Here is a 57,671-nt window from a genome sequence, read left to right as displayed (position 1 = left end):
GGGAGATCGGCTCGGTAAAGCGCGCCTTAATATATCGGACGGCCTGCAGCACGATCCGCTCATGCAACGTGGATTCCGGTACAGGGTGGCGCATGGCTTCCTCCCGCAGCGCATGGAAGCCTTGGAGCACCAGCTTCTTCACTTCCTCCACCGAGCGAAGCTTGCCCACCTCCCCGATCTGCGGAAGCGGCGGGCCGCCGGGAAGATGAAACATAGCAAGCAAGCTCAGAAGCTCCTCCGCTTCCCGGAGGACCGCCGGCTTCTTCATCCGTCCGGGACGCCAGCGCTGCATAATGGACTGCAGACGTTCCTCGCTTATGTCCATGTTTCCGACGGTCAGCGCGGCCCTTAGGGCATGCAGCTCGGCAGCCGGCCTCTCCTGAGCCGAATCGGCATCGGTCAGGGGAAGCTCCTCTGCCCGCAATATCTGTTGATCTCGATGAAAGAAGAGGCCCTCCAGGCTTTCAGCGGCTTCTCTAAACGCTTCTTGCAGCTTATCCATGCTGTTATATCTCCTGCTGAGCCCCATCGTGCTCCGGATCGGCAGGCGGATAGCTCCTTCGTGCTCTGAAGCCTGCCCGTTTGCTTCATCCCTTAACGGTAAGCAGACTGCGATCCGGTCCGTTTCCAGTCGAGCTGCCAGCGCCTCCGGCGCCTGGTCGTATAACTGTCCCATGAACCGTTCGATCTCCTCCTGCCAATCCTTTGGCTGTCCCCCGGCCGCGGCACCGCCCAGGTCCGAATCTAGCTGGAGCACGGCCAGCAGGTACGGGCCGTTACGGTTCCATGCTTCCAGCTTCGCGAGCGCGTCCGGCTCACCGGACAGCGCCTGAAAGAGCATTTTTCCGGCAGCCTTCTTCTTATTCAGCCGCTGCTGCTGCTCATGCTCGGTCAGAATCCGCTGCATCTGCTTCTCCTCTTCCAGCTTCAATCGCATGTGATCAAGGACGGCGACCAGGGAGTCCGCGTCCAGCGTCGGCTTAAGGATATAATCCGATGCGCCAAGCCTGATGCCTTCCCGCACGAATTCGAAATCGCTGTGACAGCTGAGCAGCAGTACCTTCACCCATGGACAAAGCTCCCTTGTCCGGCGGGTCAATTCCAGGCCGTCCATGACCGGCATCGCGATATCCGTGATCAGAATGTCCAGATCCCCGTTTACGATCCATTTCATGGCCCGTTGTCCATTGGAGGCCTCCCCGACAAGCCGGTAACCGTATTTCTCCCAATCGAAGGTCGAGCGCAGTCCCGTACGCGCGATCGCTTCGTCATCCACGAGCAGCACTCTGTACATAATCGTCCCCCCTTTGTTTCGCAAACGTGACCGTGACCCTCGTGCCTCCGCCTTCCGTGCTTTCCACCCATACCCCGTACCTGCTGCCGTAATACAGCTGGACCGTTTGGTGAACATGACGCAGGCCGATATGGGTCATGCCATGCTTGGAATGATCCTGCTCATACGACAGCAGTCCCTTGATCCGTTCAGGCTTAATGCCGATTCCGTTGTCTTCGATCCGCACCATGACATCCTGCTGCTGCAATGTTATCCGGATCTGAATGACGCCCCCTTCATCAAGCGGGGCAATTCCGTGAAAGATCGCATTCTCCACGATCGGCTGCAGCAGCATCCGGGGAACGTGGAGGTCCTCCATTTCCTCGGGGCAATCGATCCGCAGCTCGATTGGGTGGTCATAACGGTAATTCTGGATGATCATATATTTCCGAAGCAGCTCCAATTCATCTCCAAGCCTTATAAACACACCGTTGCGCTCCAGGCTCCCCTCCAGCAGATGAACCAGGGCCGTGACCGATCGGTCCACGTCATTCGTTCGATTCAGCTTGGCCATCCAGCGGATCGAGTTCAGCGTATTGTAGAGAAAATGGGGATTGATCTGATACCGCAGCGCGCGGATTTCGGCTTTTTTCTTCTCGGACTCCTCCGCGGCGATCCGCCTGATGAGCAGATCGATCTGCTCTATCATTTTGTTGAAGCTTCGGCCCAGCTGACCGATCTCGCTGGGACCTACGTTCTTGCTGCGGACCGATAAATCGCCTGCCTCGCTTCTGCGCATCAAGCGACTCAGCTGAACGAGCGGATTGCCGATTCTCCTCGTCATGAAATATCCGATGCCGATCGCGGCTAGAATCGATCCGAATACGATCCAGACCGTGAAACTCCGGATGCTGGCGGAATCGGCCGTCAGCTCCTTAAGCGGCACCATGCCGACCACATGCCAGCCGTTGTTCAGGCGCGAGGGGATCATCAGCGTTTTGTTGTTATTCAGGTTGTATTCCGTCAAACCCGAGGGCAGCTTGATCCTGGACTGCTTCCCGTACATCGATGGATCGGGATGGTAAAAGTAGCGATTCTCGTCATTCGCCACGTACATATACCCCGTGTCGCCGAATTGGACATGGTTTAATTCATCGATCAGGACATCCCCCATAATTTCGATGAACATCACCCCGACGATCTCCCCCGTATCCCAGCTCCGGATTGCCCGGCCCAGCCCGAACACGGGAAATCCCATTCCCGTTTGCTTCAGGTAGGAGGTATCCGACAAGCCGAACCATACCGCCTGCCCGTTCGCCTCCAATATCGCCCGATACCAAGGCGAATCCCACTGGTCCGGGATGGACATCAAGGAATCCGCGCTCAGGACCGAATTGTTCCGCTGCACGTCAAACACGTATACATCCAAGATCTCCGGCGAATTAATCATGATGGACGTCAGCAGGTCCTTCCCCTCCTTCACCTTCAACGTCAGGTCGTATTTACTGATATCCTGATCCTCCAGTATGCCGTGAACCACTTTGCTGTTCAGCACCATCATCGAGGAGTCGTCCAGTTTCTTGAAGAACATGTTCAGCTTGTCGCTGACTTGGGTGATCGTGAGGGAAGCCACTTTACTGACCTGCTCCTCCACGATCGAGGCCGATTTGTGATACGAAAGGAAACCCATGATGAGAACCGGGAGTGTTGTGCCGATGAAAAAAAACAAAAACAGTTGAATCACGATCGAATGAAGACGACGGTATCCCCGCATACATGCTCCCTCCTGTTTCATGAAATGAAAATTGCGAACATTTGAGATAGCGCTTACATAACTATCTGACCTTCTTTCTTCTTCGCTCTGGACGCTCATCCATTCTGCCCTTTCTTACCTCCTTCTCCCACATCCCGTCGGGAGCGGCGCCCGGGAATCCCTTCCCTGCTTGCATCCTCGCTTCGGGTGTATCCATCGTATTATGTTTTCCTGACGTTGTCCCTAAGTCCATGCGCTTATGTTTGGGCTGCGCAATAAAAAAAGATGGACCCGAATCATTCCGGGTCCATCTCTTGTATTTGGATATAATGTCGCCTTCCAGGCTTAGTAAGCCAGCGTGAACAAACCGTTGATGTGGGACAGGTAACGCATGTTACTTGCTTCCTTCATCAAGGTTGCAGGCAGACCTTTCAATTGGGTTTTGTTGGCGCCGATGGTGCCGATGGCGTCTTTACGTCCCAAGCTGCCGAGCGTACCGGAGAATACCGGGTTGAAGGAAGCTGGTGCGCCGCCGTTCAATTGAGCGAAGATGTTGTAGCCGATCAGCTCGCCCATTTGCCATGCCAGCTGTGCCGTTGGCGGGTATGGACGGCCTTCCGGTCCCATAACAACCGCGCTGTCGCCGGCAACGTATACGTCAGGATGGGAAGCGGATTGCAGGAATTCGTTGACAACCGCACGTCCGCGGTTGACTTCGATGCCGCAGTTAGCCACAACGGAGTTGCCCTGTACGCCGCCAGTCCATACCAAGGTGCTGGTTTCAATCGTGCTGCCGTCTTTCAGTTCAACGGTCGTGCCGTCCATTTTGGTAATCGGCAATCCGGTCAGGAAGTTCACGCCGCGTTTTTGCAGGCTTGTTGTCGCACGGTCAACCAGTTCTGCAGGGAAGCCCGGCAGAATGGAAGGAGCTGCTTCAACACAATAAAGCGTGATTTCTTGTGGGTCGATACCGTATTTGCGAGCCAGCTCGCTTCTCATATCGGCATATTCGCCAACAAGCTCAACGCCTGTCAAGCCGCCGCCGCCAACCACGATGGTAGCGTCCGCTTTGTTTTTGGTTTTGCTGTATTCCGCAATGCGGGACTCCACATGAGCACGCAGACGGTTAGCATCGTTCACGGACTTCAGAATAAAGCTGTTCTCTTGCAGTCCCGGAATGCCGAAGAATGCCGTTTCGCTGCCCAGCGCGATAACCAGGGCATCATAGGTAAAGTTTCCGCCGTCGTCGAGGGAAACCGAACGCTCATCCGGCTTGATTTCCTTAACGTTGCCGATGCGCAGGTCAACGTTCGCGCCGCGCAGAAGCTTATCGAGCGGCAAAGCTACTGCCTTCTCTGCGATGTTGCCTGCTGCCAGACGGTGCAATTCCGTAATGATCTGATGGGTTGGGAAACGGTTGATCAGCGTGATTTTTGCGGCAGCACCAAAATGCTCGCGTGCAGAAAGCGCACTAAGCAAGCCGCCATAGCCTCCGCCCAAAATTAAAATATGTTTAGACATGACCATCCTCCGTTCTTCGTATGATTTATGGATTAACGCTTGTTTTGTTGGTCGCGCTCGTTAAGAACGTCCAAAAAAGCCTGAGCATAGCGAAGACCCTTTTGAACCTGAGGATCTTTCAGCATTTTCATCAGACCAAATACGCCGATCTGAGCTTGGTCGCCTTGAGCGTGTACGCGGTCTCCGGCTTCGATGGCTGCAGATGCAACGCTTTTTGCTGTTGTCGTGATCGGCTTCGCGAATCCGCTCAGGGAAGCCATGGTGTCTTCCGCTAGCACGGGATCCGTAGCTACGGATTTACCGAAGTCATACGCCTTAGTCATGACGGTCAGCATTTCCGTAAGTTTTGGAAGATTGTCCACGAGAGTTGTGAGGGATTCCTGAACCTCGGGCTTGAGCAGTTGTTCGAGCAGCACATCAGGACGGCTGGACGCCGCAGCTTCTTGGTTTCCTACAACATTTTCCGGAGTTTCGGACGGCTGTGGAGAAGATGTTTCTGTCATAATGAATTGCCTCCTTTTCTTTAAGTGAATTCCCAAGATGAACTTGGCGACGATCGTACCGGCTAGCTTTAATTTTGGGATAACCGGTATCTATTATGCATCACTTACAAAAGTGCGAACTTATGGGTGACTCACTATCGCCAAAAATAAAGCAGGGGGAAACTTCCCCCTCCTTTATCTGAAACAATCTTAGGGATTGTGATAAATATCTCTAAGTACTAGTCTATAACTTGTGAAGCATAATTACAAACATAAAATACAATTTTCGACTACAAAGTTAGAACGCGATACTCGCCTTCTTCATATGTCACTCTTGTAACAGGTCGGCCGGAAAAGTCAAGCGCTTCCCGAAGCGGAATCCAAGCGGTGCCGCCGATTAAATGAACATCGGAGGACACCGGCTTGCCGCCGGTTTGCATGGGGAACAGCAAGCCTCCCAACGGGTCGGCTTCCCAGCGATTCCCTGCCAGCGTCACCTGCACGGTCTTGTTGTGAGACTTCCAGGATACGCTTCCGCCAAGCCGCTCCACCAAAGCGCGCAGCGGAACCATCAGCCGGCCGTCGACCAGCTTGTATTCGCCTGCAGCAAACGCGGTTTCAAGCCCTCCGAATTCCACGGCCAGCGTTCGCCCGGTCCCGAATAACGCGGCGTTGACGGCGACGTGCTCGCGAACCCACTGCTGTGAAGGCTGTGAAGCCTTGCGGGCGGTCTGCTGAGCACGAAATTGAACGGGCTCGGTTTCCGGAGACAGCACGTCAAAGGCATAGCCCTGCTTTTTATAATAAGAAATAATGTCAGGCAGAGCCTTGACGCTTTCGGCATGGCCTTTACCGTCATGGAGAAGCACGATCGCCTCCATGCCGTTCACTTTCGTGGTCGCCCCCTTTACGATGTCTTTAGCCGGGACGCCCCTATACCTGGAATCGCCGCTGTCGACATTCCAATCGAATACATGATATCCCCCCTGCTTCATGTATTGAAAATAAGCTTCGTCGAAATGCCCGGCCGTCCCCCCGGGAGCTCTGACCAGCTGCGGCCGTTCCCCTGTAATCAAACGGATGATTTCCTCGGTTTTCTTAATCTGTCCCCAGAAATCCTGAAAATGCCCGTAGAGCTCGTCATAACGATGATCATATGTATGATTCCCGATCACATGGCCTTCCTCATAGATGCGGTTGATAATTTCGGGACGGGTCTCCGCCTCCTTGCCCAGTACAAAAAACGTGCCTTTGATTCCTTCCCGCTTCAAAATATCCAGCACGTCGAGCGTTAAATCCGATGGTCCGTCATCAAATGTCAGGTATACCGTTTTGTCGCTAGGCTTCTTCTTATATTGAACAGGTGCGGCGTTCACAGCCGATGGTTTCTTGATTGCAGTGGTGACGACCGGCTTGCTTGCCTCCCGGGTCTTTGCTTGAACATTCTGCTCTGGCACTGCTGTCAGGGGGGCCGCTGCTAAAGGGGCCTGCTCCGCATAGTCTGCCATCGGCGCCTGAACCTCAAGTCCCATGCCGATCATGATCAGCACTGCCACAACGCCGAAGAATACCGCTATCGATGTAACCCGCACCATATTTTTCATTATCAACTCTACCTCCATCGTTTCTATGAGTTCGGCTTCCTGATAGATTATATGGAGGGCGATTCAAAAAAAGACTAGAATCTGATATTTTCTTACGTCCCTTGATTACTATTCACATTACTAGTAAACTGAATTCAAATCCAGAACTCGGAAGGGATGATAGACATATGAATCACCAAGCGGTCATTCAGCGTGATATTACGGAAGTCCGGGATGTCGTTCTTCGGCGGCACAGCTCCATCCATGCCTCAGGACCCGTCATCGAATTTGGAAACTGGAGCAAAGCCGATCCGTTTCTCGGGATGATGGAGGACAAGTTCCAGGCCGGTTCATTCGACGACCATCCCCATCGGGGAATCGAAACCGTTACTTTTGTCATCGATGGAACCGTTGAACACTATGACAGCCTCTCCAAGGGCGGCGTGCTAGGGCCTGGAGACGTGCAGTGGATGACGGCGGGAAGCGGCGTCATCCACAACGAAGTGCCGTCAGAAGGCCTAACGGCCCACGTCCTGCAGCTCTGGATCAATCTGCCCCGCGAGCAGAAGATGACGACTCCCCGCTACCAGAACCTGAAAGGCGCGGATATGCCGATCCGACAAGAGGATGGCGCGGTTGTGCGAGTCTTCTCCGGTTCTTCCGGCGATGTCGTATCCGCTACCGAAAATCATGTTCCGGTCACGATGGTCGAGGTGCTGCTGGAGCCCGGCGCTTCCATCGCGCAGGACCTGCCCGGCAGTTATAATGGCTTCATCTACATCCTTGAGGGCAGCGGAACCTTCGGAGGCAATGGCGTAAACGCGGCTAAAAGCCAGGTGTTGTGGCTGGGCGCTGGAATCGACGGAAAACCTAGCGAAATACGGGCAGCGGCTGCGGAGCCTCTTCGCTTTGTTCTGTACGCAGGCGAGCCGTTGCGGGAGCCCGTGGCGGCCCGCGGTCCCTTCGTCATGAACACGGAGGAAGAAGTGAACGAAGCCTTCCGCGAATATCGGACGGGTACGTTCTTGAAGTTCTGATTCATTCAGGTTGGCCAAATCCTCTGATTTAGGTGATAAGCCCCTCATTCGAGGCTCCCTGCTTGCAAGATATTTTCAAAAAAAACGGTCCCTTACCATGCCTGTTCAGGCATGCCGAGGGACCGTTCTTCATATATAGCTATGACAGCACGGCTGCGAGAACCGCTTCGACATGGCCTTTCACTTTCACCTTCCGCCACTCGCCGGCCAGCTTCCCCTTCTCATCAATCAAGAAGGTTGAGCGTACAATACCCATATATTCACGGCCGAACATCTTCTTCATCTGCCATACGCCGAACATTTCGCTTACCTTATGCTCCTCATCAGACAAGAGCAAATAGGGCAGGCTATGCTTATCGATGAATTTGGCGTGGGATTTCAGCGGATCGGGGCTGATCCCGATCACGACTGCGCCGGCTTGCTCCAACGCACCATAGTTGTCCCGGAAGCTGCAAGCCTCCTCAGTGCAGGTTGGGGTCATATTTTTCGGATAGAAGAACAGCACGACTTTGCGCCCACGAAAATCGCTTAATGCTACCTTCTCCCCGTTCGAAGCCGGAAGTGAAAAATCCGGCACCTTGCTTCCAATCTTCAACTGCTTTTGGTCTGCGATAAGGCTCAACTCCTGCTATACGGACTTTAGGCCCGTAAAATTGATTGTCTTTTCGAAAAAAATTATAATAGAATGAATGTCGAATGTTCAAATGTTCTATCGAATTTATTCATCAGCGTAATCCGAAAGGAAGAACCCAATGACCAAAAAAACAAAGAAGACGATTATATGGAGTGTCAGCATCATACTGGCCGCCGTCATCGGTTACGGCATCTATTATGCGGCCTCGTTTTATGACGGCTTGCAAAGTCTTCAGAAAACTGGCGAAGCCTCCCCTTTTCGGGAAATAGAGAAGGTGGATGCCAAAGTCCCTGCCCCGCCGGAGTGGGAAGGCAAGGAGACGGTTAACATTCTGCTGATGGGCGTCGATGCGCGCGGTTTCGAGGAAGGGGAAATTCCTCGTTCCGACAGTATGCTTGTTGCCTCGATTGATCCCGTAAAAAAGAAAATGCACTTATTCTCTATTCTGCGCGATACTTACGTAGAAATACCCGGGTATGACAGAAACCGTATCAATACGGCCATCACGCACGGCCCGAACACGGCCATGAAGGCGGTAGGCGATCTGCTGGGCATACCGATTCAATACTACGTCTATACGGACTTCCAGGGCTTCATGAAGCTGGTTGATTCCGTCGGCGGGGTGGACTTCTACGTGGAGAAGGACATGAGTTATTCAAGTAAAGCCGACAAGAACGAGTACGACATTGATTTGAAGCAAGGCATGCAGCATCTGGACGGCAATGCGGCACTGCAATACGTCCGGTTCCGCTATGATGCGATGGGCGACTTCACCCGCACCGAGCGGCAGCGCGAGCTCCTGAAGGCCGTAGCCAAGAAAATGCAGACCACCACTTCCATCATGAAGCTTCCGGACATCCTGAAGTCCGTCAGCCCTTATATTGATACGAATCTCGATGTCGAGGATATGTGGAAGCTTGCGAACGTCGCCTACAAGAGCAAAATGAGCGGCAGCGAGCAGGTACCACCGATGAAACTCCTGAAGGAAGAACATATCGGCGGCGCCGCCGTCTTAACGGTCGGCAATCCGGATACGCTGAAGCAGTATATCCAGGACATCATGAACCCGCCGACGCCAGACCCCGAGACCGAAGGCGGCGAAGGCACGGAAGGTGATTCCGGGAACACCGATTCCGGGAATATCGACTCCGAGAACAGCGACTCTGAAAGCTCCGCAACACCATCTGCGACAACGGATCGCAACTAATACACTTACAGCAATCAGGACAGGGCGCTACGTCAATCTAGCTTCCTGTCCTGCTTCATGAAGAAAGGAAGTTTTACTATCATGTCAACCTCAAGAAATCGTTCCGAAGCCCTGTATCAAGAAGCGCTGCAGCATATCGTAGGCGGCGTAAACAGCCCCTCCCGTTCGTTTAAAGCCGTAGGCGGCGGTGCCCCCGTCTTCATGAAACGCGCAAGCGGAGCCCACTTCTGGGACGAGGACGGCAACCGATATATCGATTACTTGGCGGCTTACGGCCCGATCATTACCGGACACGCCCATCCGCATATTACGGCGGCGATCACGGCGGCTGCCCAAAACGGCACCCTATACGGAACGCCGACGGAGCTTGAAATTACCTTGGCCAAAATGCTGAAGGAAGCCATCCCGTCCATGGACAAGGTACGTTTCGTCAATTCCGGCACCGAGGCCGTCATGACCACGATTCGGGTCGCCCGCGCTTACACCAAGCGCAACAAAATCATCAAGTTCGCCGGCTGCTACCATGGCCACTCCGATCTGGTCCTCGTGGCTGCGGGCTCCGGGCCTTCCACGCTCGGCATTCCGGACAGCGCCGGCATCCCGGCCAGCATTGCCACGGAAGTCATTACCGTTCCTTTCAACGATCTGGAAGGCCTGCGCGCTGCCCTCGAAGCATGGGGCGAAGATGTGGCCGCCGTGATGGTCGAGCCGATCGTCGGCAACTTCGGAATGGTCATGCCGAAGCCGGGATTCCTCGAAGGACTGTGCCAGATGACGCACGACAACGGGTCGCTGGTCATCTATGACGAGGTTATCAGCGCCTTCCGCTTCCATTACGGATCCACCCAAACCTATGCGGGTCTGGCCAATCACGAGGCGATTCAGCCGGATCTTACGGCTCTGGGCAAAATCATCGGCGGCGGACTGCCAATCGGCGCTTACGGCGGCCGGAAGCACGTGATGGAGCAGGTTGCTCCGCTCGGCCCGGCTTATCAGGCGGGAACCATGGCTGGCAATCCGGCCTCCATCGCGGCCGGAATCGCCTGCTTGGAGGTATTGCAGGGCGAAGGCGTGTATGAGGAGATGGAGCGCTTGACCATCAAATTGACGGAAGGCCTGCAAGCGTCCGCAGACCGCCATGGCGTTCCGCTCACGATCAACCGCATCCGGGGCTCCTTCTCCACGCACTTCTGCGATCATCCGGTAACGAACTATGACGAAGCGCAGGATACCGACGGCGAAGCCTTTGCGGCCTTCTTCCGCCACATGCTGGACCGCGGCGTGAACCTGGCCCCTTCCAAATACGAAGCCTGGTTCATGACCACGGCCCATACGGATGCGGACATCGAGGCAACGCTTGAGGCCGCGGAGGAATCTTTTAAGGCCATGAAGAATTAACCTAGATAAATTCAAAGAACGCGAAAGGAGATTTCCTCATGAAAAAGCTGTTGAACAAGTTATAACCTGCTCCACATCCATGCCATGCTTCTACGATCCGGATCCGTGGACCTCCTGACCTGTTCGATTCGAATCGTCGGTAGTCCAAATACGAATACGGAGGCTACGAACATATGAGAAGCGAGCAAGAAATGATGGATTTGGTATTGGGCTATGCAGCCCGCGATGAGCGGGTTCGGGCCGTGACCCTGGAAGGCTCCCGAACGAATCCCAACGTGCCTAAGGATATTTTTCAGGATTACGACATCAGCTTTCATGTTACGGATATGGAGAGCTTTATCCAGGATCCAAACTGGATTGACGTCTTCGGGGAACGGTTGATTCTGCAGACGCCGGAAGATATGGACCTGTTCCCTCCCGACCTCGGAGGCTGGTTCTCATACCTGATGTTATTTACCGACGGGAACCGGATTGACATGACCTTGATCCCCATCGAGGAGAAGGAGAAATACTGCAAGGAAGACAAACTGATCCAGATCTTAATGGATAAAGATCAAACCTTTCCCAAGGTTCCTTCTCCGTCCGACGAGGATTTCTGGGTACAGCGTCCGTCGGCGGCCTTTTTCGAGGATTGCTGCAACGAGTTCTGGTGGGTATCCACGTATGTCGCCAAAGGCTTGTGGCGGGAAGAAATCCTGTATGCCCAGGACCATCTTCACAACATCATGCGTCCGATGCTGATGAAAATGCTGGAGTGGCAGGTGGGCACACAGACCGATTTCTCGCTCAGCGTGGGCAAGAACGGCAAGTACCTGAAAAACTATATGTCTGCGGACAGCTGGAACGAGCTGATGTCCACCTACCCTCGCGGAACCTACGAAGAGGTGTGGAAGGCGCTGTTTACGATGGGAGCGATGTTCCGCAGAACCGCGCTGGATGTCGCCAAGCAGCTGGGCTTTGAATACGATATGGGGCAGGATCAGCGCGTAACGGGCTTCCTGCAGCATGTCCGGCAGCTGCCGGCGGATGCGAGCGAGATCTACTAATCGATTCCACGGTCATCCCTATGAAACAGAAACAACCCGCCCAAGGATAATCCTTGGGCGGGTTGTTCTATTACGTTTATTTACTAGATTCACGGGCAATCAAATGGCCTCTTTCCTACTTCTGTTCGATCTTATCGAAGAAATTCTCCTGAACCAGCTTGGCCGTTTCGTCCAGCTGCTTCTTGGAATCCGTGCCTTCCTTCGAGAACGATTCCTGCACGACGTTGGACATCGCGGCATAATAATCCTGCGTGCCGAATTGCGCTTCAGGCTTTCCTTCCAACAGGCTGAAGAGCTGCGGATCGTATTCATAGACGTTGTCGTACTTATCGTAGATCGCCTTCACCTTCGCCGCATACTCCGAATCGTCGCTGAAATATTCCAGCGGCGTCGGCACAAAATATTTGCCCTCGGCTTTGCGGGCATTGATCGTATCTTCCACCGATTTCAGCGCATCATCCGTAAAATAATCAAACGTGATATAGCGGAATGCCATTTCCTGTTCTTCCTTCGTGGCATTCGGATTGATGACCAGATAGTTGCCGCCCAAAATGCCGTGGTGCGCTCCGCCTTTCTCCATCGCAGGCATCGGATACGCAAGCACGTCCTCAGGCTTCATGCCGCCCTCGTTCAATGCCGGCTGGATCACGTCAAATGCGCCTGCAATGACCATCGCCGTCCGTCCTTGCTGGAACGAGCTGACGGCATCGCCCCAGCCGAGGGCCCAGTCCTGCGGAATGGCGTTTGCTTCCCATCTCAGCTTCTTGTAGAAATCCAGCGCCTTCACGCCGGCTTCCGAGTTAAACACCGCTTTCACTTTGCCGTCCTCGTTCACTTCGATATCCCCGCCGGCTTCGAACAGGAAGTTGGTCCAGTTCCAGCCTGCCTCATTGCCCTTGCCCATCGGCGCGATTCCGGAGATGCCGGCCTTCGGGTCCGCAGCGCCTTTCGCCGTGTTGTACATGTCGTCCCATGTCCAATCCATCGGCGGTACGGGCACGCCCTTCGCGTCCAGCAGCTTCTTGTTCACGATCGTAGACGTGATATAACCGTTCTGCGTGACGCCGTACACCTTGCCGTCCACGATGAATTGATCCTGCAGCACGGGATTCATGTCGTCCTTGTACTCCCATTCGTTCCAGAACTCCGTAATGTCGGCCACCCAGCCCCTCTCCACGAGCAGCTGTGCCTCCGTGGCCCAAGTGTTATAAAATGTCGGCGCTTCGTTCGAAGCCATCTTCACCCCAATTTCGTTGACGCTGTACTGCCAGTCGTCCTTCACGATGGTCACGTTCGGATATTTCGCCTGGAAGCGGGCGATTTTATCATCCTCCTGCTGACGCAGCGTTGTATCATCCGGCAGCGGATAGTGAATCTTGATCGTGATCTTTTGATCCGTGATATCCTCCTTCGGCTCCTCCGTTTGCGTCGTGGCCGTCCCGCCCGAATTGGCGGTCCCTCCCTCTGTATTCGTGACCTCCGGCGCTGCTTTGCCGCCGCCGCATGCGGCGAGCAAGGAGCTGAACAGCATAAGGCAGATCAGTAATGCTGGGAACTTGCGCATGGATACTCCCCTTTTCCTTATTGAAATAATGATGTCCTTTCCTCTCTCCATCATAAAAGCCAAATCCGGAAAGGACGATGTGCATTCATATGACGATCGTGTGCAGGGCTACGATGTGTACCGCTGCTGCCCTACCCTTTGACGGCCGAGAGGCTGACGCTGCGCATGATGAATTTCTGGAACGCCAGAAATACGAAGATCGGCGGCACCATCACCATGAACAGGATCGAAAATTTAACGCTGCTGTCCAGGCTCCTTGCGTTGATGACATACTTGTAAATGGCCGTAGCCAGCGTATATTTGTCCTGGGTCTGCATGACGAGCGACGGCCAGAACCAGTCGTTCCATGCCGTGGAGAATGTAAAAATCGCCAGCGTCGCGAAGATCGGAACGGATAGCGGTATGGCGATCCGCAGGAAGCTGCTCATCTCCGAAGCGCCGTCGATGCGCGCCGCCTCGAAGATCTCCGGGTGAATGCCGTCGAAGAAGTTTTTGATCAGCAGGAAGAAGTACGCGTTCGCTCCGGCCGGCAGCCAGAAGGCCCAGTAGGAATTCAGCAGGCCGAGCTCCTTCAAATTGACGAAATTCGGAATCATGTAACTCGACGCCGGAATGAACAAGGTCATCAGAATGAAGAAATAGATGGCCCGATGATACGGAACCCGGATGCGGGAAATGCTGAATGCCGCCATGCCCAGCACCAGAATCGTGACCAACAGATTACCGCCGAAAATCAGCAGCGTATTCTTCAGAAACATCGGCAGATCGATGTATGCCCACCCCTTCGGGAAGTTCTCCCAATGCCATTCCGATGGGAAAAAGCGCGGCGGAAACGTGTTGATTTCCTGATTGCTCTTCAATCCGTTGAACATCGTCATGCCGATCGGGTACAGCATCGTGAAGGTCATCACGGCAATGCACAGCACCATAAATCCGTAAACCGCCTTATTCCACGGTTTTCTCAAATCCGAAGCGGACAGAATGCCTCTCTCTTTCATCCTAGTACTCCTCCCTGTTCATCTTGAATTGCAGGATGCCCAGCAAACTCAGCACAAGGAACATCAAGATGCCCATCGCGGTTCCGGCCCCGTAATCCAGCTGGTTAAACGCATATTTTACGGTAAGGAGCGCATAGGTGAGCGTGGCCTTGTTCGGTCCGCCATCCAGCATCGCCAGCTGCGATTGATACGCCTGTGACGTGCCGATCAGCTGCAGAATCAGCATGAGCACAATCAGATTGCGCATCGAGGGAAGCGTGATGTATTTAATCCGGGCCCACACGCCGGCACCGTCGATTTCGGCGGCTTCATACCAATCCTTCGGTATGCTCAGCACTCCGGCCAGATAGATCAGCATCGCCGAGCCGAATTGCTGCCATGTCTCCATGACGACCAGCGATACCATCGAGAAGCGGCTATCCGATATGAACGATACCGGCTCTGCCCCAAAGAAGCCGAACAACGCATTGACCGGGCCCACCGGATCGTACATCCATCGCCACATGCCGTAGAGCACGACCCCGGGCACGACAAACGGGAGATACGCGGCAATCCGGGCGAACCCTTGAAACAGCTTCAGCTCCGAGATGGCAATGGATGCGGCGATGGGCACCCAGAAGCCGATGACAAGCGTTAACAGCATGAAATACAACGTATTCCTGACCGATAGCAGCAGGTCGGGATTGCTCAGAACGTTGGCGTAATTATCCAAACCGACGAAGGTATTGCCTTTTACGAAATCGATATGAAAAAAGCTGTAAAAGATCCCTTTGAAAATCGGCACCCATAAAAAGACGATAAAGATCGCTATGGCCGGGACAAGGAACAAATACCCCCATACATACTTCCTCCACAGCGGCTTGCGCTTATGCTCCTTCCGGGCGCGGCGGCCGGGCTCGATCAGAGCCTGGCCTTGTGACATGATCGTTTCTTCCATCCGACTCCCTCATTCCTTTATTCAATGTCTAGCTTTTATTGTAAAAAAGCCGGGGAGCCTTCGAACATGTCTAAAACTATGTGAAGTATGACGGATCTTACTTCTTTAGCTCACTTGGGCTGACGCCGTAGTATTTTTTGAAGATTTTGCTGAAATGCTCCGGGGATTCATACCCCACCCGCTCGGCTATCTCGTACCGGCGGAGATCCGTGTTCAGGATCAATGCCCTGCTCTCCTCCATTCGCAGCTTCACCACATACTCCCACAGGCTGCTGCCGGTATATTTTTTGAACAGGTAACTCAAATAGTTGGGGCTCACGTGATTGTTCTTCGCTACGTCGTGAATGGTCAATCCCTTCTGGCGGTAATGCTCGTCGATATATTGCCTCGTATTCTCCACGATCCGGTTGCTCTGGCTCGAAAGCACCTCCTGCGACGTCTCCTGGGCATAATTGTGCCAATTGAAATCCCCGTAATAAAAGACATGGAAATCGTGCAGCTGCTCGCTCCACAGCATCGCTTTGTCCGCCTGGCGGCTGAGCACGCTCAAGAATTCCCGTCCCCTCAATATTTGGCTGATGCCCACGGTACAGCTCCGTTTCAGGTGCAGCTCCACATGGTGGTGCAGACTCCGGCCGATCATCTCCAGGTGATGGATTTTCCCGCTGGCGTTCTCCTCCATTTCCTGCTCGCTCCATTGAAGGATGATGTTGACGTCCCGTTCCGGCGAATAGAACACTAAGGTGTGCGGCTCCTGCTCCAGCAGCTCCTTGGCGATATTCAGCGCGGCATATTGAATCAGGTTTATATCATGACTGGAAAAAGAAGCGCTGCGCTCTTCCGCCAGTCCCAGTTTCATTTTGATAACGGCAAAATAAGGGCCGACCAGGCCCAGCTCCGACTCGTCGGGACCGGCAGCAGCCGATGGATCCGGCTCCATGGAGAGCCGCTCGTTCAGCCGCTCTATTCTTTCGGACGGCGGCTCCTCCATCCGGAAATGCTCATTATCGGCCATGAGAAGCGGCTCGACCTGGGGCGCCGGCCGGTCCATCTTGAGCAGCACGCTGCGTACCGAATCCAGAAACTGCTCGCTGTTCAGCGGTTTGATCAAATAATCCTTGGCTCCGAGCTGAAGCGCCCGCTGCGCGTATTGAAATGTTTCATGGGCTGAAATAATGATCGTCTGTACCCAAGGCTTCACGATCTTCGCCTGCTGCATCAGCTCAATGCCGTTCATCTCGCCCATCTGGATATCGGTGACCAGCAGGTCGATGTCCCCCATCCGTATGTAGTCCAGCGCTTCCTGCCCGCTGTAAGCCGTGGTTATGCCATCGATGGCAAGGCCCGAGGACGTTAACAGCCCTGCCAAGCCCTTGCATATCAAAGGTTCGTCATCTACCACCAAAATGTTGTACATCAGGAAACCTCCTGTCCGGTTGCTGTAATGGTTGCTGCTTCTGTTCGCGGTATCGTGATCGTCACGCGGGTTCCCCCTTCTTCCCCGGGCTCATACTGCAGCCCGTAGCGGCTGCCGAAATGCAGCCGGATCCGCTCCTGGATATTGCGGATGCCGTAGCCCAGCGAATGATCGGGTGCATCATCATGGAGCAGCCGGAGAATGGATTCGTAGTTCACGGGGCGAAAGCCGTTATCTTCAATGACGATCCGGCATCGATCACCCTCCAGATGACCCGATACGCGGATCATTCCGTCCTCGCCCATATTTTTAATGCCATGAATGATCGCGTTCTCCAGCAGCGGCTGGAGCGTGATCTTCGGCACATGGTTCGCCAGCAATGCCTCGGGAACGTCCCATCGGATCGTAAACTGATAATCATAACGGTTCAGCTGGAGATTCATATAAGCCCCCGCATGCTCAAGCTCTTCCCCAAGCGTGATAAGATCCCGGCCCCGGCTGAGACTGATCTTCATCAATTTGGATAAATCCTTGATCATTTCGGCGGACTCGGTATTGCCCTCCATCGTGCTCTTCCAGTAAATGCTCTCCAGGGTGTTGTACAGCAAGTGGGGATTGATCTGCTGATAGAGCAGCTGCAGCTGCGCTTCCTTCTGCTTCAAATCCATATTGTATTTGTAATGGATCAGGTCATTCAGTCGGCGGGCCATGTCATAGATCGTGGAGATCAGGACGCTGACTTCGTCTTTTCTGCGCCGATAAGGGGTTTCCGGCACGACGTTTCCCGGTTCGTACCTCCTCACGAAATGCGCCAGCTTCTGGAGCGGCGTCATCAGCGACTGCCAGAAGTAAAAGACGATAATGAGGCCCACGGCAAAATAAGCGACGGAAATGACCTGTATGACGCGCTTCATCTCGCTTTGCTGGGCAAGCAGCGTTTTGACGGGCACCTTGTAGACCAGCTTCTGCTGGAGCACGTAATTGTAATCGATGACATAGATGAAATCCGACGTGATCACGTCCATGACGCCGATCGTGGAATCGCCCGGATCCGCTTCGGGCGGCAATTCCAGCTTGCCCGCCATGCCCTGTACCGACGAGGTCAGGATATTATCGTCCCAATCCGTAAAATACAGCTCCCCATCCGGAATCGAGACCGTCGATAACGACTCGCCGATCCGCGCGTCCAAATTGGTGACCAGCAGTACGCCGATGGTACCGCCCCGATAGATATTGTTAACGGCCCGCACATAGCTTAAAGTCTCTTGATCCTGGCGTCCTTGCACCGGCGGCGACAGATTGGCCATGCGCTTCAGATACCCGTTCCCCTTCATCGCCACGGCTTCATCGAACCAAGCGGGTTTCTCCTTCTCGTCGGAGAAGAAATATACCCCTGCTTTTCTGCGGTCAGGGTAATACGGGGCAAAGAAGTAGCTGTTGTCCGGGTCGTACACATAAAGCGAGTAATAGACCGGTTCACGCTCATCCGTCTCTTGGGAGAAGGAAATCAGCATCTTTTCGAGCCGCTCGTAATTTTTGACGCGTTCCAGTACGGTAACCTCGGCAAAGGGATCCAGCTGCTGGATCTGCGAGTTCTGGATGACCGTGGAGGTTACTTTGTTAACGGTTTCAATGTCCCGGTTAATCAGCTTGAAATTTTGTTTGTTCAGTTCGATATAAGCATTGGTCACATGGCGCTTCAGGATCTGACCGGCCATGGAATTCCCGTAGGCGTTCAGCCCGAATAACGGAATGACCAGCACCAGGAACAGCAGAATCATCTGCTGTTTGATGTTCATGCGGCCCAGCGGATTTTTGAAGCGGTTCTTCATCGGCTCTTGCACCTCCGGCTTTATCAAGCATAGCAACAATCCAGCGGGATCAGCGTAGTCATTTCTACGGAAATGATGCGCATTTTTACGATTAGGCAGGATGCCCTAAGTGGATGTATTAGCCCTGCCGCAGGCGATTTCCTGCAAAAAGGGGCAGGAGCGTCTGGCGGGAGTCGATCTGTCGAGGGTATGAGGAGTATTGACCGCCCGCCTTCCACGCTATCTACCCTCAAAATGGAATAACACCCGCATGCGCGATCCTCATCGGATTGAACATGCGGGTGTTAGGTGCCGGTTCCCTTTTTTAAAACGGAAAGAACAGCGGCAGTACCGCCATCATGACGAGCCCGATCGTCAGTTGAAGCGGCAGGCCGACCTTCACGTAATGGCTGAATTTATAACGTCCTGCCGACATGACGAGCGCGTTGGGCGGCGTGGAGAACGGGGACGCAAAACACATGCTCGCTCCAATCGAAACGGCGAACAGAAACGGATACGGACTGGCTCCCATCTGGATCGCAGCCGATAACGCAATCGGCGCGAATAATACCGCGCAGGCGGTATTGCTGATAAACAGCGTTAGCAGCGAAGTGGTGAAATACACCCCTGCCAGCAGGGCAAGCGATCCATAGCTGCCCAGGGAATGAACCAGCATATCCGAGATCAGCGTGGCGGCTCCCGTCTTCTCGATGGCAATGGACATCGGGATCATCCCTCCAATAAGGACGATGCTCTCCCAGTTGACCGTCTTATAGGCTTCCTCCATGTTGCGCACGCAGCCGAACACCACCATCAACACCGCGGCAATCATCACGGAGGCCACCGCCGGAATCCATTCCGTCACGAGCAGGATCACCATCAGCAGCATGATCCCCGCCGCGATCGGCGCTTTGTGATCCATCGTCAATTTGCGCGACTCCTCTGCAGGCTGCCCCACCACCACGACATCCGTCTGCTCCGCTGCCAGCAGGGCAATGTCCTTCCACGTGCCCTGCACGAGCAGCGCGTCGCCAAAGCGCATTTTCTCTTCCTTCAGATGATGCAGCAAATACTGTTCTTTACGCTGGATGCCCAGAATGTTCACCCGATACTTCTCGCGGAATCCCGAATGCTTGACGAGCCGGCCGATCAGGCGCGAGGACGGCGTCAGCATCACTTCCGCAATGCCGACGTCGCTTGTGGCGTACTGCGACTCTTCGGCATGTTTACGATGCTCGGGCACACCCTGGTCCAGCATGACAAGCCCGTATGTCTCCGCAAACTCCGAGGCCCGCTCGAATGGACCATTCACGTACAGAATATCCTCTTCCTCTATCACGGTCCCAGGACCTGCGATCTCCTGGTTGATCGTTTTGAAGAATTGATTCTTGGCCGACATTTTACGGCGGATTTCAATGATGTTGATTTCGAACTGTGCCGGAATATCCAGCTCCCGCAGCGTCTTGGAGCGAATGGAGGAATCGGCTCCGACCTGAATCCGATACAGGTTCTGTGTCAGCCGATACTGCTTGGCCAGCTCCCTGAGCGAGCGTCCGCCCTGGTTCCCCGTTCTTCCTTCTTCATTGCTGGGAAGATAACGGCGAAGGAACAATATCGCGAGAATCCCGGTTGCCAGACACACCAGGCCGATCGGCAGAAAAGCAAAAAACGACAACCGTTCGTACCCTGCGTTAATCAGCGTCTCCTGAATCACAAGGTTCGGCGGCGTTCCGATCAAGGTGAGCATGCCGCCCAAGCTGCTTGCAAACGCAAGGGGCATCAGCAGCCGCCCCGGATTGATCTCCGCGCTGTATGCCAGACTGACAACGATGGGCAGCATCACAGCTACCGTGCCCGTATTGCTGACGAATCCGCCGATGAGCGACGTCACCAGCATGATCATGATCAAGAGCCGGGTCTCGCTTCCTCCGCCAAGCTTCAGCAGCTTCCCGCTGGCCATCTTGGCCAGCCCGGTCTGGAAAATGCCGCCCCCCACAACAAACAAACCGATCATCATGATGACAACCGAATTGGAAAAGCCCGACAGGGCTTCAGCCGGACTTAAAATGTCCGTTAGCATAAGTACCATCAACACGCCGATCGCGACCAAATCCGACCGCGCTTTTCCCGACATGAACAATACGGATGCCACGGCCAAAACAGACAACGTAATGATCATCGGTCCATTCATTCCTTGATCCCCCTATAATGCCATATCTATGTTTCTTCCAAGATTCGACATTCGATAAACCTTTCCCTGCCCATTTCACGGATCCGCCACTTTCCGGTCCGGAGCGGGCGGCCAATCTGCGCCAACGTCACACCACCCGTTCAAGGGAAATGATGTAGTATTGTAACACCTGCCGGGAGCATCTCATGTTAAAAACGTCACAACCCTGTGTGCAAATCTTTAGGCGATATCCCCATCCGATCCTCTATCGCACCGTCGACCATAACGAGGGGTAAACAAAGGACTTCTCTCGTAGGCCGCCACGGAGGAATCACAAAAAAAAGCTGCATCGGCTCCTTCCAGCCGGTGCAGCTTGCCCTTGGAATTACAAATTGATGAATGCGGTACGCAATTTGGAACTGTACTGAACGTCAAAGCCCAGGCCGGATGCAATCACGGCGAGCGGCACGTAGGTTTTATCCTCTTTTCCTACCTTGTGCAGAAAAGCCGGCGTATCGATCGGTACGGCCGTTCCGTTGACTTGAACGGTTTTGGCGCCGATCTTCACCACGACCGTCTGGTCTCCGAAGGTAATCGTTGCGCTGGATGTTTTATTCTCCCATTTGGTAGTCGCCCCCACCGCGTTCACGATGTCTTGTATGGCTACGTAATTCAGGTTGTCGCGGAGGATCGGCTTGTAAGGCGTATTCAGCTCCTGCCCTTTCACGACGATGCGCATCGGCTGCCCCTCATTTTGAACAGGAGGTTTCTGATAGCTGCCCCAGATTGTCTCGGCAAATACGCTGGCCATCGTTTCGTATCCGTATTGGTTCGGATGGATGTCATCCTTCAGGATATGGGTCATCGTCAGCTCGGAGCCCACGAATTTCTTCGCGACATGCGCTACCTTGATGTCTACGCCCTGGCTTGCAAAACCGCCGGCCACCCCGTCCACCAGCTTCGTGAACTCACCGGATGCCGCAAGCAGTTTCGCGTACGCGACGTCATCGGCGATTTTGGGAACCGGATTATACTGGTCGGCCACTACGATCGCGGCATCCGGATTCAGGGAATGCAGGCCCGTAATGACGGATGACACGTTGTCCTTATAGATCTGGAACAGTTCCTGCATCTTGGCTTGCAGCTGCTCATCGCTTAACGTTTCCACGGTGCTGACAAGACTCATCATGTCATTGCCGCCGATCGTAATGGTGATCAGATCGGCTTCGGCGATCATCGGCTTGGCTTTTGCTGCATCGGCGCCGATCTGCTTGGTCCGCGGATCGATGCTGCTGAGTCCCGGCTGCAGCTCCTCCGGCGTGATCGCCCGTTCATCCAGGACGGCCTTGACGTAGTTGTTCAGCCCGTCGGTCTTCAACCCGCCGATCCCCAGATTCGTGACTTCGGTCCGGCCATGGAACAGCCCTTGCTCATACAGCCGGTCAACAAAACCGTACGGTTTGCTGTTCAGATCCATTCCCGGCTCATACCCGACGGTCAGCGAATCCCCCAGCGTTACGATACGATATGTATTCTTAGCCGCAGCCTCATCGGCATAAGCCGGCGCAACGCCCGGTCCGACTAGCGCCACCGCGAGCGTCAAGCTGCCGGTTACTGCCGCCAGCCCCTTCTTCCATTGTTTGAACATGACTTCACTCCCTTAACGTCGAATATCTTGATACAGCCTTATTTTACCACCACCATCAGGCGAATGGTACCGAATCAAGCCGGGCGAGACGGCTTCATGAGAAGATACGCGAATAGATAACCTATGGAGGTAACTCCAAACCAAGCAAATATCCCTGGCGTGCCTGCCATATACAGGCTTGGCAGTATCGACCATCCAAAAGCAATCAGCAGCAGCATTCTGTACGAATACACCATCGCAATCAACGCCAAGCAGCCTGGCAGAAAGAGCATAATGAACGTATTCAGGGCCGGACTCCAGTTCATAACGTCCGTATACGGATTAAAGATGATAAGTATGCACCACAACAGGATGGAACCCACACCTGATAATCCTGCCAAAAAATGAGAAGCCTTCAGCTGAACCCGCATTGTTTCTCCTCCCCCCTATATGGACAAGGTCGCACATCCTGACTCCGACATTCACCGTCTTGAAGAGTCTTATCTTGATTGCTGCACAAAAAAATGGACAGCCTGTTTCATGCTGTCCATTCCTGATACCGAACCAGGATGATGTTACGCTCCAATACCGCAATATTCCTTGAAGCGCTGTCACACGTCTTCGCCTGAATCCTCAGGCTTCTCCTTCTTTACCGCCTTATCGATATACTTGTCATAGCGGTCATCCAATTCCTTTGCCATGCTGCGGTATTTGAGCGTCTCCTCCACGATGGGATCGAGCTGCGTCTGAATCCGGATCTCATATTTCGGAGAGAGCAGCCTGCGCTCCTCCTTCTCCCGATCCTTCTTCTCCATTTCACCCTCCGTTAACATCTCGCTGAGCTGGCGCTCCAAATCCTGATCCGACTTCTCATTCATCGTACGCACACTCCTTTTATCAAACGGTTCATAGTGAACGGCATTCTCTCTGCGGATGGTGACCGTTTAGCGGACCAAAGCCTCGCCCGCATCTTTTAGCGTATCCAAAAAACGCTGATGAATCAACCCGTTGGTTGCCGCTAAATGACGCACCGACAGATCGTAGGGCCGTCCTTCCGTATCGGTTACTTTGCCGCCGGACTCCTGAACCAGCAGCGCGCCCGCGGCAACGTCCCAGGCACTCAAGCCGTGCTCCCAGTATCCGCTCAGCCGGCCGGCCGCCACATAAGCAAGATGAAGCGCGGCGGAACCGCCCGCTCTTATATTGCGTACCATCGGCAGCAGCGCCTGAAGCTCCGCCATGTTGAGCGGCAAGTTGACCTTGCTGTCCAGCGGGAAGCCCGTGGCCAGCAAGCTGTCCGACAATTGTTCCTCCGTGGAGACATAGGTCGGATTGCCGTGAACGTAAGCCCCTTTGCCTTTTTCCGCCACGAACAACTCGTCCCGGGAAGGGTCGTAGATAACGCCGACAATCACTTCTCCATGATGAGCCAGCGCGATGGATACGGAGTAAAACGGAAATCCGTGAACATAGTTCGTCGTGCCGTCCACAGGATCGATAATCCAAAGATACTCTTCGTCTTTGGCTTCCTCAAGCGCCTTCGCATAGGCATCCGTACCCGGGGCAACCCCTTCTTCTCCCAGGATCGCATGATCCGGGAAATGCGTCAGGATCAGCTTGCGGATCATCTGCTCCGCGCCTTTGTCGACCTCGGTTACGATATCCTGCGCCGAAGACTTGGTGCTCAGCTGCTTGACGGTGCCCAGTTTGCTCTTAATCCATTCTCCCGCTTTCGCTGCGCAATTAATCGCAACGGCGGTATAGCTCTTACTGCTGACAACATAAGGAATCTTTTCATTCTCGTTCAAAGCACTCACTCTACTTTCTATATAAATCTAGTAATCTTGGGAATCTCTACATCCTATTCCGTCATTACGGTAGCCGAAAGGGCAGCCACGCGAAAATTCCGCCTATTTCAATAAAAGTCCGTCCTATGCTGTGCACCTGAATGCTTGGCGAGAACGAACTTTTTAGTCCAATGTCATTATCTTGAGGGGAATCCCTGTTTGGCTACTTCCAACGTAACCCAAAACCCATCAACTTGCAAGTGTTAACAAGCTCAACTTATCGGTTAAGGGTTCACTTCGATGGAAGCACCGTCGAGAATGGTAATGCCCTCTTCCGAATAATTTCCCAGATCCTTCATCAGGTCAAACAAGGCCCCGTCCTTCATCTTCGCTTCAATCATGACGTCCACTTTTGGCGTAACCCCGGCAATATTCCTTAAAAAAGCGAGCAGCGGCACGACATCCACCCCGTCCGCATGGCTGCGGATATCGGTCTTGCTCTTGGGGCTGGAGACATGAATTTTAGGCGGCAGCGGCTGCGCCGGCTCCGAATCGGCCTGCGCAAGCTGCGTCTCCCAGGTGCGAAGGATATCCGGCCACAGCTCCCAGGGCGCCTCGCCGTCGTTATTGACCCACTGGTGATGGATGTCCAGCACCATCGGCAGCCCGGTCTGCTGGCATACGGCCAGCGTTTCCTGGGCCGTAAAGGTTTTATCGTCATTTTCAAGGGTCAGCCGTTCCTTGATGCGGGGGTCAAGCTCATGAAAATGTTCAACGAATCGGGCCGCTGCCGAAGGCTTGTCCCCATAAGCTCCCCCGATGTGAATGTTATTCTTCATGGAAGCAGGCAGTTCCATCGCCTGCAGCATGCGGACGTGCGACTCCAAGTCGCGAACCGAATTAACCAGCACTTCGGGACGCGGCGTGCTCAACACCGTGAAATGATCCGGATGGAAGGAAACCCGCATCCCGTGTTTTTTCACGAATTCCCCAATGGCCTGAAAGCCTTCCTGCAAAGCCGGGAACGGGTCCCAGTCCCGCATGTCATTATGCGTGGCCAGCGGAATCAGCTTGGACGAGAAGCGGTATACCTTGATATCGTGAGCCGCATTATGCTTCAGAAGCCGAAGGGTATTATGTAAGTTCTCATTCGCGATCCGCTCCAGTTTGTGCAGGCCGGCCTCACGGTCATTCAGCTTCATGAAACTCTTCATCGTCATCGTCTTGGAAGGAGAAGCATTCTGCACGACCGTGGACATGGCCACATAACCGAAACGGACAATCATGCATGGTCTCCGAAGAACATCTCGTGCGCGAGCGCGGTCTGTACGCGCGCTTCCTCATCCGTCAATTTGCGGATGAGCTGCAGCTCGACCGAAGTGACCTCCCGCCCCTGGAAGTTGATCTCCGATACGCATGCGGTGATCAGGACGATGGCCACCGCCCGGTTATCCGGCGTATAGGCAATGACCTTCTGTCCCGTCGGAAACACCCGGAGCCCATCCTTCAGCATTTTGCCGCGGCCGTATTCCAGCAGCTCGTAGAGCTCCTGCTCGCTTTTAAACTTACAAACGGAATTGAACTCGGTTTGAAATCCCATATCATGTCTCTTCCTTTCATCTCAAAATATTAGACTCAAGGGGAGCCGTAATGAATAGCGCGGACTCCCCCTGGTGTTTCATATCCTATTGTGACGGCTTACGCCTGGTTCTCATAAATCAGGGATTGCTTGCGATGGTACCGCTCAAGGCCCAGCTCGATCATCCGGTCAAGCAGCTCGCGATAGGAAACGCCCGTCTCCCGCCACAAGAGCGGGTACATGCTGAACGGCGTGAAGCCCGGCATCGTGTTCACTTCGTTGATCAGTATCGCACCGTCCGAACGGCGGACAAAGAAGTCGGCGCGGGTAATGCCCCCGCCCTCAATCGCTTTGAAGGCGGCAATGGCCAGGTCGCGCAGCCGATCCGCCGTATCCGGGTCGATCTCGGCCGGGATTTGCATCTGCGATTGTCCATCCGTATATTTGGCCGCGTAGTCATAGTATTCACTGGAAGAGACGATTTCACCCGGAACGGACGCCATCGGCTCGTCATTGCCGAGCACGCTGACCTCCACTTCGCGCGCATCGACGAACTCTTCTACGATGATCTTGTCATCGAAGCGGAGCGCGGATTCAATCGCTGCCTTCAGCTGTTCCCGGTTCTTGGCCTTGGAAATCCCGACGCTCGAGCCGAGGTTAGCCGGCTTGACGAAGCTCGGGAATCCGAGTTTGTCCTCGATGTTCTTGAGCACTTCATGCTGGCTCCGCTCCCACTGGGTGCGGTTGAAATAGCAGTACTCGCATTGCGGCAATCCTGCCTGGGCAAAGAGCTTCTTCATGACGACTTTGTCCATCCCGGCAGCGGATGCAAGCACGCCGGTTCCCACGTAAGGGATGTCCGCCATTTCGAACAGCCCCTGGATCGTCCCGTCCTCGCCGAACGTCCCGTGAAGCAGCGGGAACATAATATCGACCGCCTGATTCTCTTCCCCGTACAGTCTGCTGAACACGGCGTTCAGCGCCGTTTGCGTGCCTTCCCCTTCAGCCAGCTTCAATTCCTCCTGCCGGGCGAAAGGAGCCGACATCTTGCTGCCGATTCTCCAGGTTCCCTGCTTTGAAATATAAAACGGGACAATCTCGTATTTATCAAAATCAAAAGCGTTCATGACCGCGAATGCCGTGGATAGCGACACCTCATGCTCGCCGGATTTTCCCCCGTATACTAAACCAACCGTCAATTTATCCTGTCCCATGTTAACCTCTCTCTTGTCCGTATTGCAGCATGACATGCTGTCATCTTAAAAATAATCGGGAATATGGTAAAACCGGTATTCGGTGTTATCGTTCCAAGCATAGGAATCCCGGTAGTCCCAATAGCGGTGACGGCTTGACACCGTATGCGCATTAACCAGCGGCATCCCGCCCGCGTCAAACGCCGTTACGATGGTGCTGTGCTGAAACGCGCCGTCGCCGTCCCAGTCGTACACGATGACGTCCCCCAGCATCAGCTGTTCGGGACGCTCCACCCGCTCGGCACGAAGCCCCGTGGTACTGGCATTCAGATAATGCGCGAAGCTGTTCGACACCGCCCAGCTGTAGCTCCACCACTCCCGTTTGTTGACGTATCCCTTGTACCACCATCCCGTTTCTCTTTTACCAGTATAGTGGATTGGGGCTTTGCCTGCAAAGAGGCACTGGGAGATATAGTTCGTGCAATCCACGTCGAATTCCTCAAACTCCGGATTCCCCGAATCCCACCAACGGTCGGCATAGGCAGCCGCGGCTTCGCGTTCGTAACGTCCCGACCGCGGACTGCTGCCAGCGGCGTATACGCGTCCGTTCATGAAAGGAGTGGACGGTTCCCTTCCGGCCGCGTCCGAGCTTGCTCCCGGTATGTCGGCCCTTTGCAAAGGATGGCGTTCATCCTGCAGACGTTCAATGCCGACGATCAGCCAGGCATCCCCGTCCCGAATCAGCGTCAGCCGCTCCCTGAAAACCGTGTCTTCCCGATGCGTCATCCCTCTTTTTTCATAATAAAAGACGCTGTGGAGCCGCACGTCGGCGACCACATCATCCTCTGTTTCCCTCAGGATGCGCTGAAGACGGGCACGGGTCTCGCTCTTAAGCGGCGTTGCCTCCCGCTCCGCATACCACGATTGCAGGCGAAACTGCCTCTCTCCTCTCTCTACCAGGTAGTTCAGGTCCGCCACAATCTGCTCTTTCAGGCCTGAGGAATAGTCCACGCGATTTTGGTTATATTGATTGACGTAAATATATAGAGCTTGCTTCCAAGGCTTCTCGGCTTGCTTCAAACTGTTCATCCTCTCTCCTCCTCTAACCTTGCCATTCACGCCGTTCCCTATCACAACTATATGAAGCAAATCTTCAGGCTATGAGCTTCGGTCAAGAGATTGCAGAAACGCGGGATTGCAGCGGCTGCTTTCCGGTAAGAAAACAGGCTTGTTTTCACCTTTTTGAAATGCGTTTCTTCTATAAAAAATGCTTTACGCGGGGAGTTGAAAACGTTATACTTAAAGTAGTCAATTTATGAAATTAGGTTTCATCTAGTGAAACCGAAAAGGATTTAACCCTAACTGTCTTTATTCGATTTATGAAATGACTTAAGGAGGTTCATCAATGCCAGCAAAGGATCAATTCTCCATCTCTCGCAACCTAGAGGTGGGCGGTAAAAGTTACCGCTATTTCAGCCTGCAGGCGCTCGAAGAGCAAGGATACGGCAGCGTGTCCAAGCTTCCTTTCTCCATTCGGGTGCTGCTTGAAGCTGCCGTTCGTCAGTTTGACGGACGCGCGATTACCGAAGATCACGTAAAACTCTTGTCCAAGTGGAACGAAGGACGCGACAACAACAAGGAAATTCCGTTTATCCCTGCCCGTATCGTACTGCAGGACTTCACCGGCGTACCCGTTGTCGTAGACCTTGCAGCCATGCGCGACACTGTAAAAAAATCCGGCGGCGATCCTAAACAGATCAATCCGCTCGTTCCGGTCGACCTCGTTATCGACCACTCCGTCATGGTCGACGCTTTTGGTACCGACCAAGCGCTTGAAACGAACATGAAGCTTGAATTTGAGCGCAACGAGGAGCGTTACCGTTTCCTCCGCTGGGCTCAAACGGCATTCAACAACTTCCGCGCGGTTCCTCCGGGAACAGGTATCGTTCACCAGGTTAACCTGGAGTACCTGGCTTCCGTTGCGGCTACGAAGACCGTTGACGGCGAGACGCTGGTCTTCCCTGATTCCCTCGTAGGCACGGACTCCCATACAACGATGATCAACGGTCTTGGCGTTGTGGGCTGGGGCGTCGGCGGCATCGAGGCGGAAGCCGGCATGCTCGGCCAGCCGCTGTACTTTGTCACCCCTGAAGTTATCGGCTTCAAGCTGACAGGCAGCCTGGCAGAAGGCGCTACCGCGACTGACCTTGCCCTCACGGTAACCGAGCTTCTCCGCAAGAAAGGCGTCGTAGGCAAATTCGTAGAATTCTACGGTCCAGGCCTCGCCAACATCAGCTTGGCTGACCGTGCAACGGTTGCCAACATGGCTCCGGAATATGGCGCTACGATCGGCTTCTTCCCGGTTGACGACGAAACGCTGGCTTATCTTCGCAACACGGGCCGCTCCGATGAGCAGGTTGAGCTCGTGGAGAACTACTATAAAGCGCAAAACATGTTCCGTACGGCCGATACGCCGGACCCTGAGTTCTCCGACGTAATCGAACTGGACCTGGCTTCGGTTGTGCCGAGCTTGGCCGGACCGAAACGTCCGCAGGACCGTATCGAGCTTACCAGCATGAAACAAAACTTTAACGACATCATCCGTACGCCGATCGATAAGGGCGGATATGGACTCAGCGACGAGAAAATCGCAGAGACCGTTAAAGTTAACCATAAAGACGGCTCTACCAGCGAAATGGGTACGGGTGCGGTTGTAATCGCGGCCATCACCAGCTGTACGAACACGTCGAACCCAAGCGTTATGCTCGGCGCTGGCCTCCTGGCCAAGAAAGCCGTTGAACGCGGCCTGAAAAAGCCTGGCTACGTGAAGAGCAGCTTGACACCGGGCTCCCTCGTCGTAACCGACTACCTGGAGAAAGCCGGACTCCTGCACTATCTGGAATCCCTCGGCTTCTACGTGGCAGGCTATGGCTGCGCAACGTGCATCGGTAACTCCGGTCCATTGCCGGATGAAGTGAGCGAAGCGATTGCCGACAACGACATGACGGTAGCTGCCGTATTGTCCGGTAACCGTAACTTCGAAGGCCGCGTGCATGCTCAAGTCAAAGCCAACTACCTGGCTTCGCCGCCGCTGGTTGTTGCTTACGCCCTGGCAGGCACGGTGAACATCGATCTTCAGAACGATCCGATCGGTTACGATCCGAACAATGAGCCTGTGTATCTGAAGGACATCTGGCCAACGAGCGCGGAAATCCGCGAAGCGATCGGCCTGTCCGTCAGCGCTGAAGCATTCCGCGCCAAGTACGAGAACGTGTTCACCGCCAATGAGCGTTGGAACAAGATTCCTGTGCCTGAAGGCGAGCTGTACGAGTGGGACGATCAATCCACTTACATTCAGAACCCGCCGTTCTTCGAAAGCCTGGGCAACGGCCTGAACGACATCAAGGACATCAAGGAAGCGCGCGTGCTGGCTCTCTTGGGCGATTCCGTTACGACGGACCACATCTCTCCAGCGGGCAACATCGCAACGAACAGCCCTGCCGGCAAATATCTGAGCGATCGCAACGTGGAACGCAAAGACTTCAACTCCTACGGCTCCCGCCGCGGTAACCACGAAGTCATGATGCGCGGTACGTTCGCTAACATCCGGATCCGTAACCAGGTCGCTCCAGGTACGGAAGGCGGCGTTACGACTTACCTGCCAACGGAAGAAGTGATGTCCATCTATGATGCATCGATGAATTATCAAGCAGGCGGACAGAACCTGATCGTTATCGCAGGTAAAGAATACGGTACGGGAAGCTCCCGCGACTGGGCGGCAAAAGGTACGTACCTCCTCGGCGTCAAGGCTGTACTGGCTGAAAGCTTCGAGCGTATCCACCGCTCCAACCTGGTGGGCATGGGCGTTCTGCCGCTCCAGTTCCAGGAAGGTCACGGCTGGAAGAGCCTCGGTCTGAACGGCCGCGAGACATTCGATATTTTGGGCCTCAGCAACGACGTGAAGCCAGGCCAGGAATTGACGGTTGTCGCTACGCGCGAAGACGGAACCCAATTCGAGTTCCCAGCCATCGCCCGTCTCGACAGCATGGTGGACGTGGATTACTACCATAACGGAGGTATCCTCCAAACGGTACTGCGTCAAATGATCGCATCGAACCAATAAAGCATTCTTATAGGCGATTTGGCCTTAGTCAAAAATCCCCATCATCCACGCGTGGATGATGGGGATTTTGTTATTTCCCGGTACTTTTTTCCTGAATATTGGAAATTCCGTTTCGAATAAGGCCGCACAGGTTAATGGGTACAAAACATTGCGGAAACCCATATCCAGGAGGAAGGTACCGATGATCAAAATACATACGATGGCTTCGTTCCACTATCAATACCAGCGGCCGCAACCTGTGGCAGCGCCTAAGAAAGAGGAAGCGACGGACAAACCCCTGACCTTTCAAGAAATCCTTAATCAGAAAATGAAGGAAAAGAACGTGAAGCTGACTTAAGTTGAACTTACCTGTTACATACTGAGCTGCAGCGGTAAAAGGACCGTTCCCCGGATCACCAAGATCATGGGGGACGGTCCTTTTCCATCCTGATAAGAAATATCACATGTGGCCGAGCCTTCTCTGAAAATGGACAGCGTTAAGAAGATGTTATTCCGGGTGGCTGTATCACACGCAGCCTCCTGGTCATTCAATAACTTATAGTGATGCTGTCTCTGATCCGGCAATAGAATAAATTAAATCATCATTCCCATTTCCCGTGCCGCTTCCATCAGGATTGGCGCATGCTCGCGAAGCGTTTCGGCCGACAGGCGGGTTACAGGCCCGGACATCGACAACGCGGCGGCGACGCGGCCGCTGCGGTCGAAGATCGGCACCGATACGGCAGCCGCTCCAGGCTCGCGCTCTTCGATGCTGATCGCGTAACCGTTCTCCAGTATTTCCGCCAGCTGCTGCCGGTACGCGTTCTTATCGACCGCCTCCGGCCAATCCGGCGCATTCAGCAGCTCCTCCTGGTCCGCCTCAGGCGCAAAGGCCACAAGAACCTTGCTGGACGCGCCCACCGAGAGCGGCAGCCTCACGCCGACCTGGGCGACCCGGCGGATCCCCTGGTTGCTCTGAACCGCTTGAATCCGAAGGCGATCCGAACCGTCCCTTAAATACAGACTTACCGTTTCCCCAAGCCGATCCCGCAAGGCCTCCATCGCCGGCTGAAGGCGAATGGCAGGGTCGTCGCTTTGGGACAGATGCATCGACAGCTCCCATATTTTCAAGCCGAGCCGGTATTTCTCCGTCTCTTTGTTCCGCACAACGAATCCTTTGTCTTCCAGCGTTGTTAGCAGCCGATGGACGGTGCTTTTATGTAATCCGATAAGGGAAGAAATCTCCGTGAGAGCAAGTTCGCCATCCTTCGTAAAACACATCAAGATATCAAGGGCCCGCTCTACGGCACGTACCGTCAATTTGCGGTCTTCCATCCCGACCAGCTCCTCTCCTGTTTCATTGTATGAAACCTGGTTACAAGAATTATATGAGAATTTTTCTCAAAAGTAAACCATGGGGACAGGGACTTTACAGTTGTCTTACAATCTATGGTTTTGCATTGACTTTATAGGCATCCGGGCATACGATTATTATAATTTCAACTTTTTTCATGTTCACGAAACGCACTCAGACTATATGGTAAGGAGGGGCCACTTATGAGCACTACGACTGGTAGTAATGCCCCACTCTCCCAATTGAATGACGCGCCGGCCGAGCTGTCCACGGGCTTGGTCCGTCTAAAGCATATTATATTAGCGCTGCTATTATCTGTCGTTTTTTTCCTCGTTTTCTGTTTTATTGCGCTTCATGCCTATATCGCTTGGGTTTTGTCGAATCCGACGGTGGCTCCGCTCTACTCCAATCCCAAGCTTGCGAAAGATATGAATTACGAGAACGTCACGTTCCACTCGATTGACGGGAAACGAAATATCAATGGATGGTATATCCCGGCCGAGAATTCCTCGAAAACCATCGTGCTCAGCCATGGTTACGGTGCCAACCGGGAGGAAACCTGGGTACCTATGTACGATATCGCCCACTACGCGCACAATATGAATTTCAATGTGCTCATGTTTGATTACGGTTTTGCCTCCCAGACCAGCAAGGAAGTGGCGACCGGCGGCAAGGAGGAGAAACGCCAGCTTCTTGGAGCCATTGAGCATGTGAAGCAGCGCGGCGCGAAGCAAATTGTCGTCTGGGGATTCTCCATGGGGGCCGGCACCGCGCTGCAGGCAGGGCTTGAGACCAAGGACGTGGATGCCATGATTCTGGACAGCGCCTTTTTATTGGAGCCGGACACGCTTTACCACAATATCCACAACCAGATTGATCTCCCCCGTCATCCATCGCTGGAGATTCTGGAGCTGCTCTTCCCTGTGCTTAACGGCACAAGTCTGGACCAGATTCCGTACAATGAGGTGAAGAAGCACGATTACCCGTTCCCGACCTTGTTCATCCACGGAACGAAAGACGATAAGGCTCCTTACCCGATCGCCGAGAAAATCGCTTCCAACCAGACGCATGCGGATTCCGATTCCTGGATTGTAGAGGATGCCCATCATGAGCTTATCTTCCGGGAGCACCCTAGGGAATATCTGCGCAAAGTATCGACCTTCCTCGGCAAACTCGAAACGCCGGACGAACCCTGAGGTTTTCATCAGTTGTTTATATAGCGAAGAGACGGTGCCTTTCAGTATACGATTCTACTCCCCTGCTGCCTGATGCAGCGGGGGTTTTTATTTTTCCTTCATAATACAGGCCGCCAAATGAATATAGTGTGTTTAGTGAACCTGATACTGGAGGGAACGGACATGTTATTTCATTATGGAGCGAAGCTCCCGGTGCGACTACTGGAGGAAATTCGCTTTTGGAAGCATCAGGAAAGAAAACACATCGCTCTGATCAAAGCCGTGGTGCCCGATCTGGAGCCGGCCTACGTGAAGATACTGGATCAATGGGCCATCGTGTTCTCCGACACGGAGAAGGCGGCAGACGAACTTCTGCGCCATATTCTAAGTTATAATGCTTCTCCCACGCCTCAAATGCTGGCCCAGGTCGAGCAGCTCTTACGCGCGTCCTGCGAGCAGTCCAGGGAGTTCATTCGCCAGCTGCACAGCTTAAAAGAGAACAGTGAAGCCGTTCAGAAAGTACCGCTTGCCGGTACGGTCCTGCACCATGTGATTCGGGAGTCCGAATATTTCCTGAATGCTCTCGAAACGCTGAACGCCGCAGGAGCGCTGGAGAGATTCATGGATGTGGATATGCCGCTGCAGTCGATGACGCTGCACGAGGCAACGTCTCCTCCGCCGTCTACTCCCGAAGCCGAGCTGTCCATTCAAGGCATGGGAGACAGCGGCGGCAAGGCTGTGTCGATTGGCGGACACCGCCTCCCACCACTGCCTTACGCTTATAATGCGCTTGAGCCTTATATCGACGAGAAAACCATGCGGATTCACCACGACATCCATCACCAAAGCTACGTCGACGGCCTGAACAAGGCGGAGAAGAAATTGGAGGAGGCCCGAAAAAGCGGCGATTTCGAGCTCGTGAAGCATTGGGAACGCGAGCTTGCGTTCCACGGTGCCGGCCACTATCTGCATACGATCTTCTGGAACATCATGAACCCGCGGGGCGGCGGCGAACCGGGCGGAGAGCTTGCACAGCAGATCAAGAAGGATTTCGGAAGCTTCGATCGATTCAAGAAGCATTTTACCGAAGCAGCAGACAAAGTGGAAGGCGGCGGCTGGGCGATCCTCGTCTGGAGTCCGCGCAGCCATCGGCTTGAAATTTTGCAGGCCGAGAAACATCAAAATCTCTCCCAGTGGGACGTCGTCCCTCTCCTCGCCCTGGATGTATGGGAGCATGCATATTACCTTAAACATCAAAATAAACGCAAGGATTACATCAACGATTGGTGGAACGTGGTCTACTGGCCGGAAGTCGCAGAGCGTTTCAAGCATGCCAGCAAGCTGAAATGGAAACCGTTTTAACTCTCAGCCCGGCATTAGCTGCTTCGGATTGGTTAATATTGGGTATAAAGTCGATAGCCCTCCTTACTTCCTTTATGGAGTTTAGGGAGGGCTTCCCTGTTCAGAGGGGCACTTGGTCATGAGCCCGGAATTCAACAGGATTATTCAAGCTAAGGAGTAACCCCAACCTTATTGTTAGGTCTTTTTTACCACATATCTGGTTATTTATTCGGTTGAACGCTACCAAATGCTGGATTATGATATGACAGTAAGCATGGTACGCAGCCTCAGCATTGTTCTAAGGCAACAACCGAAAGATCCGGCGTGCCTGTGGGAGCAGGACATCACGACTGAAGGGATGGGTCAGTGTGAACAGTAGGTTCAAATCGCGTATTTTCATCTTTGCTTTTGTATTCATTATTCTAATTGTTGGAGGATGCCAGCCCGTGAACCATAATCAAAACGAAGCCACTGCAAACGGCAGCTCGGACGAGGTTATAACAAAGGCGAAAACCACGGCCGTTGAGTATTTTAAGGAAAAATACAATTTGGATGTAGAGATTACCAAAGAAGAGATGATGCCCTCGATCGTAGCGGACAAGGTCAACCTCGAAGGGTATGTCGTGGATCATCCTGAACAAACCTTTAAAATATCCGTAGATTTCAACACAGGCGAAACGTCCAATTTCGTGATGAACCCGGAGCTTAGAAAAGCTATTAAGGGCGAGTGACGGGCCTATGTTTCTCTTTGCAGCAACCATAGGCTCTGAACCTGATAGATCACGTTAAGGAGGGAATATATTTGAGTTCACCGCAAGTGGATGACGAGACATACCGACTCATGTCGGAAGCGGCTTACCTCGATCTGAAAAAAGAAGATACCGTTGAGGACCTGCCGGGATGGGAGGTTCTTGAGGACTATAAGAGCAACAGCATATCCGGTTTTGACGCGGTAACTTTCTACAACAAGGAAACGAACCAGGCCGTTATCGCATACCGCGGCACCGAAGCAGGCAGAGATTTATCCCATGCTCTCCCCGATTATCTGGCCGATGCGGATATTGGCATTGAAGAGATCAAACGAAAAATCCCGGAGTTCCGGGCTCCTTGGGCCGACCATGTAGACAAAGTCAAAGAAGTGACGGGCATTAACGATGTCACGGATTGGTTCGGCGAACAATCGAGGAAAATCGATAAGAAAACGGATATCTTGGGCACCAATCAGATGTATCAAGCCGAGGATTACGCGCTGGAAATGAAGGAGAAATACAAGGGTGTTGATTTTTCCCTTACCGGTCATTCGCTGGGCGGAGCCAACGCGCAATATGCTGCCGCTTATACGGGCATGTCGGCTGTCACCTTCAGCGCCCCGTCCGTCATCGGAAGCCTCTCCCCTGAAGCCAGAAGAAAAGCCGAGAATGGGGAATTCGATTCCCAGATCATTAATTTCGCCCATCCCGGCGACATTATTGCCAGCGGTGCGCTCGGAGGTTACGACGGTCACGTCGGCTCTACCTATTACATAGACTCCAGTTACAAAGATGCCAATGACGGGCTCAGCATCAAAGAAAAAATCGATAATACGCTGGGAGGCCCCAACTATCACCAGCTGGACCGCTATCAATTCGAGAATGGTTACATTTCGAACCGTCTTTATGACGGCGCTACCGGTAAAGCCGTGGATTCGCCCAGAATCCCTGCCCACAGCGATCTCTTGTTTGGTCTTGGCGGGCCGTTGAGCAACTTGGGCTTAGGTTTAGGTTTGGGCGGCTCGCTGGGAGCCATAGCCGGATCGGCGGGAGGCTCCTCCGGTACCATCCAGGTTACCCCTGCCGAGCTGCGAAGCGTAGCCGAGAAATGGCGAGCGCATGCCCATCAGAGCGATGCCGAAATGCAGGGAATCCGGCAGCGTCTCTCCAAATACATGTTCTCCAGCCACAGCCGGCGTCTGCAGCCGATCGTCCAGCAGCTGGATACATCCATCATGTCGATGAGTCAGTGGCATCTGCAGCATACCACCGACATCGTGCAGTACATTAAATTTAAGGCGGATCTGTTTGAACGTACAGATAACAGCGGGTAAACATCTATTAGCAACCACCGGGAGGAATGGGGATGAGTCGAGAGATTCTGCTGGAGCTTGATGATTTGCTTCAAGCCGAACGCGAGCTGACGGGGCTGCTTGCAGCCCTTCGGTCCGACGAACAAGAGGCACGGGTCATGTATGCCCGCCTTCAGGATTGGAAGGGACAATCGGCTAATGTGCTGAGGGATCAGATCGAAGTCTTTTTCATGGAGATGTCCCGTCGAATCCGGGAGATCGAGGAGCAAAAAAGCGCCCTCGTCCAGTATGTGCAATATATGAAACAAGTCGATGGCGCATCTTGATCTTTCCTTCCCTGTCCTGGATGATCAGATGGCTTCAGATGGCTTCATATCGTCACAGTGATAACAAAAAAAGGCTTCGCCTCCGTGGGCGAAGCCTTTTTGATATCATGAAGATCCAGCTTAGTCTTTAATCAAGGACAGAAACTCCGAGCGCTGCGCGGAATCGCTCTGGAACGTACCGCGTACAGCCGACGTTACCGTCTTGCTGCCCGGCTTCTTCACGCCGCGCGCGCACATGCACAGATGCTCGCCTTCCACCACGACCATAACGCCGTTAGGCTGCAGCGCCTCCACCATGATATCGGCGATTTGCGAAGTGATGCGCTCCTGCACCTGAAGACGGCGCGTAACCGCCTCTACCAAGCGTGCCAGCTTGCTCAAGCCGGCGATTTTGCCGCTCGGGACATATCCGATATGGACTTTGCCGAAGAACGGCGCCATATGGTGCTCGCACTGGCTGTAGTATACGATATCCTTCACGATGACCAGTTCCTCGTGATTCTCGTCGAAGGTAACCCCGAGAACGTCCTTGGGATCGACTTCATACCCCGCAAAGATCTCTTCGTACATTCGCGTCACGCGGGCCGGTGTCTCAAGCAGACCCTCACGCTTGGGATCTTCACCGATCAGCTTCAATATTTGCTCTACATGGTACTCGATCTGCTCCCGGTTTTGGCCTACTTTATGGTTCACATAGTCCTTTACGCCCGCCACAGTACAATCCCCCTTTCCGTTCCAAAAAAAGCAAACGGTTAACTTATAGCCGCTGTTAGCGGTCTTTTTAAATAGAAATGCCCCTCCGTCGTTCCATTTAGACGGGAGCGGGCTTTCTTGCATTATGATTTGCGTTTGCGGCCTTGCCCTTTGCCCGGCATAGGCTGATTTTTCATCATTTGCTGTGCACGCTGCATCTGCTTGCTGTTCATGTTATACCCCATTTGTTTTGCCATCTTCTGCAGCATTTGCGGATCGTTCTGCATCTTCTCCAATTGCTTGCGCAGATAGAATACGCCGATGAAGAATCCGCCGACCAGACCCACGATCAATGTAATAATCGGAATGACAATATCCATCACTTGACCACCTTCTACTAATATCTGCCATTTAATGGCGCATACACGAACCTATCATAGCATGTCCTTTTCGTCACAGCAAATGAAAATAACGGATGTTCGGCAGCAGGCAGTTCCGATGATTACGTCTTGGTCAACTACGACCCTTTACGGTCCGGCATGGCTCCTTCGATCGTCAACAAGGTGCGTTTGATTTCCGGGCCGCCGGCATAGCCGATCAACGCTCCGTCGGCCCCTACCACCCGATGGCACGGCACGATGATCGGAACGGGGTTCTTATTGTTCGCTCCGCCCACGGCTCGAACCGCTTTCGGACGCCCGATGGATTCGGCTACATCCTTATAGGAGCAAACCGTTCCATAGGGAATGGATTTCAGCGCTTCCCATACCTGCAGTTGGAATGAGGTTCCGCGCATGTCCAGCTGTACGTCGAAGGCCTTCAGTTCCCCGGCAAAGTACTGCTTCAACTGCGTGATCGCAGGGGCTAGTCTGGCCTCGTCCCGTTGGTAGCCGCCGTTGCCGGCCCAAGTCCGCGACCACTGCTGGATGACCGCTTCCTTCACATAGAAGCTGCCGAATTCAATGAGACAAAGGCCCTTCTCCGTGGCGCAGACCGTCAACGGTCCGATCGGAGATTGAACTTCATCATAATACAGCATTTCCGGTCCTCCTTCAGGGATGGCCATCGGCTCGACCCCCTGAATGACAGGACCCTCCTGATCCGGATTGCCCCCATTAGAGGAACCCGAAACCCCGGCGGATGAAACTTCGGCCGCGGCTTGCGCTTCGGCAGGTGCTTCATGTCCAGCCGGTTCAGGCTTTAGTTTATTCAAGGCTTGCTGCAGCATATCTCGTACTCGGGAATCCCCTTCTGATTTCATGCTTTTCTCTAAGTTGTTCAACGCTTCTTCGCCTCCAATACGGCCCAGAGCCCATGCAGCGGTTCCCCGCAGCTCCGGGCGCGGGTCCTTCAGCAGTACTTCGCTCAGCTTCGGTACGGCTGAAATATCTTTAAAATTGCCGAGCGCGATGACGGCATTGCGCTGAATCGGCTTACGGCCGCGCCAAGCGGCGGACGTATCTCCGAAGGCCTCCTTGAATTCCCGGTTGCTCATATCCAGAATGGGCAGGAGCAGCGGCTTGGCTTTTTCAGGATCGGGCTTGAAGTCCTCTTGATGAGTCCAGCTCTTGCCCCGGTTCTTCGGACAAACAATTTGACAGGTATCGCATCCATACAGCCGGTTGCCGATCTTGCGCATGGCCTCTTCGTCCAGAAATCCTTTGGTCTGGGTCAGAAAAGAAACGCAGCGCTGGGCATTCAGCTGCCCGGGACCGACAAGGGCGCCGGTTGGGCATGCATCGATGCATTTGGTGCACTCCCCGCAATCCTCGGTTACCGGCGAATCCGGCGGAAACGGGATATTGGTTACCATTTCGCCAAGGAATATCCAGGAACCGAACTTCGGAGAGATGATGGAGCAGTTCTTGGCACTGAAACCGATGCCGGCCCGCTGCGAGACGGCCCGGTCGACAAGCGCGCCGGTATCCACCATGCTTTCAAGCTTTGCATCCGGCACGCGTTCCTTGATGTATGCCTCCAGGCGGCTCATCGCCTCACGGAGCACATGGTGATAATCCCTTCCCCAAGCGGATCGCGCCATGATGCCCCTGTACTTGCCAGGCTCCGATTTCGGCGGATTCTCCATCTTGGAGTGGTACGTTATCGCGATGGCGATCAGGGACTTCGGCTCGGTGCCGGGGAGTGCGGGAGTCACCCGCTTATCCAGATCCGGCTCCTCGAACCCGGACTCATATCCCTTATCCCGATGGGATTGCAAAATCCCCTTCAGGGATTGGAACGGCTCCGCCGAGGCGAAGCCGATATCATCTATGCCGAGCTCGGGTGCAACGGCTTTTAGCTCCTGCTTGAGCTCCTCCCATACCGAAGGCGGAGGAGCGTACGAGCCGAGTGTGTAGGTCATTCTCCAGCGCCTCCTTTTCTGGGATGATGTTCTGTCTTAAGCTACAGCTTTTTGATCTCGGACAACGGCCAGAAAATAAATTCGGCCCTGCCCACGATGTCGCTTTCCTTCACGCTGCCGAACATGCGGCTGTCCTTGCTCTTTCCGAGGTGGCGGTTATCCCCCATAACAAAATACCTTCCCGCTTCCAGGGTAACGGGCTCAAAGCCAGGATCCTCGATCGGGACATCGGTATACCCTTCCTCTTGGGCCACGCCGTTCACGTACAGCTTCTGATCCTTTACCTCAATGGTATCCCCGGGTACGCCGACGACGCGCTTAACAAGAAACTCCTTCTTGTCCGGTCCGTCGCTCGGATCCTTAAGCACAATGACGTCGCCGTGGCTCGGTTCCGAAAAGCGATAGACCACTTTATTAATAAAGAGCCGCTCCGATGCCACCAGCGTCGGCTGCATGGATTCGCCCTTAACCATAGACAGGTTAAACACAAACATATTTAGAAGCACCATAATAACAAATGCAATCGCAATCGTCTTTACCCAATCCCACAGCTCGGCGGCCCAGCCGTTCTTCTTGGCCGGTTGATTCTGAGGCCCGTTGTTCTCGCCATGCTCAGTTGAATCCGGAGGAATCACTTGTCCCATGCTACACCTACTTTACTTCGATTTCACCTTCGAGCATCGAGGGCGGCACCTTCAAAAACAGGTACATTAATAGAAAAGCATATCTCCCACCCATTTGCAACGGCTGAAAGATATGCTTCATATCGAAAAAATGTCGTTTCTTATCTCTGTCGAAGCTTAAGGCCGCCGTTTTGCGCTGCTCGTATGTACCGCTGTAGTCGCTGCAACTATTGACCAAGGATACTGAGCTTCTGGAACGACCGCAGGATTTGGCTGGCACCGTATCCCATGGCTTCATAAAATGGCATGGCTGCGGCGTTGTGCTCATCTCCGGCTACCATGATCCGACTGACTTTCCGTGATTGAAAACGCTGTTCCATCGCTGATATCAAGGCTTTGCCAATCCCTTTCCTGCGATAGTCGGGATGAATGGCGATGCGGTAATAACAACCATGATTGCGTTCGATCGTACCGATTAAGGCACCAACGATTTCACCGTTTTCTTCTGCCACCATAATCAGATCGGAGTCCCAAGCGAGCTGCCTGGAGAAAGGCTCCATCGTGTTTTCGTAGCATTCTTCCGACAAAGCAATCTGTAATAGCTCGGTTACGGGGTTACAGTCACTCAACTGAAAGGAACGAACATGCATTTCAAAATCTCCCTTTTCGTTAGCATGATGCGGTTTACCCGGTTTACAAAGATCTAGTATTCCGTTAACGCAAACCTGACATTTAAGTTTACTACAAAAAACCCGAAAATCCTGTTTCCTTGTCCATTAAACCACATCTTTCTCGTAAATTCACGAGTTTTCTTCTGAAAGCGCTTTATATGAAGCGTTTTCATTATTTTTGATGGATAAAATTCCATATTTTTGTTGAATGAACGATTCGTTTCCTGCCGTTAAACCATTAGCTCATGGTAAAAATTGCTCCATTAATTACCAATGAGTTTACATCATTCATTGTCTCCATGTATTTTTGAAATCACCGGGCTACCTCTCCTGTGGCGATACATGCTGTAATGAAGGAACTTGATGAAAAAAACAGCGCCCCCCGGCCATGTGCCTTTGGAGGAACGCTGCTTTCGTACATCCATGTTTACTGGAGAACGACGGTATCTCCCGCTTTCAGCCCTGACAAAACCTCGATTTTATCAAGCGTCTGCATCCCCGTCTCAATATCCTGCCGCTCGATCTGGCCGCCTCCCTTGTCCACCATGACATAAGAGCTATCTCCCTCCGTCATGACGGCCAGCTTGGGAACCACCACCGCCTTGTTCTTCCGTTTGGTCACGATCTCTCCGTTCAGCGTCAATCCGCCGATCAAGCGATCATTCTTCGGCAGCGAGATGATGACCTTGAACTGCGGCGTCTGGGACGTCTGTTTCTCCTGAGCCGTCGCCTCGGCGAATTTGGCCACTTCCAGCACCTTGCCCTTTAGCTTCAAATCCTTGATGGACGGCAGCTTGACTTCTACCGCCATGTCCGGCTGAATGCTGAAGATGTCGTTTTCCCCGACGTATGCCACTAACCGCAGGGAATCCAGGTCGACGATTTTGCCGATATACTGGTTGGCCGTCACCGATTGCGGCCGCTGCTGGGTCGGGTCGAACAGGAACAGGCCTGCTGCCGGAGATACGTATGTCGATTGCCTCAGCCTGTCGTTCAAATCGGCAAGCGTCTGACGTTCGATATCGTTGTTCACCTCGTCCAGCTGACTGCTCAGCCGCGCATTTTCCTGGTCTGCCAGCATTTTCAGGCGCTCCGCCTCCGTTGCGCCTACAGGCGCGTTGTCGAGATCCTGATTCAGCGTAAACTCCTTCAGCTCCTGCTCCAGCTTCCGCTTCTGCAGCTCGGCCTCCTTCTGCTGGAGCTGCTGGCGAATCGCCTTTTGCTCCAACTTGAAAAGGGCGTCGCCTTTTTTGATCTGCTGGCCGTTCTCGACGTTCCAGGACTCCACCTTCGCTTCAAAAGGCGCGTATACGTTCGTTTCCTTTCCGTATTCGGACGTTCCCTTGACCTGCACGGTCGATAGGATCGTTTCCTCGGTTACGGGGAATGAGATGACCTGCGGCTCTTCCATCATGGGAATCTCAGGTTCCTTGGGTTTCACCTGCCCATATCCCCAATATCCCACCAGACCCAGCACAGCAGCGATAACCGTCCATTTTATGATTTTTTTTATCATTCCGATTTAGCTTCCTTTCCGAAACTCATGATCCTAATCCCGCTTGATGGCCAGCAGCGCATTCGTTCTTGCTGCGCTGATCGCCGGGTATATCCCCGAGAAGATGCCCGTCATTACGGCGAAGGCAATGCCGATCGGCAGCGTCTCCGCCGTCACGGCGATTTGCAGTCCCGACATGCCTGCCGAAGCCATGATGAATGAATTCAGCCCTTTGATGATCAAATACGCGAATACGATGCCGAGCAAGCCGCCAAGCAAACCGAGCAGGCTGGCTTCCACGATGAACATGTTCCGGATTTGCGGCATATTCGCTCCCAGAACCTTCATGATGCCGATTTGCCGGCGGCGCTGATGCGTCGACATCGTCATGGCGACGATGATCGAAATCGAGGCCAGCAACAGGATAAATACGCCTACGCCGAGAGCGATCGCCTTAAAGGTGTCCAATTGGGAAGCAACCTGATCCCGCATGGCCAGATTGTCGCTCGCATTCAGCGCAAGCTTGGAGATCAGGTCCTCGAGCGGTTTAATATATTGCAGATCCTCCACTTTGACCGTTAGATTATCGTAAACCCGCTGTTTCGAAGCTGGCCCTTTTTGCAGATTCAAGCTGTCCGTCAGCCAATCTGCCGTGTCAAAGGATATGTAGGCCTGACGGTCATAGAATGCAAACTGGGCATCCCGCCCCTTGGGCACATCCAGCACGCCCCCGACGTAGAGCTGCGGGCTGAGCAATTTCTTGTCGTTGTCCATCTGCTCCAGCTGAACGTTCTTTCCGATCATTTCCGAAACGGTGCTCTCATACTTCTGGAACTCTTCCCATAGCTGCGGATTGTTGGGATCGGAATTCATCATATTGTTCAATCTTTCGCTCGTCTCCGCGTCCTTCCATCCGGTTGTCGCTCCGTAATTCAGCACCACGGCACCGATCTGCTCCAGCGGGCCGCCTTCCTTGAACCGGTTTCCCTGCTCTTTAAGCTTGGACAGGTCCACGGCCACGACGTTGATGCCTTCATGGATCAGGTTGTCGGACGAAATGGTCCGGAAATAACCGAGCTGCTTGGTGGCTACAACGGATTTGACGTGATTGAAGCCCTGAATGACCTGAACCTTATCATCCGTAAGCAATCCCCGTTCTCCTCCCGCCGATTGGCCGCCGCCTTCCCCGGGCCCGCCCGTGCTCTGCGGAGTCACCGTAATTTCGTCAAGTTTCATGCCGCCTATGATTTCCGTCTCCAAATAACTCTGGGCGCCGTTTCCGATGCTGATCGCTACGATGATAGCCGCACATCCGATCGAAATGCCGGTCATGCACAGGGCCGTTACCACTTTACGGCGTTTGATTTGTCCCCATGCCAGCCGTATGCTGTCTAAAAATCTCAGCTGACCTCACCTGCCTCCTCCGAATGAACCGGGACCCCGGACAGAGGCGAAGGGGCGCTCGGCCCCCGTTGCCCTCCCGTGGAAGTCGCGTAGTTCTCCGGCTGAACCAAATAACCGTCGCGGAGCATAATCGTTTTTTTCATTTGGGCGGCGACTTCCATCTCATGGGTAACGATGACAAACGTCGTTTTCATGGACTCGTTCAGCGACATCATGATTCGGATAATTTCCTCTTCCGTTTTGGTGTCCAGGTTGCCCGTCGGCTCGTCCGCAAAAATGACGGAAGGCTCGGTAATCAACGAGCGGGCAATACTGACGCGCTGCTGCTGTCCGCCGGACAGCTGGGACGGGTACAGCGAAGCCTTATCGCCGATCCCCGTCATCTCCAGAAGCTCCATCGCTTTCTTGCGGCGCTTGGACGGAGAAACGGATTGAAAAACAAGCGGAAGCTCCACGTTCTCACGAACCGTGAGTGTCGGAATCAATTCGTAAGCCTGAAAAATAAATCCGATATGCTTGCGCCGAAAAACGGCAAGCTTGTTTTCCCCGTATTTGACGATATCCTGATCCGCAATATAAATATGGCCTTCGGTCGGTTTCATCAGCCCGGCCATCAAGTTGAGCAGCGTGGACTTGCCCGATCCGGAGCTGCCGAGCAGCGCAATCATCTCGCCCTTCTGGACTTCGAACTGGATGTTATGAAGCACATTTAACACTTCGTTGCCGTTCTTAAAGCTGTGCGATACATTTTCCAAACGCAGCATGTTCGCTATTCCTTTCCGGTTCTTAGTCTATCTCTCCTCGTTCGGGTCCAGAAGGGGCTGGAACGTCAGGTTGTAGCTCTGGCTGCCCAGCGTAATCCGCTCGTTCTGGAATTCGTCCACAAGGGTCAAGTTAAACCAGCCGCCGCGGAGCTTTTTGTACTGCTCGTCCGTCAGCTCCATCGATATCGACCGGGTGCCCGGCACTTGGATATCGGTGCCTGGCGTAAGCGTCCGCTCCTGTGTTTGTCCGAGGCTGTCCTTGATGATGAGTATCAGCTTGCGGCCGGAATCCGCGGCCGCAATGCTCTCGCTCCGTTTCACATCCAACGTGGCATTGAGCGATATGGTGGAACTGCCCTCCTGTAAATGTCCGGCAGCTTTCGTGACCGAAACGCTGTAAGGATACCAATCGAGCTGCGTCAGGCCGGAGCTTGCCGCAGGTCTGGCCGGATTCAGCATCAATTTTTTCACGCCCAGCACACCCGTAGCGTCCTTGCCCGTTTCCGCAAGCTTGCCTCCGGACATCGCCGTGCCGAGGGCCAGGCCCAATTCGCTGGCAGCCCCTTTCGGCACTCGGGCCCAAAAGACGATCGACTGCCTGGATCCCGGCTGAAGGGCCGCTTCCGGCTGAAGGGTCTCCGCTTCATAAATCCTGCCGTCCGCGCTTTGGAAGTACCCCTTCAGCACTGCGGCTTGAACGCGGCGCTGTTCGTTGCTGGTCAGCACGAATTCCGAATAGACGATATCGGAATCTGCTCCTTCATAGATGACCGTCCGCCGTTCTTGTGCCTCCGCACGTTTACCCGCAGCCGTGACCGTATACGGCTTCCCTTTCTCCAGAACGCCGATCGACTGCATCATCCCGGACGTGGTCATGGTCAGGAACGACGTTTTGGCCGCCTCCTGCTGCGTAAACAGCTCGAAACGGAGCGAACGTATATCCTTCGTATACGGGATCCGCGCCATGACGTACACCTCGGTTGATGCCCCCGGCGCAATCAGGGAGCCCTGCTCCTCAGCGATGACCTCCGGGCCGGCCAAGCTTGTTTTTTCATCCGCCGTGACGTTCGCTTTAAGCTCAGGCAGCGGCAGCGATTTGGATTCCTGGGTATTCCGCAGCCGCAGCTTCGCCACGATCAGGTCCTGGTCCTGCCACGGCAGGCGCTGGATGGATTCCAGCGTGTACGCAAATCCTTTGGCCGACTGCGCGCCGTATTCCACGCCGATGGATGACTTGCGTTCCGTTTGGTACGGGAGGGCAAAGTATGCAATCGGGAGGGTCAACGGCTCCTGGACCTCTGAGGTCGGCTCGCTGCCCGACTCACCCGGATTCGCGGGCGGTTTGGATGAGCCGGCCGTGCCTGATGCCCCGATCATTTGCAGTTTCAGCCGGTCCTGCTTGAGATCAAGCGGAAGCGCGATTTCCATCACCATCGTTTTCTCTTCCCCCGGGCGGAGCGTCAAGCCCGCTTTGGCGTCCGGCGTATAAGGATGGAAGGAGCCTTCGGACGCTTTAATCGCGAACTCGTAGGCCGGAACCTCCACCGATTTTTTTCCTTTGTTCTTGAAGGCCATCTCGATGGTCCATATGCCCTGTCCCCCGGAGGCACGCAGCGAAGACTGGCGGATTCTGGCATCGACCGGAATCCCCCGGATGGTCAACTTCTTGGCTTCGCCCGCCTTGACGTCCCACTTCGGAGCTGTTGCCGCCGGCAGCTTGAATGAGGCGACAGGCAGGGACAGCTTCAGCGTGTCATCGTTTTCGGTCCATAAGAAACGCAGGCCGGCCGTCTTCAGGTAAGAGGGAACTTCCGTTATGTAGTAAACCAGTTTCTTTTCTTTGGGCTGGACAGGCACCCCCTCTGCCCCCGCCTCATGACGCAGAGGGAACGAATTGCCGCTTGCCGTTACCAAATGCGGCTCGAATCCCCGATCGTTCCATACCTTGCCGCCATGATTAGTCATATACATCCCGACTTTGGCGATGACTTTGCCGTCGTACTTGATGATCTCCAGCGATTCCGCCTTTACGGTAACCGGCGTTCCGCCCAGCTTCAGCTTGGTGCTTGAGCCCGTTGGGACGGCAGCGGAATAATTGGCGGGCATTCTGTACGTTCCGACGCGCTGCAGGTAGCCTTTGACCTGCGGATTCCATACGTCCATGACCAGCTTCATGCCGGCCAAAGAGCTGCTGTCGGTCTTCGCATAGTAAGTGACGCTCACGCTTTGCCCGGGCTCTACCTTTTTCTTGGCCAGGTCCTTGGAAATGGGATTGGCCGCGCTCACGGAACCGCCGGGAAGGACCACCTTGGGAAAATAAGATACCAGGCGCGCCGCGCTCTTGCCCCCATTTTTATAAGTCAGGGTAAATACCGCCGCATGCGACCCGTTTTGCTGCCATACGTCGGCATGGTCGAGCTTCGCCGTGACGTTGCTGCCCAGCTTCACGCTCCAGGCCAGATTTGCATTTTTCTGCGCGGCTGACTTCGCGATTTGCGATGTCTCCGTCTTAGATGCAGCAGCTTCGACTTGCGGTGCCGCAGCCAGAATCGCAGCCATCAAGATGGCCGTCACTCTGAACTTTGTACTATTCATGTTACGACTCCTTTCTACCTCGATCTATCCCTTTCATGCTCCATCTATAAGTACAGATTTCTTCAAGGCTATATATATAACGACAACTTTCTTAGGAAAGTTTTTCATCATTTTCCATTGCGGCGAAACAACATTCTTTAGGCCTTAAATCGGCTCTCGCGGACTTTTCAAACATAAAAGTTGATTTAATCACCCAAAACGGTTTAATATATGTAGTGTAGCCGGATTACATATTCCATTGCTCCGGGATGATAAAGGCTTCCTGATGAAGGAAGGCCTTTCATCATAACCAAAAACTAAATTTACAGGAGGTTTTTACTATGGCATTTCAATTACCAGCACTTCCTTACGCAAACGACGCGCTCGAGCCCCACATCGACGCACAAACGATGGAGATCCACCATGATCGCCACCATAATACCTACGTAACCAACTTGAACGCTGCTCTTGAGAACGCTCCTGAGCTTCAAGGCAAATCCCTTGAGGATCTGATCGGCAACCTTGATGCTGTACCGGAAAGCATCCGCACAGCGGTTCGCAACAACGGCGGCGGCCATGCTAACCACTCCCTGTTCTGGGAAGTGATCGGACCAAACGGCGGCGGGCAACCAACCGGCGCTTTGGCTGATGCCATCAACAGCGAGCTCGGCGGCTTCGATAAATTCAAGGAAGATTTCGCCAAAGCGGCTACAACTCGTTTCGGCAGCGGCTGGGCTTGGCTCGTTGTTAAAGACGGCAAACTGGCGGTAACCAGCACTCCTAACCAAGACAGCCCGATCATGGAAGGTCAAACTCCTCTCCTCGGCCTGGACGTTTGGGAGCATGCTTACTACCTGAAATATCAAAACAAACGTCCGGACTACATCTCCGCATTCTGGAATGTTGTAAACTGGGAAGAAGTCGGCAAACGTTACGACAACGCGAAGTAATATCGCCTGACGACAACCGATCTCATATCACAAAAAAGGCTGCTCTCCGCCGTAGACCCTGTCTACCGCGAAAGCAGCCTTTTCATTTTCATTGAATTCTCCTACGCATCGTTTGCCGCTGCCGCAGGGCCGGTCTCATAATAACGCGCTTTGGACGGCGAGTAGATGACCGCCAGCAGCATGGCCGAGGACAGAACCGCTGCGCCTGCACCGATCAGGCATACGGCCTGCAGCGACCAGGCATCGGCGGCAAAACCGAGCAGGAGCGTGAAGAGAATCTGCAGCATCCCTTCCAGCAGTCGGGTCACGCTCGTAAAGCGTCCCATGAGATCAACGGGGACCTGGTTTTGAAAAAAGGTGGTATAGCCCGCGTTGGCATACGAAGAGAAGAAACCAAACACGATAAAACCGATTACGGCCGTCATGAGGCCCGATGCCGCATAGAAGATCATATAACCGATGCTCGACAGGAGCATCCCTGCACCGATAAACATACGCAGCGACAGCCGTTTAACGGATAAAGAGGCAGCCATCGAGCCTGCCAGATACCCTGCTCCCGCAACGCTGACAAGCAATCCGTAATCCTCGTCGCCGAGGAGCAGCACCTGCTTAATGAACGTGGCCTCCTGGGAATCAAGCGCAAAACCGAGCAGCGTGGCGGATTGAAACAGCACGTATACGAGCATAAAATACTTCGCGGCCTTTCCGAAATCGATCACCGCGGCCCAGTCCCGAAGCAGCATTCTCATCGTCATGGCCTCCCGCTTGCTGTCTGCCGCCTCCTCTTCATCCACATCGGGAAGGAAATAGATGACAAGCGCACAGATCAGGAAGGATACCGCATTGATGACGATGCTGACCCGAATATCCGTGTAGGCGATCAACAGGCCGGATAAGGCGGGTCCAAGCAATACCGCGCCGGAAGTCGTAAAGCTGGACCATGCGTTGAACCGCTTTCGTTCCTCTGCCGGAATCAGCTTCGTTACGTACGTCATGGACGTAGGCCCAAAGAAAGAGCCTGCCACGTTAATCAGAAACATGATGCCATAGATGCCCCACACCGAGGACATGAAGGGAATCAGGGCGATCAAGGCCCCCCGGATCACATCGGTGATCATCATAAGCCTGCGCTTGTTCGCCCTGTCGATGATGCTGCCCGCCCAGGAGTTGGTCAACAGGGTAGCGAGCGGCCGGATGATGAACAATCCGGCTACTGCCGCGGGAGACCCCGTCATGTGGAGCACGAGCAAATTGATGGCAACCAGATAGATCCAGTTCCCGAGATTGGAGATCCCGATGCCAAAAATGTACAACAACGCATTCTTCCAACTATGCAAAAGCTTCACGACTCCTTACAAACCTCTTCTGCATTACATCCTAATGAAAAAGGCAAAAGCGGCTTCAAGATGAGAAATAGGCATTCAGAATCCGGATGAATACATTGGGAAATGCGTAACGCTCCATATCCTGAACGTGAATCCACCGGAAATTCTCTTCGCCCGTCTCATATGCAGCCGCGCTTTCCGCAGCCTGCAGGACTGCCGGCGGCACATCCTGCCACTTACAGCGGTATACGCCCATATTCCATTGAATATGGCTAAAGGTATGCTCCGCGTCCATCACATGGCCGATCGGCTGGACCGGGACCCCATCCTCCAGCAAGGCATCGCGCAAGCGGACCATCGCCGTCTCCTCGGGCATTGCAGCCGGTACGCTGCTCCCATCGGCCGGTACGATCACATGCGGCAGCTCCCACATCCCGGCCAATAAACCGGCGGCTGGACGCTTGCGGATCAGGATCTTGCCTTCGTGCACGCCGGTGCCCTCTACAATCGCGGTAAGACGGTATTCAGGGCGCGGCGGCTTGGCCTTCGTTTTAATAGGAAGCGATTCCTCTTTGCCCTCCAGCCTGGCCGAACAATGCTCCATGACCGGACATACCAGGCATTTGGGCGACTTCGGCGTACAGATCAAGGCCCCCAGCTCCATCAGCGCCTGGGTGAAATCCGAGGCCCGTCCATCCGGAACCAGCGTCAGCACCAGATCCTCCATCTTAGTACGGGTTTTCACTTTCATGATATCTTCCTCGATCAAAAAATAACGGGAAAGCACGCGCATCACGTTGCCGTCCACGGCCGCGGCCGGAATGTTGAACGCGATGCTGCGAATGGCGCCCGAGGTATAGGGCCCTATCCCTTTCAGACCCGACACTTCGTCTTTGCCGCTGGGCATCACGCCATCGTACTGCTCCGTCACTTGTCTAGCGGCAGCCTGAAGGTTGCGTGCGCGGGAATAATAGCCCAGACCCTCCCAGCATTTCAATACATCGTCCTCCGGCGCGTCCGCAAGCGATTGGATCGTCGGAAACCGCTCGATAAACCGATGGAAATACGGGATCACCGTATCTACCCGGGTCTGCTGCAGCATAATTTCAGATACCCATATATAATAAGGATCGCGATGCCTGCGCCATGGCAGATCCCGTTTATTGATTTCATACCAATCCAGCAGCTCTTGGCTGAAGTATCGTTTGTGTTCCGTGTTATGCATCTATTCGTAATCTCCTTCGTCTTCCTTACTTGATCTTCTCCACCACGGCGAAGGCGGAAGCCAGCGTGGCCTGATGGGAAATCGTCAAATGAATCGCATAATGGGCGGGGCCCCCCAAGCCCAGGCGGTCCCAGGCTTCCTTGGACAGACTGGCTTCCGGCCTGCCGAGAGCACCCGGCATTACTTCCATGTCATGGAATCCGATCAGGCGGCCGATTCCGCAGCCAAATGCCTTGGATATCGCCTCCTTGGCAGCAAAACGCCCGGCAATAAACTCCGTCCGTCTTGCCCCCTTCTTAGCGGCAACGGCCTGCTCTTGCTGCGTAAGCACGCGCTGAATGAACTTCTCTCCATGCGGGCCTGTCATCAACGTCTCCATTCGCTTCATGTCCAGCACATCATGCCCGATTCCGTAGATCACAATCGTCTGCTCCCCTTCGTTGATCCAGTCTTCCTGTTCCAAAAAAATAAACACTCTTTCTTATTGTAGCAGTCGATGTCCGCCAACGCGAGACTACGGTGTTACAACAGCATGAATTAAATACATTTGTTGTATTTCAAATTTTATCCATATAAACTGAACAAAACAGCATATAAAACAAAGGAGGAATCATGTTTTGGGTACATTAATTTATCACGTTGCCGTTTCGCTTGACTATTTTATCGCAGATCAGGCCATGATGGAGGGAAGAATCGATCAGACCCTTTTTTTATTCGATGGGGAACATGTTCCGGACTTTCTAGCGGAAATCCAGGACTATGAGGCGGTCCTCATGGGCGGAAAAACGTATGCGTTTGGTTTTAAGATGGGGGCTAAGCCGGGGGAGCCAGGTTACAAAGGTCTTAAGCATTATATATTCTCACGTTCGTTAGAATTCGAATCCAACGATGAGGTTGAATTGATCAAGGAGGACGCCATCCCCTTCATCCGTCATCTCAAAGAACAGGCAGACGGCAAGCTGTGGCTGTGCGGCGGCGGAGAATTGGCAGGAAGCCTGCTCCAGCATAAACTCATCGATCAGCTTGTTTTAAAAATTAATCCAGTGATGGTTGGTGACGGTGTTCCGTTATTCGGCAGTGTCAAACCCAGGTTGAAGTTCGATTTGATCGATATGAAGCAATATGCCAACGGCGTTCTCAAACCGACCTACAACATCATATATAACTAGTCTCTATAAAAAATATAAAGCCTTCCGGGGGATGGGATGATCCTCCGAAAGGCTTGTTGCGCTTGGGATATGGTTATGTTAGATGCCTGGAATCGTATTGCGCTTGTGCGCCGTTTTGACGTAATAGCTCTCAAGCTTCTGCTGAACCTCGGGATTGATCGTTTTGCCTTCCAGATAGTCGCTGTTATCATCATAGCTGATTCCGAGCTCTTTCTCGTCCGTCTGTCCTTCCCAAAGTCCGGCAGAAGGCGCTTTGTCCAGAATCGATTGCGGTACCCCCAAATAGGATGCAAGCATGCGAACCTGACGCTTGTTCAGGGAACTCAGCGGCGTAATGTCCACTGCGCCGTCCCCCCACTTGGTATAGAAGCCGGTAATCGCCTCGGATGCATGGTCCGTGCCGACAACGATCAAATTCTGCTCGAATGCCAGCGCATATTGTACCACCATACGCACTCTGGCCTTCACATTGCCTTTGCCGGGGATACTCATATGTTGATGGACGCCGATATTCTTCAGGCCATGCTCCACTTCCAAAGCAACCTCGTTCACCGCCTCCTCGATATTGGTCTCGACGGTATATTTCAAATCGAAGGCCTTCGCCGTTGCGTAGCTGTCGGAAATATCGGCCTGTTCGCCGTATGGCTGGAACACCCCGAGCGTCTTGTATTCCTTGCCGTTCTCCTCCGTGAGCTCGTCTGTAGCCCGCTTGCACAGGCCGGCGGCTACGGCCGAATCGATCCCGCCGCTAATGGCGATCAGCAGTCCGGAAGTGCCGGAGTTCTTCACGTAGTTTTTCAGGAAATCCACGCGCTTGCGTACCTCTTCCTCCACGTTAATCGTAGGCTTGACACCCAGTTCAGCGATAATTTGTTCTTGCAGGCTCATGATAGATGACTCCTTTCAGTATGTTCTCTCTAACTTAAGTACTTCATTCATACAACAAAAGCCCCGCGGCTTCGGAATATGCCGAATGCTTCGGGGCCTATGTAACTGCCGAATTACTGGCAGTAGCGATTGAATGCGTCGGTCAAATCTGCGGCGATTTCCTCGGCGGAACGGTTCTCCACTTGATGACGCTCAATAAAGTGTACCAATTCCCCGTCCTTCAGCAGCGCAATCGATGGGGAGGACGGAGGATACGGAGCAAAATACTCACGGGCTTTCGCCGTTGCTTCCTTATCCTGTCCGGCGAACACGGTATACAAATGATCCGGCTTCACCTGGTTCTCAAGCGCAATGGCTACACCAGGACGTGCTTGCCCTGCTGCGCATCCGCATACGGAGTTTACAACGACCAGCGTTGTGCCTTTCGCCTCCGGAAGCACTTCTTCCACCTCTTCAGGTGTTGTGAGCTCCTTGATTCCCAAACTGGTCAGTTCATCCCGCATCGGTTGAACCATATCGCGCATATATCGGTCAAAAGACATACCCATAACTGCTTCACTCCTTATATAAACAAGATTGTTCGAATTATAACAGCTCATCGATATCTATATTATACAATCCTAAAGAGTGAAAGCAAGAAAATACAAAACGAGCAGCATCACAAAATGGGATACCGCCCGTCTTCTTGCTTCAATCATCATACTAGGTAGCAGGATAGTTTACCCCGTCCTTTTTCTTGTCAACGATGGGCTCGCCACGGCGATCTTTGTTTTCACGCTCCTGCTGCTCCTGTTGCTTGGAATCGTTCTTACTCATCCGAATCCCTCCTTTACCCTGAGCTCTGCCTTATGATGCGTAATTAACAGACCGTTTATTCGGAAGCGGCAGCGCTCTGGGATTCCGTCAGGCCGTGCGGGTACGAGCGGACAGGAAAAGAAATGATGAACACCGTGCCCTCGCCTAGGTGCGATTTTACGTCTATCGTTCCATGATGACGCTGTACAATGCTCATGCACAGGGCGAGTCCAAGCCCCGTCCCCTTGCTCTTCGTGGTAAAGAAAGGTTCAAACAAGCGCTCCAGCTCATTCTCCGGTATGCCGATTCCGGTATCCGCCACATACAACTGGGCGAGGTCTCCTTCCAGCCGGGTTTCGATCGTCAACGTCCCCTTGTCATCCATGGCCTCCATCCCATTGCGGCACAAGTTCAGAATGAGCTGCTTCATTTCCTTGGCATTCAGATACAGTTCGGGAATGCCGGTTCCCAGTTTCAGCTCGATGTTCTGTCCGCGCAAATTGGCGTCCGCCCACAAGAGCGGGCTGAGCTCATGGATAATGTCATGAAGGTGGCACTCTTCTTTCTCGGCTGCCCGGTTCTGGGCCAGGGACAAAAAGTCGCTGATGATGCCATTGGCCCGATCGAGCTCTTCCATGACGATCCGGTAATAATGATCCAGCGTATCCGGACTCTTCTCTTTCATAAGCTGCAGGAATCCGCGCACGACAGCCATCGGGTTGCGAATCTCGTGGGTGATGCTTGCCGCCATTTGGCCGACCAAGCTTAACCGTTCTACATTAATAAATTCCGTGCGGAGCTTCTCAAGCTCCGTAATGTCTTCCATAATGCCTACCGCACCCATGATGTCGCCGTTCCCATTATGTATAAGCGGATAAATGCCGGTAGAATACACTCTAGTAGCGCTGCGCATAATTTCCCCGGTGCTTTCGACACCGTTTATGGCTCTCTGAAATCGGCTGCGCAGATGTTCCTTTTGAATCATGCCCTCCAACAAGTCGAACAACGGCCTGCCGATGACATCCTTGGTGGTCAGATTGGGAAACACGCTTCGAAAGCTGCGGATAAGCGGTTGATTAAAGGCGATGATATTGCCGCTGCGATCCACCGCAACCATCCCTAAAGGAATCATCTCCATCATTTTCGTTAATGAAGCAATCTCTCCGCCCTTCACGTCGTACTGGCCCGAAGCCAGACGCCCAGAGGTTAATTCGATCCAATACACGATCACGCCCGAATAAAAAATGCCGATCAGCATATACAGAATGGTCACCAGAATCGTGTCCGGATTCAGATCGTCATTCCTAGCCTTTCCTTCCATCGCGTGGCAGGCTACAATAATCAGCATAGCCGGAACGAGCGCGCTCCAGAGCCAATAAATCTTTTCGGTCATGGAGCCTTGCTTGAAATTGGAGGATACCCTAGGTAATAGCGAGTATCCCAAGACAAGCAAATTCAGAACGAGGCCAGTCGTTGACCAGCCGTTAATCAGCCCATGGCTTGTGGCATAAATTACTGCAAGACATAGCCCTGAACTCCTGCTTCCATATAATATGCCTAAAAATAACGGGATCACGCCAAGATGGATCGGAACGTAATAATCGCTCATTGCAGAAATCAAGACGCACAATACGGTGCTGATTCCGCTGGCAATGACAATATGCTTGCGAAATCGAAGCAGATCATCCGGGTTCTTCTTGTTCAGGCACTTTAGATGTCTGTCGAGGAGAAGCGGCAGATGAAAGATGAGTGTACCAGACAGCAAAACTTGCAGCAAAATATCTTTCCATAGGCTCAGCACAGTGATCCATCACCTCAATTGGACAACGCATCTAATATTTCTGATTAAAGCACAGGCGACATCATATTACAATATCTTGTAAATTCCTGCAGCGGCGAAGGAGTCCCACGTCTTATGTCCTATCCATGAGGTTTGGGATAATTCGTGAATATCCTATATAATAAGATCCATCTATTAATTGATATACCCCCAAAGGAGCTATGAGCAAACATGCTTGATTATGATATTATCGTCGTCGGAGGCGGACCTTCCGGATTGATGTCCTGCGTGGCTGCAGGGGAAAGAGGAGCTTCTGTCCTCTTGATCGACAAAGGGGACAAGCTAGGCCGTAAGCTTGGCATCTCGGGCGGCGGAAGATGCAATGTCACGAATGCCAAAGAACAGGATGAATTGATTGCCAACATTCCGGGGAACGGACGCTTTTTGTACAGCGCTTTTCAGCATTGGAACAACAGGGACATCATGACCTTCTTCGAGGGTCTTGGCATTCGGCTGAAGGAGGAAGACAACGGGCGCATGTTCCCTGTTACGGACAAAGCCTCCAGCGTGGTGAATGCCCTGATCGGCAAAGTGAAGGAGCTCGGTACCGATATCCGGACGAATAGCCCGGTGAACCGCGTTCTCTATGAGAACGGCCGGACGGCCGGGGTCGAGCTGAAATCCGGGGAAGTGATCCACTCTTCCTGCGTGATCATTGCCACCGGCGGGCAATCCGTGCCCCAGACCGGTTCGACGGGAGACGGTTATCCATGGGCTGAAGCCGCAGGCCATACGATAACGGAGCTGTATCCGACCGAGGTGCCTATCGTGTCTACCGAGCCTTTTATTGCCTCTAAAGAGCTGCAGGGCTTGTCACTGCGGGAGGTGGAGCTGTCCGTCTGGAATCCGAAAGGAAAAAAAGTGATTGCCCACCGGGGAGATATGCTGTTTACCCATTTCGGGGTGTCCGGACCGATCGCGCTTCGATGCAGTCAGTTCATCCGCCAGGTGCAGCGGAAATTCGATGTCGTCAACGTGGACATGGCCATCGACATGTTCCCCGAGCGCTCTCAAACGGAGCTTGCGGCCGAGCTCAAAGGGCGATTGGAGGATGAGCCGCGAAAGAGCATCAAGAACGTGCTTAAGGGCATGCTGCCGGAGCGGATGATCCCGCTGCTGTTATCCAAATCGTCCATCGATAGCGACATGATCTGCAGCGGCATATCCAAAGCCGCGCAGGAAAACCTGGCCTCCGTTCTTAAAAAGTTTACGTTCCGCGCTTCAGGCACCCGTTCGCTGAAGGAGGCCTTCGTGACGGGCGGCGGCGTCAGCCTCAAGGAAATCCAGCCCAAAAGCATGGAATCGAAGCTGATGCCCGGACTCTTCTTCTGCGGCGAGATTATGGATATACATGGATACACCGGCGGCTACAACATCACGGCCGCCTTTGCGACCGGATATACGGCAGGCAAGCATGCCGCCGAGTCCGTATCGCACATAGCCGATTAAAAAAGCGCCGGAATGCCCTGTAGACGGGAGCATTCCGGCGCGCTTTGATTATTCCTGAGGTTGGCGT

The 57,671-nt window shown here is 53.6% G+C and carries 51 protein-coding genes (2 of these 51 running past the window's edge); 14 read left to right on the top strand and 37 right to left on the bottom strand.

What is annotated here, in order from left to right:
- The 5 genes from AC3RCL_RS04395 to AC3RCL_RS04375 form a co-directional block, all read right to left on the bottom strand.
- On the bottom strand, nt 1–1,294 hold the 5' portion of the coding sequence (locus AC3RCL_RS04395) for a response regulator (protein WP_492534637.1). The gene continues 260 nt to the left of window position 1, outside the view; the window shows 1,294 of its 1,554 coding nt (coding positions 1–1,294); the start codon lies at nt 1,292–1,294; the stop codon falls past the left edge of the window.
- Nucleotides 1,269–3,047 (bottom strand): sensor histidine kinase, encoded by a 1,779-nt coding sequence (locus AC3RCL_RS04390; RefSeq protein ID WP_192569721.1) that lies wholly within the window; start codon nt 3,045–3,047, stop codon nt 1,269–1,271. The genes AC3RCL_RS04395 and AC3RCL_RS04390 overlap by 26 nt, the downstream gene beginning before the upstream one ends.
- 324 nt (nt 3,048–3,371) lie before the next feature.
- Entirely contained in the window at nt 3,372–4,547 is a 1,176-nt protein-coding gene (locus tag AC3RCL_RS04385) for an NAD(P)/FAD-dependent oxidoreductase (protein ID WP_009591109.1), read from the bottom strand.
- 32 nt (nt 4,548–4,579) lie between these two features.
- Nucleotides 4,580–5,050: a DUF1641 domain-containing protein gene (locus AC3RCL_RS04380; RefSeq protein WP_009591098.1), complete on the bottom strand. Its 471-nt coding sequence runs from the start codon at nt 5,048–5,050 to the stop codon at nt 4,580–4,582.
- 269 nt (nt 5,051–5,319) lie between these two features.
- Nucleotides 5,320–6,633: a polysaccharide deacetylase family protein gene (locus AC3RCL_RS04375; RefSeq protein WP_492534636.1), complete on the bottom strand. Its 1,314-nt coding sequence runs from the start codon at nt 6,631–6,633 to the stop codon at nt 5,320–5,322.
- Nucleotides 6,634–6,800: 167 nt separating this feature from the next.
- Here AC3RCL_RS04375 and AC3RCL_RS04370 point away from each other — a divergent pair, with 167 nt between their 5' ends.
- Nucleotides 6,801–7,649 carry a pirin family protein gene (locus AC3RCL_RS04370; RefSeq protein WP_492534635.1) on the top strand — a complete coding sequence of 283 codons (849 nt, stop codon included), beginning with the start codon at nt 6,801–6,803 and terminating at the stop codon, nt 7,647–7,649.
- A 139-nt stretch (nt 7,650–7,788) separates the two neighbouring features.
- On the opposite strand, the gene bcp is transcribed toward AC3RCL_RS04370, so the two are convergent.
- Nucleotides 7,789–8,271 (bottom strand): thioredoxin-dependent thiol peroxidase, encoded by a 483-nt coding sequence (gene bcp, locus AC3RCL_RS04365; protein ID WP_012819045.1) that lies wholly within the window; start codon nt 8,269–8,271, stop codon nt 7,789–7,791.
- 130 nt (nt 8,272–8,401) lie between these two features.
- Between bcp and AC3RCL_RS04360 the strand changes: the two genes are divergently transcribed.
- The 3 genes from AC3RCL_RS04360 (at nt 8,402) to AC3RCL_RS04350 (ending at nt 11,934) form a co-directional block, all read left to right on the top strand.
- Nucleotides 8,402–9,490: an LCP family protein gene (locus tag AC3RCL_RS04360; RefSeq protein WP_192569724.1), complete on the top strand. Its 1,089-nt coding sequence runs from the start codon at nt 8,402–8,404 to the stop codon at nt 9,488–9,490.
- 81 nt (nt 9,491–9,571) lie between these two features.
- Entirely contained in the window at nt 9,572–10,888 is a 1,317-nt protein-coding gene (locus tag AC3RCL_RS04355) for a glutamate-1-semialdehyde 2,1-aminomutase (protein WP_096776993.1), read from the top strand.
- Between the two features lie 173 nt (nt 10,889–11,061).
- Complete coding sequence (locus AC3RCL_RS04350; RefSeq protein WP_192569725.1) at nt 11,062–11,934, top strand: aminoglycoside 6-adenylyltransferase; 873 nt, start codon at nt 11,062–11,064, stop codon at nt 11,932–11,934.
- A gap of 115 nt (nt 11,935–12,049) precedes the next feature.
- Here AC3RCL_RS04350 and AC3RCL_RS04345 read toward each other — a convergent pair whose 3' ends face one another.
- The 14 genes from AC3RCL_RS04345 to AC3RCL_RS04280 all read right to left on the bottom strand — a co-directional run bounded on the left by AC3RCL_RS04345 (nt 12,050) and on the right by AC3RCL_RS04280 (nt 28,106).
- On the bottom strand, nt 12,050–13,498 hold the full coding sequence (locus tag AC3RCL_RS04345; RefSeq protein WP_492534634.1) for an ABC transporter substrate-binding protein: 1,449 nt from the start codon (nt 13,496–13,498) through the stop codon (nt 12,050–12,052).
- Nucleotides 13,499–13,629: 131 nt separating this feature from the next.
- Nucleotides 13,630–14,496, bottom strand: coding sequence for a carbohydrate ABC transporter permease (locus AC3RCL_RS04340; protein WP_090912776.1), 867 nt, complete (start codon nt 14,494–14,496; stop codon nt 13,630–13,632).
- Between the two features lies 1 nt (nt 14,497).
- Nucleotides 14,498–15,433 (bottom strand): carbohydrate ABC transporter permease, encoded by a 936-nt coding sequence (locus tag AC3RCL_RS04335; RefSeq protein WP_332296542.1) that lies wholly within the window; start codon nt 15,431–15,433, stop codon nt 14,498–14,500.
- A 97-nt stretch (nt 15,434–15,530) separates the two neighbouring features.
- A complete protein-coding gene (locus AC3RCL_RS04330; protein WP_375121882.1) occupies nt 15,531–16,850 on the bottom strand; it encodes a response regulator in 1,320 nt (439 codons plus the stop codon).
- A complete protein-coding gene (locus AC3RCL_RS04325) occupies nt 16,850–18,682 on the bottom strand; it encodes a sensor histidine kinase (RefSeq protein WP_492534633.1) in 1,833 nt (610 codons plus the stop codon). The genes AC3RCL_RS04330 and AC3RCL_RS04325 overlap by 1 nt, the downstream gene beginning before the upstream one ends.
- Before the next feature lie 304 nt (nt 18,683–18,986).
- Complete coding sequence (locus AC3RCL_RS04320) at nt 18,987–20,852, bottom strand: SLC13 family permease (RefSeq protein ID WP_081746341.1); 1,866 nt, start codon at nt 20,850–20,852, stop codon at nt 18,987–18,989.
- Nucleotides 20,853–21,216: 364 nt separating this feature from the next.
- Nucleotides 21,217–22,479, bottom strand: a complete 1,263-nt coding sequence (locus AC3RCL_RS04315; RefSeq protein WP_012819035.1) for an SGNH/GDSL hydrolase family protein — start codon at nt 22,477–22,479, stop codon at nt 21,217–21,219.
- Nucleotides 22,480–22,553: 74 nt separating this feature from the next.
- Nucleotides 22,554–22,889, bottom strand: coding sequence for a hypothetical protein (locus tag AC3RCL_RS04310; RefSeq protein WP_012819034.1), 336 nt, complete (start codon nt 22,887–22,889; stop codon nt 22,554–22,556).
- A gap of 180 nt (nt 22,890–23,069) precedes the next feature.
- Nucleotides 23,070–23,336 (bottom strand): hypothetical protein, encoded by a 267-nt coding sequence (locus tag AC3RCL_RS04305; RefSeq protein WP_012819033.1) that lies wholly within the window; start codon nt 23,334–23,336, stop codon nt 23,070–23,072.
- Between the two features lie 66 nt (nt 23,337–23,402).
- The gene (locus AC3RCL_RS04300) at nt 23,403–24,266 is read right to left on the bottom strand and encodes an inositol monophosphatase family protein (RefSeq protein ID WP_012819032.1); all 864 of its coding nucleotides are present in this window, start codon (nt 24,264–24,266) and stop codon (nt 23,403–23,405) included.
- Nucleotides 24,267–24,529: 263 nt separating this feature from the next.
- Complete coding sequence (uvsE, locus tag AC3RCL_RS04295) at nt 24,530–25,531, bottom strand: UV DNA damage repair endonuclease UvsE (protein WP_012819031.1); 1,002 nt, start codon at nt 25,529–25,531, stop codon at nt 24,530–24,532.
- Nucleotides 25,528–25,845, bottom strand: coding sequence for a hypothetical protein (locus AC3RCL_RS04290; protein WP_009591113.1), 318 nt, complete (start codon nt 25,843–25,845; stop codon nt 25,528–25,530). The genes uvsE and AC3RCL_RS04290 overlap by 4 nt, the downstream gene beginning before the upstream one ends.
- Before the next feature lie 98 nt (nt 25,846–25,943).
- On the bottom strand, nt 25,944–27,038 hold the full coding sequence (locus tag AC3RCL_RS04285; protein ID WP_012819030.1) for a D-alanine--D-alanine ligase: 1,095 nt from the start codon (nt 27,036–27,038) through the stop codon (nt 25,944–25,946).
- A 45-nt stretch (nt 27,039–27,083) separates the two neighbouring features.
- A complete protein-coding gene (locus tag AC3RCL_RS04280; RefSeq protein ID WP_012819029.1) occupies nt 27,084–28,106 on the bottom strand; it encodes an amidase domain-containing protein in 1,023 nt (340 codons plus the stop codon).
- Nucleotides 28,107–28,422: 316 nt separating this feature from the next.
- Here AC3RCL_RS04280 and acnA point away from each other — a divergent pair, with 316 nt between their 5' ends.
- Together acnA and AC3RCL_RS04270 are read left to right on the top strand one after the other, a co-directional pair.
- On the top strand, nt 28,423–31,140 hold the full coding sequence (gene acnA, locus AC3RCL_RS04275; RefSeq protein ID WP_492534632.1) for an aconitate hydratase AcnA: 2,718 nt from the start codon (nt 28,423–28,425) through the stop codon (nt 31,138–31,140).
- A gap of 181 nt (nt 31,141–31,321) precedes the next feature.
- Nucleotides 31,322–31,477 carry a hypothetical protein gene (locus tag AC3RCL_RS04270; protein ID WP_213580212.1) on the top strand — a complete coding sequence of 52 codons (156 nt, stop codon included), beginning with the start codon at nt 31,322–31,324 and terminating at the stop codon, nt 31,475–31,477.
- Nucleotides 31,478–31,713: 236 nt separating this feature from the next.
- Here the strand turns inward: AC3RCL_RS04270 and AC3RCL_RS04265 are convergent, their stop codons facing one another.
- Complete coding sequence (locus tag AC3RCL_RS04265) at nt 31,714–32,454, bottom strand: IclR family transcriptional regulator (protein ID WP_009591105.1); 741 nt, start codon at nt 32,452–32,454, stop codon at nt 31,714–31,716.
- Between the two features lie 222 nt (nt 32,455–32,676).
- Between AC3RCL_RS04265 and AC3RCL_RS04260 the strand changes: the two genes are divergently transcribed.
- From AC3RCL_RS04260 to AC3RCL_RS04240, 5 genes are all read left to right on the top strand, one after another.
- Nucleotides 32,677–33,669 (top strand): alpha/beta fold hydrolase, encoded by a 993-nt coding sequence (locus AC3RCL_RS04260; protein WP_090912756.1) that lies wholly within the window; start codon nt 32,677–32,679, stop codon nt 33,667–33,669.
- A 162-nt stretch (nt 33,670–33,831) separates the two neighbouring features.
- Entirely contained in the window at nt 33,832–35,010 is a 1,179-nt protein-coding gene (locus tag AC3RCL_RS04255) for a Fe-Mn family superoxide dismutase (protein WP_492534631.1), read from the top strand.
- A 425-nt stretch (nt 35,011–35,435) separates the two neighbouring features.
- A complete protein-coding gene (locus AC3RCL_RS04250) occupies nt 35,436–35,720 on the top strand; it encodes a hypothetical protein (RefSeq protein WP_090912753.1) in 285 nt (94 codons plus the stop codon).
- Nucleotides 35,721–35,791: 71 nt separating this feature from the next.
- Nucleotides 35,792–37,072, top strand: coding sequence for a lipase family protein (locus AC3RCL_RS04245; RefSeq protein ID WP_492534630.1), 1,281 nt, complete (start codon nt 35,792–35,794; stop codon nt 37,070–37,072).
- A gap of 32 nt (nt 37,073–37,104) precedes the next feature.
- Nucleotides 37,105–37,377: a hypothetical protein gene (locus tag AC3RCL_RS04240; RefSeq protein WP_096777009.1), complete on the top strand. Its 273-nt coding sequence runs from the start codon at nt 37,105–37,107 to the stop codon at nt 37,375–37,377.
- 120 nt (nt 37,378–37,497) lie between these two features.
- Here AC3RCL_RS04240 and folE read toward each other — a convergent pair whose 3' ends face one another.
- From folE to AC3RCL_RS04195, 9 genes are all read right to left on the bottom strand, one after another.
- A complete protein-coding gene (gene folE, locus AC3RCL_RS04235; RefSeq protein ID WP_012819021.1) occupies nt 37,498–38,091 on the bottom strand; it encodes a GTP cyclohydrolase I FolE in 594 nt (197 codons plus the stop codon).
- A 122-nt stretch (nt 38,092–38,213) separates the two neighbouring features.
- Nucleotides 38,214–38,450 (bottom strand): YneF family protein, encoded by a 237-nt coding sequence (locus AC3RCL_RS04230; RefSeq protein ID WP_009594912.1) that lies wholly within the window; start codon nt 38,448–38,450, stop codon nt 38,214–38,216.
- 137 nt (nt 38,451–38,587) lie between these two features.
- The gene (gene queG, locus AC3RCL_RS04225) at nt 38,588–40,432 is read right to left on the bottom strand and encodes a tRNA epoxyqueuosine(34) reductase QueG (RefSeq protein WP_492534629.1); all 1,845 of its coding nucleotides are present in this window, start codon (nt 40,430–40,432) and stop codon (nt 38,588–38,590) included.
- Nucleotides 40,433–40,473: 41 nt separating this feature from the next.
- Nucleotides 40,474–41,076: a signal peptidase I gene (gene lepB, locus AC3RCL_RS04220; protein WP_009594926.1), complete on the bottom strand. Its 603-nt coding sequence runs from the start codon at nt 41,074–41,076 to the stop codon at nt 40,474–40,476.
- A gap of 206 nt (nt 41,077–41,282) precedes the next feature.
- On the bottom strand, nt 41,283–41,705 hold the full coding sequence (locus tag AC3RCL_RS04215; RefSeq protein ID WP_012819018.1) for a GNAT family N-acetyltransferase: 423 nt from the start codon (nt 41,703–41,705) through the stop codon (nt 41,283–41,285).
- A 448-nt stretch (nt 41,706–42,153) separates the two neighbouring features.
- Nucleotides 42,154–43,242, bottom strand: coding sequence for an efflux RND transporter periplasmic adaptor subunit (locus AC3RCL_RS04210; RefSeq protein WP_009594868.1), 1,089 nt, complete (start codon nt 43,240–43,242; stop codon nt 42,154–42,156).
- A 33-nt stretch (nt 43,243–43,275) separates the two neighbouring features.
- Nucleotides 43,276–44,571 (bottom strand): ABC transporter permease, encoded by a 1,296-nt coding sequence (locus AC3RCL_RS04205; RefSeq protein ID WP_213580209.1) that lies wholly within the window; start codon nt 44,569–44,571, stop codon nt 43,276–43,278.
- A 50-nt stretch (nt 44,572–44,621) separates the two neighbouring features.
- Nucleotides 44,622–45,389 (bottom strand): ABC transporter ATP-binding protein, encoded by a 768-nt coding sequence (locus tag AC3RCL_RS04200; protein ID WP_492534628.1) that lies wholly within the window; start codon nt 45,387–45,389, stop codon nt 44,622–44,624.
- Nucleotides 45,390–45,416: 27 nt separating this feature from the next.
- Complete coding sequence (locus AC3RCL_RS04195; protein ID WP_492534627.1) at nt 45,417–47,984, bottom strand: hypothetical protein; 2,568 nt, start codon at nt 47,982–47,984, stop codon at nt 45,417–45,419.
- 320 nt (nt 47,985–48,304) lie between these two features.
- Here AC3RCL_RS04195 and AC3RCL_RS04190 point away from each other — a divergent pair, with 320 nt between their 5' ends.
- The gene (locus AC3RCL_RS04190) at nt 48,305–48,913 is read left to right on the top strand and encodes a superoxide dismutase (protein ID WP_009594941.1); all 609 of its coding nucleotides are present in this window, start codon (nt 48,305–48,307) and stop codon (nt 48,911–48,913) included.
- Between the two features lie 101 nt (nt 48,914–49,014).
- On the opposite strand, the gene AC3RCL_RS04185 is transcribed toward AC3RCL_RS04190, so the two are convergent.
- From AC3RCL_RS04185 to acpS, 3 genes are all read right to left on the bottom strand, one after another.
- Nucleotides 49,015–50,250, bottom strand: coding sequence for an MFS transporter (locus AC3RCL_RS04185; RefSeq protein WP_096777014.1), 1,236 nt, complete (start codon nt 50,248–50,250; stop codon nt 49,015–49,017).
- 64 nt (nt 50,251–50,314) lie between these two features.
- Nucleotides 50,315–51,463 (bottom strand): A/G-specific adenine glycosylase, encoded by a 1,149-nt coding sequence (gene mutY, locus AC3RCL_RS04180; protein ID WP_492534626.1) that lies wholly within the window; start codon nt 51,461–51,463, stop codon nt 50,315–50,317.
- 25 nt (nt 51,464–51,488) lie between these two features.
- Nucleotides 51,489–51,884 (bottom strand): holo-ACP synthase, encoded by a 396-nt coding sequence (acpS, locus tag AC3RCL_RS04175; protein ID WP_096777114.1) that lies wholly within the window; start codon nt 51,882–51,884, stop codon nt 51,489–51,491.
- Between the two features lie 196 nt (nt 51,885–52,080).
- Between acpS and AC3RCL_RS04170 the strand changes: the two genes are divergently transcribed.
- On the top strand, nt 52,081–52,632 hold the full coding sequence (locus AC3RCL_RS04170; RefSeq protein ID WP_492534625.1) for a dihydrofolate reductase family protein: 552 nt from the start codon (nt 52,081–52,083) through the stop codon (nt 52,630–52,632).
- Between the two features lie 78 nt (nt 52,633–52,710).
- On the opposite strand, the gene nadE is transcribed toward AC3RCL_RS04170, so the two are convergent.
- From nadE to AC3RCL_RS04155, 3 genes are all read right to left on the bottom strand, one after another.
- A complete protein-coding gene (gene nadE, locus AC3RCL_RS04165; protein WP_009594931.1) occupies nt 52,711–53,520 on the bottom strand; it encodes an NAD(+) synthase in 810 nt (269 codons plus the stop codon).
- A gap of 113 nt (nt 53,521–53,633) precedes the next feature.
- A complete protein-coding gene (locus tag AC3RCL_RS04160; RefSeq protein ID WP_009594942.1) occupies nt 53,634–54,068 on the bottom strand; it encodes a BrxA/BrxB family bacilliredoxin in 435 nt (144 codons plus the stop codon).
- Between the two features lie 323 nt (nt 54,069–54,391).
- Complete coding sequence (locus AC3RCL_RS04155; RefSeq protein ID WP_213580205.1) at nt 54,392–56,116, bottom strand: two-component system sensor histidine kinase NtrB; 1,725 nt, start codon at nt 56,114–56,116, stop codon at nt 54,392–54,394.
- 210 nt (nt 56,117–56,326) lie between these two features.
- Between AC3RCL_RS04155 and AC3RCL_RS04150 the strand changes: the two genes are divergently transcribed.
- On the top strand, nt 56,327–57,604 hold the full coding sequence (locus tag AC3RCL_RS04150; RefSeq protein WP_192569742.1) for a BaiN/RdsA family NAD(P)/FAD-dependent oxidoreductase: 1,278 nt from the start codon (nt 56,327–56,329) through the stop codon (nt 57,602–57,604).
- A gap of 48 nt (nt 57,605–57,652) precedes the next feature.
- Here the strand turns inward: AC3RCL_RS04150 and AC3RCL_RS04145 are convergent, their stop codons facing one another.
- On the bottom strand, nt 57,653–57,671 hold the 3' end of the coding sequence (locus tag AC3RCL_RS04145; RefSeq protein WP_492534624.1) for an ABC transporter permease. The gene runs 1,247 nt beyond the window's last position; 19 of the gene's 1,266 nt are visible here — the last part of the coding sequence; its start codon lies off the right edge, out of view — the gene reads right to left on this strand; the stop codon is at nt 57,653–57,655.

It is taken from the genome of Paenibacillus sp. MT86 (genome assembly GCF_058792535.1).
This window is presented reverse-complemented; position numbering and strand designations above follow the sequence as displayed.

Excerpts from the sequence above, each read along its gene's own strand:
- AC3RCL_RS04390 (WP_192569721.1), bottom strand. The coding sequence starts at position 3,047 with ATGCGGGGATACCGTCGTCTTCATTCGATCGTGATTCAACTGTTTTTG.
- AC3RCL_RS04385 (WP_009591109.1), bottom strand. The coding sequence starts at position 4,547 with ATGTCTAAACATATTTTAATTTTGGGCGGAGGCTATGGCGGCTTGCTT.
- AC3RCL_RS04380 (WP_009591098.1), bottom strand. The coding sequence starts at position 5,050 with ATGACAGAAACATCTTCTCCACAGCCGTCCGAAACTCCGGAAAATGTT.
- AC3RCL_RS04375 (WP_492534636.1), bottom strand. The coding sequence starts at position 6,633 with ATGAAAAATATGGTGCGGGTTACATCGATAGCGGTATTCTTCGGCGTT.
- AC3RCL_RS04370 (WP_492534635.1), top strand. The coding sequence starts at position 6,801 with ATGAATCACCAAGCGGTCATTCAGCGTGATATTACGGAAGTCCGGGAT.
- AC3RCL_RS04360 (WP_192569724.1), top strand. The coding sequence starts at position 8,402 with ATGACCAAAAAAACAAAGAAGACGATTATATGGAGTGTCAGCATCATA.
- AC3RCL_RS04355 (WP_096776993.1), top strand. The coding sequence starts at position 9,572 with ATGTCAACCTCAAGAAATCGTTCCGAAGCCCTGTATCAAGAAGCGCTG.
- AC3RCL_RS04350 (WP_192569725.1), top strand. The coding sequence starts at position 11,062 with ATGAGAAGCGAGCAAGAAATGATGGATTTGGTATTGGGCTATGCAGCC.
- AC3RCL_RS04345 (WP_492534634.1), bottom strand. The coding sequence starts at position 13,498 with ATGCGCAAGTTCCCAGCATTACTGATCTGCCTTATGCTGTTCAGCTCC.
- AC3RCL_RS04340 (WP_090912776.1), bottom strand. The coding sequence starts at position 14,496 with ATGAAAGAGAGAGGCATTCTGTCCGCTTCGGATTTGAGAAAACCGTGG.
- AC3RCL_RS04335 (WP_332296542.1), bottom strand. The coding sequence starts at position 15,433 with ATGGAAGAAACGATCATGTCACAAGGCCAGGCTCTGATCGAGCCCGGC.
- AC3RCL_RS04330 (WP_375121882.1), bottom strand. The coding sequence starts at position 16,850 with ATGTACAACATTTTGGTGGTAGATGACGAACCTTTGATATGCAAGGGC.
- AC3RCL_RS04325 (WP_492534633.1), bottom strand. The coding sequence starts at position 18,682 with ATGAAGAACCGCTTCAAAAATCCGCTGGGCCGCATGAACATCAAACAG.
- AC3RCL_RS04320 (WP_081746341.1), bottom strand. The coding sequence starts at position 20,852 with ATGAATGGACCGATGATCATTACGTTGTCTGTTTTGGCCGTGGCATCC.
- AC3RCL_RS04315 (WP_012819035.1), bottom strand. The coding sequence starts at position 22,479 with ATGTTCAAACAATGGAAGAAGGGGCTGGCGGCAGTAACCGGCAGCTTG.
- AC3RCL_RS04310 (WP_012819034.1), bottom strand. The coding sequence starts at position 22,889 with ATGCGGGTTCAGCTGAAGGCTTCTCATTTTTTGGCAGGATTATCAGGT.
- AC3RCL_RS04305 (WP_012819033.1), bottom strand. The coding sequence starts at position 23,336 with ATGAATGAGAAGTCGGATCAGGATTTGGAGCGCCAGCTCAGCGAGATG.
- uvsE (WP_012819031.1), bottom strand. The coding sequence starts at position 25,531 with ATGATTGTCCGTTTCGGTTATGTGGCCATGTCCACGGTCGTGCAGAAT.
- AC3RCL_RS04290 (WP_009591113.1), bottom strand. The coding sequence starts at position 25,845 with ATGGGATTTCAAACCGAGTTCAATTCCGTTTGTAAGTTTAAAAGCGAG.
- AC3RCL_RS04285 (WP_012819030.1), bottom strand. The coding sequence starts at position 27,038 with ATGGGACAGGATAAATTGACGGTTGGTTTAGTATACGGGGGAAAATCC.
- AC3RCL_RS04280 (WP_012819029.1), bottom strand. The coding sequence starts at position 28,106 with ATGAACAGTTTGAAGCAAGCCGAGAAGCCTTGGAAGCAAGCTCTATAT.
- acnA (WP_492534632.1), top strand. The coding sequence starts at position 28,423 with ATGCCAGCAAAGGATCAATTCTCCATCTCTCGCAACCTAGAGGTGGGC.
- AC3RCL_RS04270 (WP_213580212.1), top strand. The coding sequence starts at position 31,322 with ATGATCAAAATACATACGATGGCTTCGTTCCACTATCAATACCAGCGG.
- AC3RCL_RS04265 (WP_009591105.1), bottom strand. The coding sequence starts at position 32,454 with ATGGAAGACCGCAAATTGACGGTACGTGCCGTAGAGCGGGCCCTTGAT.
- AC3RCL_RS04260 (WP_090912756.1), top strand. The coding sequence starts at position 32,677 with ATGAGCACTACGACTGGTAGTAATGCCCCACTCTCCCAATTGAATGAC.
- AC3RCL_RS04255 (WP_492534631.1), top strand. The coding sequence starts at position 33,832 with ATGTTATTTCATTATGGAGCGAAGCTCCCGGTGCGACTACTGGAGGAA.
- AC3RCL_RS04240 (WP_096777009.1), top strand. The coding sequence starts at position 37,105 with ATGAGTCGAGAGATTCTGCTGGAGCTTGATGATTTGCTTCAAGCCGAA.
- AC3RCL_RS04230 (WP_009594912.1), bottom strand. The coding sequence starts at position 38,450 with ATGGATATTGTCATTCCGATTATTACATTGATCGTGGGTCTGGTCGGC.
- queG (WP_492534629.1), bottom strand. The coding sequence starts at position 40,432 with ATGACCTACACACTCGGCTCGTACGCTCCTCCGCCTTCGGTATGGGAG.
- lepB (WP_009594926.1), bottom strand. The coding sequence starts at position 41,076 with ATGGGACAAGTGATTCCTCCGGATTCAACTGAGCATGGCGAGAACAAC.
- AC3RCL_RS04215 (WP_012819018.1), bottom strand. The coding sequence starts at position 41,705 with ATGCATGTTCGTTCCTTTCAGTTGAGTGACTGTAACCCCGTAACCGAG.
- AC3RCL_RS04210 (WP_009594868.1), bottom strand. The coding sequence starts at position 43,242 with ATGATAAAAAAAATCATAAAATGGACGGTTATCGCTGCTGTGCTGGGT.
- AC3RCL_RS04200 (WP_492534628.1), bottom strand. The coding sequence starts at position 45,389 with ATGCTGCGTTTGGAAAATGTATCGCACAGCTTTAAGAACGGCAACGAA.
- AC3RCL_RS04195 (WP_492534627.1), bottom strand. The coding sequence starts at position 47,984 with ATGAATAGTACAAAGTTCAGAGTGACGGCCATCTTGATGGCTGCGATT.
- AC3RCL_RS04190 (WP_009594941.1), top strand. The coding sequence starts at position 48,305 with ATGGCATTTCAATTACCAGCACTTCCTTACGCAAACGACGCGCTCGAG.
- mutY (WP_492534626.1), bottom strand. The coding sequence starts at position 51,463 with ATGCATAACACGGAACACAAACGATACTTCAGCCAAGAGCTGCTGGAT.
- nadE (WP_009594931.1), bottom strand. The coding sequence starts at position 53,520 with ATGAGCCTGCAAGAACAAATTATCGCTGAACTGGGTGTCAAGCCTACG.
- AC3RCL_RS04160 (WP_009594942.1), bottom strand. The coding sequence starts at position 54,068 with ATGGGTATGTCTTTTGACCGATATATGCGCGATATGGTTCAACCGATG.
- AC3RCL_RS04150 (WP_192569742.1), top strand. The coding sequence starts at position 56,327 with ATGCTTGATTATGATATTATCGTCGTCGGAGGCGGACCTTCCGGATTG.